This window comes from Variovorax soli, from assembly GCF_031454625.1.
Classification (GTDB): domain Bacteria; phylum Pseudomonadota; class Gammaproteobacteria; order Burkholderiales; family Burkholderiaceae_C; genus Variovorax; species Variovorax soli_A.
Window position 1 is genome coordinate 57,672 of sequence record NZ_JAVDRF010000007.1, and the last position, 56,689, is coordinate 114,360.

Annotated in this window: 50 protein-coding genes and 2 tRNA genes (1 of these 52 running past the window's edge); 31 read left to right on the forward strand and 21 right to left on the reverse strand. The window is 68.1% G+C overall.

Annotation, left to right across the window (positions count from 1 at the left end; translation table 11 throughout):
• The first annotated feature begins 65 nt into the window (after positions 1–65).
• Positions 66–2,888, forward strand: coding sequence for a DUF349 domain-containing protein (locus tag J2739_RS16975; protein WP_309903675.1), 2,823 nt, complete (start codon positions 66–68; stop codon positions 2,886–2,888).
• Positions 2,889–2,904: 16 nt separating this feature from the next.
• On the opposite strand, the gene J2739_RS16980 is transcribed toward J2739_RS16975, so the two are convergent.
• From J2739_RS16980 to J2739_RS17000, 5 genes are all read right to left on the reverse strand, one after another.
• Positions 2,905–3,702, reverse strand: a complete 798-nt coding sequence (locus tag J2739_RS16980; RefSeq protein WP_309903676.1) for a M90 family metallopeptidase — start codon at positions 3,700–3,702, stop codon at positions 2,905–2,907.
• Positions 3,702–4,463 (reverse strand): UDP-2,3-diacylglucosamine diphosphatase, encoded by a 762-nt coding sequence (locus tag J2739_RS16985; protein WP_309903679.1) that lies wholly within the window; start codon positions 4,461–4,463, stop codon positions 3,702–3,704. The genes J2739_RS16980 and J2739_RS16985 overlap by 1 nt, the downstream gene beginning before the upstream one ends.
• A 2-nt stretch (positions 4,464–4,465) precedes the next feature.
• Positions 4,466–4,975: a peptidylprolyl isomerase gene (locus tag J2739_RS16990; RefSeq protein ID WP_309903681.1), complete on the reverse strand. Its 510-nt coding sequence runs from the start codon at positions 4,973–4,975 to the stop codon at positions 4,466–4,468.
• A gap of 21 nt (positions 4,976–4,996) precedes the next feature.
• On the reverse strand, positions 4,997–5,572 hold the full coding sequence (locus tag J2739_RS16995; protein ID WP_309903682.1) for a peptidylprolyl isomerase: 576 nt from the start codon (positions 5,570–5,572) through the stop codon (positions 4,997–4,999).
• 61 nt (positions 5,573–5,633) lie between these two features.
• Complete coding sequence (locus J2739_RS17000) at positions 5,634–6,218, reverse strand: tetratricopeptide repeat protein (RefSeq protein ID WP_309903685.1); 585 nt, start codon at positions 6,216–6,218, stop codon at positions 5,634–5,636.
• Positions 6,219–6,409: 191 nt separating this feature from the next.
• Here J2739_RS17000 and cysS point away from each other — a divergent pair, with 191 nt between their 5' ends.
• From cysS to J2739_RS17030, 6 genes are all read left to right on the forward strand, one after another.
• On the forward strand, positions 6,410–7,786 hold the full coding sequence (gene cysS, locus J2739_RS17005) for a cysteine--tRNA ligase (RefSeq protein ID WP_309903687.1): 1,377 nt from the start codon (positions 6,410–6,412) through the stop codon (positions 7,784–7,786).
• Between the two features lie 16 nt (positions 7,787–7,802).
• Entirely contained in the window at positions 7,803–8,459 is a 657-nt protein-coding gene (locus tag J2739_RS17010; protein WP_309903689.1) for a DNA-3-methyladenine glycosylase family protein, read from the forward strand.
• A gap of 15 nt (positions 8,460–8,474) precedes the next feature.
• A complete protein-coding gene (locus J2739_RS17015) occupies positions 8,475–9,455 on the forward strand; it encodes an acetyl-CoA carboxylase carboxyltransferase subunit alpha (RefSeq protein ID WP_309903691.1) in 981 nt (326 codons plus the stop codon).
• A gap of 35 nt (positions 9,456–9,490) precedes the next feature.
• The gene (gene tilS / locus J2739_RS17020) at positions 9,491–10,459 is read left to right on the forward strand and encodes a tRNA lysidine(34) synthetase TilS (protein WP_309903693.1); all 969 of its coding nucleotides are present in this window, start codon (positions 9,491–9,493) and stop codon (positions 10,457–10,459) included.
• 82 nt (positions 10,460–10,541) lie between these two features.
• Positions 10,542–11,810, forward strand: coding sequence for an aspartate kinase (locus J2739_RS17025; RefSeq protein WP_309903695.1), 1,269 nt, complete (start codon positions 10,542–10,544; stop codon positions 11,808–11,810).
• A gap of 22 nt (positions 11,811–11,832) precedes the next feature.
• A tRNA-Ser gene (locus J2739_RS17030) sits at positions 11,833–11,925 on the forward strand.
• A gap of 82 nt (positions 11,926–12,007) precedes the next feature.
• On the opposite strand, the gene J2739_RS17035 is transcribed toward J2739_RS17030, so the two are convergent.
• Positions 12,008–12,466 carry a hypothetical protein gene (locus J2739_RS17035; RefSeq protein WP_309903697.1) on the reverse strand — a complete coding sequence of 153 codons (459 nt, stop codon included), beginning with the start codon at positions 12,464–12,466 and terminating at the stop codon, positions 12,008–12,010.
• Positions 12,467–12,636: 170 nt separating this feature from the next.
• Entirely contained in the window at positions 12,637–13,875 is a 1,239-nt protein-coding gene (locus tag J2739_RS17040; RefSeq protein ID WP_309903699.1) for an NAD(P)/FAD-dependent oxidoreductase, read from the reverse strand.
• A 208-nt stretch (positions 13,876–14,083) separates the two neighbouring features.
• Here J2739_RS17040 and J2739_RS17045 point away from each other — a divergent pair, with 208 nt between their 5' ends.
• Complete coding sequence (locus J2739_RS17045; protein WP_309903701.1) at positions 14,084–14,914, forward strand: IclR family transcriptional regulator; 831 nt, start codon at positions 14,084–14,086, stop codon at positions 14,912–14,914.
• A gap of 20 nt (positions 14,915–14,934) precedes the next feature.
• Here the strand turns inward: J2739_RS17045 and J2739_RS17050 are convergent, their stop codons facing one another.
• From J2739_RS17050 to J2739_RS17070, 5 genes are all read right to left on the reverse strand, one after another.
• Positions 14,935–15,111, reverse strand: a complete 177-nt coding sequence (locus tag J2739_RS17050; RefSeq protein WP_309903703.1) for a hypothetical protein — start codon at positions 15,109–15,111, stop codon at positions 14,935–14,937.
• Between the two features lie 121 nt (positions 15,112–15,232).
• Positions 15,233–16,042 (reverse strand): PPK2 family polyphosphate kinase, encoded by an 810-nt coding sequence (locus J2739_RS17055; protein ID WP_309903706.1) that lies wholly within the window; start codon positions 16,040–16,042, stop codon positions 15,233–15,235.
• Positions 16,043–16,090: 48 nt separating this feature from the next.
• Positions 16,091–16,519: an RNA-binding S4 domain-containing protein gene (locus J2739_RS17060; protein ID WP_309903708.1), complete on the reverse strand. Its 429-nt coding sequence runs from the start codon at positions 16,517–16,519 to the stop codon at positions 16,091–16,093.
• A gap of 18 nt (positions 16,520–16,537) precedes the next feature.
• Positions 16,538–17,947 carry a sensor histidine kinase gene (locus tag J2739_RS17065; RefSeq protein WP_309903710.1) on the reverse strand — a complete coding sequence of 470 codons (1,410 nt, stop codon included), beginning with the start codon at positions 17,945–17,947 and terminating at the stop codon, positions 16,538–16,540.
• Positions 17,944–18,624 carry a response regulator gene (locus tag J2739_RS17070; protein WP_309903712.1) on the reverse strand — a complete coding sequence of 227 codons (681 nt, stop codon included), beginning with the start codon at positions 18,622–18,624 and terminating at the stop codon, positions 17,944–17,946. The genes J2739_RS17065 and J2739_RS17070 overlap by 4 nt, the downstream gene beginning before the upstream one ends.
• A gap of 104 nt (positions 18,625–18,728) precedes the next feature.
• On the opposite strand from J2739_RS17070, the gene J2739_RS17075 reads away from it, so the two are divergent.
• The 3 genes from J2739_RS17075 (at position 18,729) to J2739_RS17085 (ending at position 21,997) form a co-directional block, all read left to right on the forward strand.
• Entirely contained in the window at positions 18,729–19,688 is a 960-nt protein-coding gene (locus tag J2739_RS17075; RefSeq protein ID WP_309903714.1) for a Bug family tripartite tricarboxylate transporter substrate binding protein, read from the forward strand.
• A 76-nt stretch (positions 19,689–19,764) separates the two neighbouring features.
• Positions 19,765–20,322: a tripartite tricarboxylate transporter TctB family protein gene (locus tag J2739_RS17080; protein ID WP_309903716.1), complete on the forward strand. Its 558-nt coding sequence runs from the start codon at positions 19,765–19,767 to the stop codon at positions 20,320–20,322.
• Positions 20,323–20,479: 157 nt separating this feature from the next.
• On the forward strand, positions 20,480–21,997 hold the full coding sequence (locus tag J2739_RS17085) for a tripartite tricarboxylate transporter permease (protein WP_309903718.1): 1,518 nt from the start codon (positions 20,480–20,482) through the stop codon (positions 21,995–21,997).
• 30 nt (positions 21,998–22,027) lie between these two features.
• Here J2739_RS17085 and J2739_RS17090 read toward each other — a convergent pair whose 3' ends face one another.
• The gene (locus J2739_RS17090) at positions 22,028–22,429 is read right to left on the reverse strand and encodes a hypothetical protein (RefSeq protein WP_309903720.1); all 402 of its coding nucleotides are present in this window, start codon (positions 22,427–22,429) and stop codon (positions 22,028–22,030) included.
• A 188-nt stretch (positions 22,430–22,617) separates the two neighbouring features.
• Here J2739_RS17090 and J2739_RS17095 point away from each other — a divergent pair, with 188 nt between their 5' ends.
• Together J2739_RS17095 and J2739_RS17100 are read left to right on the forward strand one after the other, a co-directional pair.
• Entirely contained in the window at positions 22,618–23,340 is a 723-nt protein-coding gene (locus J2739_RS17095; protein WP_309903722.1) for a Crp/Fnr family transcriptional regulator, read from the forward strand.
• A gap of 423 nt (positions 23,341–23,763) precedes the next feature.
• On the forward strand, positions 23,764–25,044 hold the full coding sequence (locus J2739_RS17100; RefSeq protein ID WP_309903723.1) for an erythromycin esterase family protein: 1,281 nt from the start codon (positions 23,764–23,766) through the stop codon (positions 25,042–25,044).
• On the opposite strand, the gene J2739_RS17105 is transcribed toward J2739_RS17100, so the two are convergent.
• From J2739_RS17105 to J2739_RS17120, 4 genes are all read right to left on the reverse strand, one after another.
• Positions 25,041–25,406, reverse strand: a complete 366-nt coding sequence (locus tag J2739_RS17105; protein ID WP_309903725.1) for a hypothetical protein — start codon at positions 25,404–25,406, stop codon at positions 25,041–25,043. The two genes, J2739_RS17100 and J2739_RS17105, sit on opposite strands and share 4 nt — an antisense overlap.
• 127 nt (positions 25,407–25,533) lie before the next feature.
• Entirely contained in the window at positions 25,534–28,662 is a 3,129-nt protein-coding gene (locus J2739_RS17110) for an efflux RND transporter permease subunit (protein ID WP_309903727.1), read from the reverse strand.
• 61 nt (positions 28,663–28,723) lie between these two features.
• On the reverse strand, positions 28,724–29,878 hold the full coding sequence (locus J2739_RS17115) for an efflux RND transporter periplasmic adaptor subunit (protein WP_309903729.1): 1,155 nt from the start codon (positions 29,876–29,878) through the stop codon (positions 28,724–28,726).
• A 10-nt stretch (positions 29,879–29,888) separates the two neighbouring features.
• Entirely contained in the window at positions 29,889–31,379 is a 1,491-nt protein-coding gene (locus tag J2739_RS17120) for an efflux transporter outer membrane subunit (RefSeq protein WP_309903731.1), read from the reverse strand.
• A gap of 381 nt (positions 31,380–31,760) precedes the next feature.
• Between J2739_RS17120 and J2739_RS17125 the strand changes: the two genes are divergently transcribed.
• From J2739_RS17125 to J2739_RS17160, 8 genes are all read left to right on the forward strand, one after another.
• The gene (locus J2739_RS17125) at positions 31,761–33,293 is read left to right on the forward strand and encodes a sigma-54 interaction domain-containing protein (RefSeq protein ID WP_309903733.1); all 1,533 of its coding nucleotides are present in this window, start codon (positions 31,761–31,763) and stop codon (positions 33,291–33,293) included.
• Between the two features lie 152 nt (positions 33,294–33,445).
• Positions 33,446–34,642, forward strand: coding sequence for a substrate-binding domain-containing protein (locus J2739_RS17130; protein ID WP_309903734.1), 1,197 nt, complete (start codon positions 33,446–33,448; stop codon positions 34,640–34,642).
• Between the two features lie 98 nt (positions 34,643–34,740).
• Positions 34,741–35,508: an ABC transporter ATP-binding protein gene (locus tag J2739_RS17135; RefSeq protein WP_309903736.1), complete on the forward strand. Its 768-nt coding sequence runs from the start codon at positions 34,741–34,743 to the stop codon at positions 35,506–35,508.
• Positions 35,505–36,230, forward strand: a complete 726-nt coding sequence (locus J2739_RS17140) for an ABC transporter ATP-binding protein (protein WP_309903738.1) — start codon at positions 35,505–35,507, stop codon at positions 36,228–36,230. Before J2739_RS17135 ends, J2739_RS17140 begins: the two co-directional genes overlap by 4 nt.
• Positions 36,227–37,207 (forward strand): branched-chain amino acid ABC transporter permease, encoded by a 981-nt coding sequence (locus J2739_RS17145; RefSeq protein WP_309903740.1) that lies wholly within the window; start codon positions 36,227–36,229, stop codon positions 37,205–37,207. The genes J2739_RS17140 and J2739_RS17145 overlap by 4 nt, the downstream gene beginning before the upstream one ends.
• Positions 37,208–37,223: 16 nt before the next feature.
• Complete coding sequence (locus J2739_RS17150) at positions 37,224–38,288, forward strand: branched-chain amino acid ABC transporter permease (protein WP_309903742.1); 1,065 nt, start codon at positions 37,224–37,226, stop codon at positions 38,286–38,288.
• A complete protein-coding gene (locus tag J2739_RS17155) occupies positions 38,285–39,160 on the forward strand; it encodes an alpha/beta fold hydrolase (protein ID WP_309903745.1) in 876 nt (291 codons plus the stop codon). The genes J2739_RS17150 and J2739_RS17155 overlap by 4 nt, the downstream gene beginning before the upstream one ends.
• Positions 39,161–39,208: 48 nt before the next feature.
• On the forward strand, positions 39,209–39,715 hold the full coding sequence (locus J2739_RS17160) for a DUF1993 domain-containing protein (RefSeq protein ID WP_309903747.1): 507 nt from the start codon (positions 39,209–39,211) through the stop codon (positions 39,713–39,715).
• A gap of 79 nt (positions 39,716–39,794) precedes the next feature.
• Here J2739_RS17160 and hemH read toward each other — a convergent pair whose 3' ends face one another.
• Positions 39,795–40,823, reverse strand: a complete 1,029-nt coding sequence (hemH, locus tag J2739_RS17165; RefSeq protein WP_309903749.1) for a ferrochelatase — start codon at positions 40,821–40,823, stop codon at positions 39,795–39,797.
• 15 nt (positions 40,824–40,838) lie between these two features.
• Here hemH and J2739_RS17170 point away from each other — a divergent pair, with 15 nt between their 5' ends.
• A complete protein-coding gene (locus tag J2739_RS17170) occupies positions 40,839–41,561 on the forward strand; it encodes an HAD family hydrolase (protein WP_309903751.1) in 723 nt (240 codons plus the stop codon).
• Positions 41,562–41,573: 12 nt separating this feature from the next.
• Here J2739_RS17170 and hpnE read toward each other — a convergent pair whose 3' ends face one another.
• Genes hpnE through hpnC form a run of 3 tightly spaced genes read right to left on the reverse strand, consistent with a single transcriptional unit; the run spans position 41,574 to position 44,630 of the window.
• Positions 41,574–42,854 carry a hydroxysqualene dehydroxylase HpnE gene (hpnE, locus tag J2739_RS17175; protein WP_309903753.1) on the reverse strand — a complete coding sequence of 427 codons (1,281 nt, stop codon included), beginning with the start codon at positions 42,852–42,854 and terminating at the stop codon, positions 41,574–41,576.
• A 25-nt stretch (positions 42,855–42,879) separates the two neighbouring features.
• On the reverse strand, positions 42,880–43,719 hold the full coding sequence (hpnD, locus tag J2739_RS17180; protein WP_309903755.1) for a presqualene diphosphate synthase HpnD: 840 nt from the start codon (positions 43,717–43,719) through the stop codon (positions 42,880–42,882).
• A complete protein-coding gene (gene hpnC, locus J2739_RS17185) occupies positions 43,716–44,630 on the reverse strand; it encodes a squalene synthase HpnC (protein WP_309903757.1) in 915 nt (304 codons plus the stop codon). The genes hpnD and hpnC overlap by 4 nt, the downstream gene beginning before the upstream one ends.
• A 62-nt stretch (positions 44,631–44,692) precedes the next feature.
• Between hpnC and J2739_RS17190 the strand changes: the two genes are divergently transcribed.
• From J2739_RS17190 to lon, 9 genes are all read left to right on the forward strand, one after another.
• Entirely contained in the window at positions 44,693–46,606 is a 1,914-nt protein-coding gene (locus J2739_RS17190; RefSeq protein WP_405053902.1) for a potassium transporter Kup, read from the forward strand.
• A 20-nt stretch (positions 46,607–46,626) separates the two neighbouring features.
• Positions 46,627–47,247: an HAD hydrolase-like protein gene (locus J2739_RS17195; RefSeq protein WP_309903759.1), complete on the forward strand. Its 621-nt coding sequence runs from the start codon at positions 46,627–46,629 to the stop codon at positions 47,245–47,247.
• A 167-nt stretch (positions 47,248–47,414) separates the two neighbouring features.
• Complete coding sequence (locus tag J2739_RS17200; RefSeq protein WP_309903761.1) at positions 47,415–48,590, forward strand: efflux RND transporter periplasmic adaptor subunit; 1,176 nt, start codon at positions 47,415–47,417, stop codon at positions 48,588–48,590.
• Between the two features lie 10 nt (positions 48,591–48,600).
• Positions 48,601–51,780 (forward strand): efflux RND transporter permease subunit, encoded by a 3,180-nt coding sequence (locus J2739_RS17205; protein ID WP_309903763.1) that lies wholly within the window; start codon positions 48,601–48,603, stop codon positions 51,778–51,780.
• Between the two features lie 112 nt (positions 51,781–51,892).
• A tRNA-Leu gene (locus J2739_RS17210) sits at positions 51,893–51,979 on the forward strand.
• A 28-nt stretch (positions 51,980–52,007) separates the two neighbouring features.
• The gene (gene tig, locus J2739_RS17215) at positions 52,008–53,321 is read left to right on the forward strand and encodes a trigger factor (protein WP_309903765.1); all 1,314 of its coding nucleotides are present in this window, start codon (positions 52,008–52,010) and stop codon (positions 53,319–53,321) included.
• Positions 53,322–53,408: 87 nt separating this feature from the next.
• Positions 53,409–54,017, forward strand: a complete 609-nt coding sequence (gene clpP / locus J2739_RS17220) for an ATP-dependent Clp endopeptidase proteolytic subunit ClpP (RefSeq protein WP_309903767.1) — start codon at positions 53,409–53,411, stop codon at positions 54,015–54,017.
• 132 nt (positions 54,018–54,149) lie between these two features.
• A complete protein-coding gene (clpX, locus tag J2739_RS17225) occupies positions 54,150–55,415 on the forward strand; it encodes an ATP-dependent Clp protease ATP-binding subunit ClpX (protein WP_309903768.1) in 1,266 nt (421 codons plus the stop codon).
• A gap of 123 nt (positions 55,416–55,538) precedes the next feature.
• Positions 55,539–56,689: the start of an endopeptidase La gene (gene lon, locus J2739_RS17230; RefSeq protein ID WP_309903770.1), read on the forward strand. It continues 1,291 nt past the right edge of the window; the window shows 1,151 of its 2,442 coding nt (coding positions 1–1,151); it begins with the start codon at positions 55,539–55,541; its stop codon lies off the right edge, out of view.

The window sequence follows — 56,689 nt, forward strand, 5'->3', positions numbered from 1 at the left end:
GGCGAAGTGCGCCGGCAATGCCGGCGCCTTCGCTTTTCCTCCATAGATCAGGTTTTATTCGCGCAGTGACTTCAACTTCGACCAAGCCCCACGACCTCCAGTCCCTCGACACGATGACGGGCGGCGCCTTCACTGCACCGACCTCGGGGGAGCGTGCCCAACGCATCCGCGACTGGCTGGCGGGCAATCCGGCGCCCGAGCAGATGCAGGAGGTGTTCAAGGAACTGAGCGGCCGTGACAAGGGCGCTGCGCGCCTCCTGCGCGAGAAGCTCGACGAGCTCAAGCGTGCCCGTGGCCAGGAGGCCATCGCAGCCGAATGGGCCCAGAAGGCCGAGGCGCTGCTGGCCCAGCCCAAGCTCAACATCGCCGATGCTCTGGCCTGGCAGCGTGATGCAGCCAAGGCCGGCGCTCCCTTGTCGCGCGAACCGCTGGCCAGCTTCAAGGCCCGTGTGGCCGAGCGTGTCAAGGGAATCGAGGACCTGCAGCATCGCGCTCAGGTGCACCGGGAGGCCGCTGTGCTGCTGGCGCAGCGTTTCGAGGTGTTGTCGACCAAGGGCTGGCGCGACGCCCAGGCCGCCGAGGAGGCGCTGCGCGCCGACGTGGCCCACTGGCAGCAGCAGGCCGCCGACATCGCGGCCGATCCCAACTGGAGCAGCCTGGACGCCAAGTTCGCGCCGCAGCTTGAGTCGTCCAAGGCGCAGCTGTTGGTGGTGTCCGATGCCTTCCACCAGGCGCTGGCACAGACCGTGGCCGCCGCCGAGGATGCGGCGGCGCCGCTGCCGCCCGTGCCGGTGTGGGCCGACGAACTTCGCGTTGCCCGCGGCGGTGCGCCCGAGGCTGCGCCTCCCGCCGCGCAGAAGCCACCGGGGCCCAAGGTCGATCCCGAGAAACGGGCTGCCGCCCAGGGCGCCGTCGAGGCCGCGCTCGCCAAGCTCGAGCAGGAAACCGCCGAGGGCCACGGCAAGGCCAGCGCCGGCGCCGCCGCGGCATTGCGCGCGGTGCTCAAGGAGCACGGCAAGATGGTCGATGCGGCGCTCGAAGCCCGTGTGCATGCGGCCCTGGTCGCCGCCGGCGAGCTGGAAGGCTGGCAGCGCTGGAGCGCCGACAAGGTGCGCGAAGAACTGGTGGCCAAGGCCGAGGGCCTGCTCAAGCGCCCCGAGGGCCAGGCCCTGGGCGGGCGCAAGATGCAGGAGACGCTGCGCAGCCTGCGCGAGCAATGGAAGCAGGCCGATCAGGGTGGCGTGCCCAACCACGCCCTCTGGAAACGCTTCGACGAGGCCTGCAACGAAGCCCACAAGGTGGTCGAAGCCTGGCTCGACAAGGTGCGGGCCGATGCGGCCGAGCACCGCGCGCAGCGCCTGGCGCTGATCGAGGAGGTGAAGGCCTGGGCCGAGGCGCAGGCCGGCAACACCGACCTCAAGGCCTACAACCGCGCGCTGCATCAGTTCGCAGATCGCTGGCGTGACGCCGGCCATGTCGGCGAGAAGGTGTTCGCCGAGCTGCAGCCCCTTTGGAACGCGGCCTTCGGTGCGGCGCGTGCGCCCTTCGAGGCCGCGCAGAAGGCCAGCATCGAGCGCCGCCAGGCCATGATCGCCGAGGCCACGGAGCTCGGCGCCGCGCCGATGCTGCGCATCGATGCCGTGAAGGCCCTGCAACAGCGCTGGCAGGCCGAGGCACAGACGGTGCCGCTGGACCGCCGCCAGGAACAGAAGCTGTGGGATGCCTTCCGCGCCCCCATCGACGAGGCCTTCAACCGCAAGAGCGCCGAGCGCGAGAAGGCCGCGGCCGCGATGAGCGACCACGATCGCCATGTGCTCGACGCCTCGAAGGCGGTGGAAGCGGCGAACGCCACGGGGGATGCCCAGAAGATCCGCGCTGCCGTGGCCCGGCTCGAGGCTGCCCTGCGCGGCGAGGCACCGCCTGCACCCAAGGCCGCCGCGTCCGCCGACGGGCCGCCCGTGGGCGCGACTGACGTGGTGGCGCCGGGCCAGGCGGCCGCCGAGTTCAGCGAGAGTGCCGAGCAGGCGCCCGGGCCCGCAGACGCCGAGGCTTCGCCCGAGCCGGCTGCCAGCGACGTCGCGGCACCGATGCCCAGCCTGGTGGCACCGGCCGACGGTGCCGATGCGTCGGCCCGCGCCGACGCCGCCGAGGCCGATGCCGAGTCAGAGGCTGCACCGGCGCCCGCGGCGCCGCCCAAACCGGCACCCAAGCCCGTGATCGCCGTCCGGGGTGACGACCGGCCCGGTAACAGGAAGGCCGAAGTCTTGCCCGCGGGACGCGGCAACAGCCGCTTCGGAGGCGATCGCCGCGACGGCCGTGGCGGCCCGCCCGGCCGCGCCAACGAGCGGCCGCCGCGCCCCGGCGACCGCGGCCCGGGGGCCGGCCGCTTCGGCGACCGGCCGCCGCGCGATGAGCGTGGCCCACGGCTTGGCGATGCCGCCTTCCGAGCCCAGCGCGAGGCACTGGAGCGTGCCGATCAGGCGCTGCGCAAGCTCGCTGCCCAGGCTCATGGCGAGGCGCTGACCCAGGTGCTGGGTGCGTGGGAGCAGCGCGATGCGTCGAAGCTGCCCAGCGTGCAGGAGTTGGGGCGCGCGGTCACGCCCGCCGTGCGCGGGCAGTGGTCGCAGGCCCTGACTGCCGGCCCCTCGGCAGAGGCCGATGCCGCCGCAGAGGCCCTGCTGCGGCTCGAGATGGCGGCCGAGGTGCCGACCCCAGCCGAGCAACTCGAAGCGCGTCGCGCCCTGCAGTTGAAGCTGCTGACGCGGCGCGGCGATCCAGCCCCGGCGCAGACCTGGGGCCAGGACACCGGCACCGTGCTCGCGGCGCCGCACGACGCCGCCTTGGCGCGCCGCCTGCAGAACGCGCTCAAGGCGCTGCTGCGCAAGTGAAGCGAGGGCGGGGCGCCTAGGCCGATGGGGCCGGGCGCCTGAAGAACTCGTCGAACAGCGCGACCAGGCCGGCGAACTCCGACGCCAGCCGCGGGCGGTTCACGAAATAGGCCTCGCAAGCCACGGCGAAGAACTCGCCGGGCGATGTGGCGCCGTAGGCATCGAGCCACGGCGCCTCGCCGCCGAAGCGCTCGGCGACGATCGTTCTTTCGCGGAAGTTCTCGTAGGCCGGCTGCAGCACCGCGAACCAGGCAATGCGCGCGGCGCGCGCCGTCGAGGTGCCCGCGAAGCCGGCGGGCAGCGGCGGGCAGCCGTCCGCCGCGCCGCTCTTCATGTCGATCTTGTGGGCGAACTCGTGGATCACGACGTTGTAGCCTGCGTCCTGCGTGACGCTGCCCGCCAGCACGTCCTGCCAGCTCAGCATCACCGGACCGCGGTCCATGGCCTCGCCGGCCACGATCTCGTCGTATTCGTGGACCACGCCGGTCTCGTCGACGGTCTTGCGCCGGGCCACGGCCTCGGACGGATGGATCACGATGCCGACGAAATCGTCATACCAGCGCAGGCCGCCCCGCAGGTGCAGAACCGGCAGCACGGCCTGTGCGGCCACGGCGAGCGCGACCTCATCGGTGATGACGAAGCCATGGGCGCCATGGAATTCCTTGTCGCGCAGGAACTCGGCCGCGAGGCGGCGCAGGCGTTCGAGCTCGGAGCCTTGCCGGTCGGCGAGAAAGGGATAGCGCGCGAGGGTCGCCTGCCATGCGGACGCCGGGATCGGAGGTGGAGTGCGCAGGCCGCGCAGCCAACCGAACATCAGCGCAGGTCGACGCGTTGGGCGCCTGCGCGCGACAGGCACAGCAGCTGCGCACGCGCGGGGTGGGCTTTGAGGTCCCAGTCGCTCAGCACGAGGCGCTGAAGGCCCTCGCCGAGCGCATGGGACGCGGGACGGTGCGTGTGGCCATGGACCAGCGTCGTCGCGCCGGCCTGCCGCAGCCAGTCGCGCGCGGCGTCGGCGTCGACATCGGCCCAGACCATGCCGGGGCTGCGCTTGCGGTCCTCGCTCTGCGCGCGCATCGAGCGCGCGAGGGCGCGGCGCTGCGCCAGCGGCCGAGCGAGGAAGGCGCTCTGCCAGCCAGGGGTGCGCACCTCCGCGCGGAAGCGCAGGTACTCGGTGTCCTCGAGGCAGAGAAGATCGCCGTGGCTCAGCAGCCAGCGCCGCTCATGCAGGGCCAGCACGGTGGGATCGTCGAGCAGTTGCATGCCGCATTGCGCGGCGAAGGCAGCGCCGAGCAGGAAGTCGCGGTTGCCATGCATGAAGAACAGCGGCCGCCGCGCGGCGGCTTCGCGAAGCACTTCGGCGCATTGCGCCTCGAAGCCGGGCTCGGCGGCTGCGTCGTCGCCGACCCAGACCTCGAACAGGTCGCCGAGGATGAAGACCGCGTCGGCCGGCGTGGTCTGCAGGTAGCCGCGCCACGCCTCGAAGGTTGCCGGGTCCGAGGACTGCAGGTGGAGGTCGGACATGAGGTCGACCGTGCGCCACGCCGCGGGAGCCACGAGCTCGGCGAAAGCCGTCATCGTCAGGCCTTGACGACGGCCTTCTCGATGATCACGTCTTCCAGCGGCACGTCGTCGTGGAAGCCCTTTCGGCCGGTCTTCACGGCCTTGATCTTGTCGACCACTTCCTTGCCCTCGACGACCTTGCCGAACACCGCATAGCCCCAGCCTTGCGCGGAAGGCGCAGTGTGGTTGAGGAAGCCGTTGTCGGCCACGTTGATGAAGAACTGGGCGGTCGCCGAGTGCGGCGCGCTGGTGCGCGCCATGGCGACGGTGTAGTTGTCGTTCTTCAGGCCGTTGTTGGCCTCGTTCTGGATTTCGGCGCCGGTCGCCTTCTGCGACATGCCGGGCTCGAAGCCGCCGCCTTGCACCATGAAGCCGGGAATGACGCGGTGGAACACCGTGTTGTCGTAGTGGCCCTTGGTGACGTAGGCGAGGAAATTCTCGACCGTCTTCGGCGCCTTGTCCTGGTCCAGTTCGAGCGTGATGACGCCCTGGTCCTTGATGTGCAGTTCGACTTGGGGGTTGCTCATGAGGGCTCCTTGTTGATGGGCTTACTTCGCCACGGTGGCGGATTGAATGGTGACGCTTTCGAGCGGCACGTCCTGCATGCCGCCCTTGTTGCCCGTGCGCACGGCGCGGATTTTGTCGACGACCTCGGTGCCCGAGACCACCTTGCCGAACACCGTGTAGCCGTAGCCGTCGGGACTTGGCGCGTTGAGCATCGTGTTGTCCTTCACGTTGATGAAGAACTGCGATGTCGCGGAATTGGGGTTCGGCGTGCGCGCCATCGCGATCGTGTACTTGTCGTTCTTCAGGCCGTTGCTGGCCTCGAGCGGGATCGGCGCGCGCGTGGGCTTCTGCTGCAGCTCGGGCGTGAAGCCGCCGCCCTGGATCATGAAGCCGTCGATCACGCGGTGGAACACGGTGCCGTCGTAGTGCTTGTCGCGCACGTACTGCAGGAAGTTCTCGACGGTCTTGGGGGCCTTGTCGGGCGCGAGCTCGACCACGATGTCGCCGGCCGAGGTGGCGAGCTTGACGCGCGGCGCGCCCTGTTGCGCGCACGCGGCGCCTGCGAGGCACAGGGTCGAGACGAGGACCAGGGCCGTGCGTCGGGAAAGAATGTGCATGGTGTTGGAAGTAGGACGGACTGAAAAAAGCGGCGGATTGGCCGCGGCCCAAGGCAGCGGGCTAGCGGCGCACCGGCTTGCGGGCATCGGCCGGCGCCGCCGGAAGCGCGCCGCTGGCCGGCGCGCTGAACAACTGGCGGATCAGCGCAAGCTTGGGCGCGACGCTGGTGTTGGCTGCCTCGAGCTGCTGCGCGCGGCCATAGGACTGCCCGGCGAGACGGGCATAGACGTCGCCCAGGTTCTCGTGCGCGGTGGCGTAGTTCGGGTTGAGCTTGATCGCCATCTCCAGCGCCGCGCGCGCCTTGTCGAACTGGCTCTGGGCAGCGTAGAGGGCCGCCAGGTTGTTGTAGGGCTCGGGCAGTTCGGGGAAGTCTTGCGTGAGCTGCGTAAAGGCCGTGACCGCTTCCGCCTGCTTGCCCTGCTCGGTCAGGATTACGCCGCGCAGGAAGCGCATCTGTGGGTCGCGCGGCTTGCCGGCGATGTAGGCGTCGGCCTTGGTCAGCGCCTCGGCTGCCTTGCCTTGGCGCAGCAAGGTGTTGACGTCGAGGTAGTCGTCGGCGTGCGCAGCGACGGCCGCGAAGGCGAGCAGGAGAACCGACAGGATGCGGGGGATGGGGCTGGAGGAGGGGGCAGCGGTGTGCTTCATGAGCCTCGAGAAATTGGAGGAGCGCGGGCCTCGAAAACACCCGGAAAATAACGGAACCGGCCGTTTATACTGAGGGGGGATTGTAGCCGAGGGGCTCCGTTCATCCTCTCGTTGCCATAGCATCCTCACCCCTGAAAAATCTTCCTCGCTCGCCCATGTCGCGTGGGCGCATCCGGCGTGTTCCTTGTCTCATGAGTCTTCGCATCTACAACACGCTCTCGCGTGAACTGGAGGATTTTTCTCCTCTGCAACCCGGCCGGGTGCGCATGTACGTGTGCGGGATGACGGTGTACGACTACTGCCACCTCGGCCACGCGCGTTCGATGGTGGCCTTCGACGTGGTGCAGCGCTGGCTCAAGGCCTCGGGTCTGGACGTCGAGTACGTGCGCAACATCACCGACATCGACGACAAGATCATCCGGCGCGCGGTCGAGAACGGCGAGAGCATCCGCGCGCTCACCGACCGCATGATCGAGGCGCTGCACGAGGACGCCGACGCCCTGGGCATCGAGCGCCCCACGCACGAGCCTCGGGCTACCGAGTACGTGCCGCAGATGCTGTCGATGATCGCCACGCTGGAGCAGAAGGGCCTGGCCTATCGCTCGACGAATGGCGACGTCAACTACGCGGTGCGCAAGTTTCCCGGCTACGGCAAGCTGAGCGGCAAGTCGCTCGATGAACTCCATGCCGGCGAGCGCGTGGCCGTGCTGGACGGCAAGGACGATCCGCTCGATCCCGTGCTGTGGAAAAGCGCCAAGCCCGCCGAACCCGAGGAAGTGAAGTGGCCCAGCGAGTTCGGCCCCGGCCGCCCCGGCTGGCACATCGAGTGCTCGGCCATGGCCTGCCAGTTGCTCGGCGCGACCATCGACATCCATGGCGGCGGCATGGACCTGCAGTTCCCTCATCACGAGAACGAAATCGCGCAGAGCGAAGGCGCGACTGGCCAGCCGCTGGCCCGCACCTGGATGCACAACGGCTTCGTCAACATCGACGACGAGAAGATGTCCAAGAGCCTGGGCAACTTCTTCCTCATCCGCGACGTGCTGAAGCAGTTCGATGCGGAGACCGTGCGCTTCTTCGTCGTGCGCGCGCATTACCGCAGCCCTCTCAACTACAGCGACGTGCACCTGGACGATGCGCGTGCCTCGCTCAAGCGGCTCTACACGGCGCTGCACCTAGTGGCGCCGGCCCAGATCGCCGTCGACTGGTCCGACCCTCATGCCGCGCGCTTCAAGGCCGCGATGGACGAGGACTTCGGGACGCCGGAGGCGGTGGCCGTGCTGTTCGATCTGGCCGGGGAAGTGAACCGCACGAAGTCGGCCCAGGCCGCCGGCCTCCTGAAAGCGCTGGGTGCCTGTCTCGGCCTGCTGCAGGCCGATCCCGAAGCCTTCCTGCAGGCCGGCAGCACGCTCGACGATGCCTCGATCCAGGCCTTGATCGCGCGGCGTGCCGAGGCCAAGGCGTCGAAGAACTTCGCCGAGGCGGATCGCATCCGCAGCGATCTGCTGGCCCAGGGCATCGTGCTGAAGGATTCGCCGACCGGCACCACCTGGACCACCGTCAAGTGAGGGCATGAGAACAACGATGCCTCCCGCCAAGAAGTCCCCCATCATCGAAATCCACACGCCGCCCTACTGGGAAGAGGCCTGCAAGCACCTGGCAAAAAAAGACCGCGTCATGAAGCGGCTGATCCCGCAGTTCGGCGACGCCTGCCTGGAGTCGCACGGCGACGCCTTCACCACGCTGGCGCGCAGCATCGTCGGTCAGCAGATCTCGGTGAAGGCCGCCCAATCGGTGTGGGACCGCTTCGCCAAGCTGCCGCGCAAGATGACGCCGGCGAACGTGCTCAAGCTCAAGGTCGACGACATGCGCGCGGCCGGATTGTCCGCGCGCAAGGTGGAGTACCTGGTCGACCTGGCGCTGCACTTCGACTCCGGCACCGTGCATGTGGATGCCTGGGAGCACATGTCCGACGAGATGATCATCGCGGAGCTGGTCGCGATCCGCGGCATCGGCCGCTGGACCGCGGAGATGTTCCTGATCTTCCATTTGATGCGGCCCAACGTGCTGCCACTGGACGACGTCGGGCTCATCACCGGCATCAGCCGCAGTTATTTCTCGGGCGATCCGGTCAGCCGGAGCGATGCGCGCGAGGTGGCCGTGGCCTGGGCTCCTTACTGCAGCGTCGCGACTTGGTATATTTGGCGATCGCTCGACCCCCTGCCGGTGGTCGCATACTGACAAGAGGAGAAGACGTTGGCGAAACGAACCTTTCTCGACTTCGAGCAACCCGTTGCGGAACTCGAATCCAAGATCGAAGAGCTGCGCTATGTGCAGACCGAATCGGCGGTCGACATCTCGGAAGAGATCGACCAGCTCGGCAAGAAGAGCCTGCAGCTCACCAAGGAAATCTACAGCGACCTGACACCCTGGCAGATCACCAAGATCGCCCGGCATCCGGAGCGCCCCTACACACTGGACTACGTCCACGAGATCTTCACCGACTTCGTCGAACTGCACGGCGACCGCCACTTCGCGGACGACCTCTCCATCGTCGGCGGGCTGGCGCGCTTCAACGGCACCCCTTGCATGGTGCTGGGCCACCAGAAGGGCCGCGACACCAAGGAGCGCACCGCACGCAACTTCGGCATGAGCAAGCCGGAGGGCTACCGCAAGGCGCTGCGGCTCATGAAGACGGCCGAGAAGTTCAAGCTGCCCGTCTTCACCTTCGTCGACACGCCGGGCGCCTACCCGGGCATCGATGCCGAGGAGCGCGGCCAGTCCGAGGCCATCGGCCGCAACATCTTCGAAATGGCGCAGCTCGAGGTGCCGGTGATCGTCACCATCATCGGCGAGGGCGGCTCCGGCGGCGCGCTGGCGATCTCGGTCGGCGACCAGGTCCTGATGCTGCAGTACTCGGTGTACTCGGTGATCAGCCCGGAAGGCTGCGCTTCCATCCTCTGGAAGACCAGCGACAAGGCCCAGGAAGCGGCGGACGCGCTGGGTATCACCGCCCATCGGCTCAAGGCCCTGGGCCTGGTCGACAAGATCGTCAACGAGCCGGTCGGCGGCGCGCATCGCGACCACCGCCAGATGGCCGCCTTTCTCAAGCGCGCGCTGAACGATGCTTTCCGCCAGGTCGCCGATCTGCGGCCCAAGGAGCTGCTCGACCGCCGCTACGAGCGGCTGCAGAGCTACGGCCGCTTCGCCGACACCAAGGCCGAGAGCACGAAGTAAGGCTGTTGCGGGCCGCTGGAGGCCCGGCATTCCCGATGGAAAATCCCGCCGCCCTCGCGCTTGCGTCCTGGGTGGCGCCGCTGCCGCTGGCCATCGCCTACAGCGGCGGGGCCGACTCTACCGCGCTGCTGCATGCGGCCGCTGGCCGCTGGCCCGGACAGATCGAGGCGCTGCATGTGCATCACGGCCTGCAGCCGGCGGCCGACGATTTCGAAGCCCATTGCCTCGCCACCTGCGCGGCCTTGGGCGTGCCGCTCCACGTCGGACACGTCGACGCGCGGCATGCGCCCGGCGAGAGCCCCGAAGATGCTGCGCGGCGGGCGCGCTACGCGACGCTGGCAGCACTGGCACGGGCACACGGCCTGAACGATGTTGCGCTGGCCCAGCATGCCGACGACCAGGTCGAGACGATGCTCATCGCACTCAGCCGTGGCGCCGGGCTCGACGGCCTGGCCGGCATGCCGCGGCAGATGCAGCGGCATGGCGTGAACTTCCACCGGCCGCTGCTGGAGGTGCAGGCCGTGGCGCTGCGCGAGTGGATCGCCGAAAGCGGCGCCGGGCACATGGACGACCCCAGCAACGCCGACCTGCGCTACACGCGCAACCGCATCCGGCTGCAGCTGCTGCCGGCGCTCGCCGCGACGCTGCCGCAGTTTCGCGAAACGTTCGCACGCTCGGCGCGCAACGCCGCCAAGGCCTCGCGGCTGCTGGCGGAGATCGCGGCTTCGGACATTGCGGCTGCCGGCTCGCCGCCTGCGCTGGCCGCCTTGCGCAGCTTGCCCCGCGGCCGGCTGGCCAACGTGCTGCGCCATTGGCTCAAGCGCGAGCATGACGCCGTGCCCAGCGAAGCCCAGCTCGAACAGCTGCTCGATCAGATCGAGGCCTGCAGCACCCGCGGCCACCGCATCCGCCTCAAGGTTGCGGACGGTTACGTCCAGCGCGAGGACGACGTCCTCCGTTGGTACAATGCCCGGCCTCCGTCGCAGCCTGCAGCCTTGCGCTGAACAGTCACCCCCAGGCACACGACAGGCCCTCCGGGCGCCGGCATTGCGGCAGGCATCCGAATCCTTCTCCTTGACTTCACCCATGGCATTGATCGTTCACAAATACGGCGGCACGTCGATGGGCTCGACCGAGCGCATCCGAAACGTCGCCAAGCGCGTTGCCAAGTGGGCGCGCGCCGGCCACCAGATGGTGGTGGTCCCGAGCGCCATGAGCGGCGAGACCAATCGCCTGCTCGGCCTCGCCAAAGAGCTCGCGCCCAGCAAGGTCGATGACGACCACAACCGCGAGCTCGACATGCTCGCGGCCACCGGTGAGCAGGCTTCGTCGGCATTGCTGGCGATCGCGCTGCAGGCCGAGGGCATGCAGGCCGTCAGCTATGCCGGCTGGCAGGTGCAGGTGAGGACCGACAGCGCTTTCACCAAGGCCCGCATCGAGAGCATCGACGATGAGCGCGTGCGCGCCGACCTCGAGGCCGGCAGGGTGGTGGTCATCACCGGCTTCCAGGGCGTGGACGACGCCGGCAACATCACCACGCTGGGCCGTGGCGGAAGCGACACCTCGGCGGTCGCGGTTGCGGCGGCGATGAAGGCGCACGAGTGCCTGATCTATACCGACGTCGACGGCGTCTACACCACCGACCCGCGTGTCGAGCCCGATGCGCGCCGCCTCAGCACCGTCAGCTTCGAAGAGATGCTGGAGATGGCGAGCCTCGGCTCCAAGGTGCTGCAGATCCGCTCGGTCGAGTTCGCCGGCAAGTACAAGGTGCCGCTGCGCGTGCTGTCCAGCTTCACGCCCTGGGACATCGACATCCAGGAAGAGGCCCGCTCCGGCACCCTGATCACATTCGAGGAAGACGAAAACATGGAACAAGCCGTCGTATCCGGCATCGCGTTCAACCGTGACGAAGCCAAGATCTCCGTACTCGGCGTGCCCGACAAGCCGGGCATCGCATACCACATCCTCGGCGCCGTTGCCGATGCCAACGTCGAGGTCGACGTCATCATCCAGAACCTGAGCAAGGATGGCCGCACTGACTTCAGTTTCACGGTCCACCGCAACGACTACGCGAAGACCGTCGACCTGCTCAAGGAAAAAGTGCTGCCCACGCTCGGCGCGAGTGACATCGTGGGCGACACCAAGATCTGCAAGGTCAGCATCGTCGGAATCGGCATGCGCAGCCACGTGGGCGTCGCCAGCAAGATGTTCCGTGTGCTGAGCGAGGAGGGCATCAATATCCAGATGATCTCCACCAGCGAGATCAAGACCTCGGTCGTGATCGACGAGAAGTACATGGAGCTCGCCGTGCGTGCGCTGCACAAGGCCTTCGATCTCGATCAACCGGCCGCTTAAGCTGGCATAATTGCGGTTTCCTGGAAACGTGACCGAGTGGCCGAAGGTGCTCCCCTGCTAAGGGAGTATGGGGTGTAGAGCCTCATCGAGGGTTCGAATCCCTCCGTTTCCGCCAGGACAGCAGACAAAACGGGCCCTCGCGCTTTTTTGCCCGCGTCTCCGCTGCAAAGGATGCAGCGTGCCAGGCGGCTGCGGCATCACTCTCCGCCAGGCCAGCGTCCGAAGCGTTCGTAGACTGCCGACTTGACGCGCTTGATCTCCAGCAGCGCATCCAGCTTCGGCGCCTCCTTGCCCGAGAGAATCGGCGCGACATGGCCCGCGATGTCCCTGCAGGCCTGCGCGTCGCAGGCGCAGCGTGCGAGTTGCTTCTGGCGCTCAGGCAGGCTCAGGTGCGCGAAATCCTGCATCAGCGATTCGGTGACGCGCAGCGAAGCCGAGGCGGCCGCCAGGCTCATCTGAATCGCGGCACGGAGGCGGTTGCCGAAGTCGTTCTCCTCCTGGATGAGCGATTCGGCTTCCTTCATTGCCGGCGTCAGGCAGCCGATGTCGGTCGGTGCGAAGTAGGGGACGGCCGCCGCCATCGGACTGCGGCCGGCGATGATTTCGTCCACGAGGGTGCGCGCCATCTCCACTGTTTCAAGATCCGGTGATTCCATATCCAGTCCTCGAAGTCTTCAACGTTTTTCAAAGCTGTCGAAGTGTCGTTGCTGCGAGGGAGTACCGGGGTGGAGGCCGCCAGAAAAGCATGCGCGCTGTTAAATCGTCAACGCTTCCCGCGTGCGGATTGCGAGCGGCGCATTGCGGCCGGTGAAGGAATGGATACTTTTCACTTCGAGGGCCTGGCCCGCGCTCCAAGCATGCCGCTCGCAATGGACTGTGCGGTGTTGATGGAATCCGTGAGGCCCAGGTGACCATGGCCGACCGCCAGCCACAGCCCGGGCCGGCCCGCCGCAGGGCCGATGACGGGCACGGAGTCGGGCATGCAGGGCCGATGGCCCATCCATGGCGTCGCGTGCAGGTCCTCGAGTCCTTCGAAGGTCTCGCGCGCGATCCGCTCCAGGATCGCGGCACGGCGCGGATCGGGCGGGCGATCGAGGCCGCCGATCTCCACCGTGCCACCCACGCGCAGGCCGCCTTCCATCGGCGTCACGAAGATCTTGCGGTCTGCCAGCACCACCGTGCGCGAGACCGTGTCGCGCCCGCCCTGGAACTGCACGTGGTAACCGCGCTGGCTTTCCAGCGCCAGGGGCAGACCCAGCGGGTCCAGCAGCCGGCGCGACCACGCTCCCGCGGCCACCACCACATGGTCGAAGGTGTTGCCCGCGCCTTCGCCCTCGGCCGCGCCCGCCGTGGCCAATTGCCAGCGGCCGCCGTCCAACGGCGTCATCGCGCGCACCTCCTCGCGCCGCAGCCGGCCGCCGCGCGCGGTGAAGGCGCGCACCATGGCCTGCACATAGCGCAAGGGATTGATGATGGTCGCGTGGTCGGCCAGGAACATCCCGATGCGGTAGCGCTCGCCCACCCGCGGCTCCAGGGCCAGAATGCCCTCGCGGTCCAGTTGCCGGAACTGGTAGCCATAGTGCTGGCGCATGCGCCAGCTGGCTGCGTCCTTGGCGAGCGCGCGGGCATCGGGATACAGGTGCAGGTGGCCGCGCCGCACGAAGAGCTCGGGTACCCCGAGCTCGCGCGCCAGCGCTTCGTGGCGGTCGAGCGCGCCCGCATGCAAGGCCGCGAGCTTCGCCGCCGACAGCGCCGCCCGCGAGGCCTGGGCCGACGCGACGAAGCGCAGCAGCCACGGCGCAGCCCTCGGCAGGTAGGGCAGAGGGAGGTGCAGCGGGCTCTCTTCGTCCAGCAGCATGCGCGGCAACGAGGAGAGGATGCCGGGCATGGCCAGCGGCGCCACAGAACCGGGGCTGATGGCGCCCGAGTTGCCGTAGCTGCAGCCGCTGCCGGGCTCGTCGCGGTCGATCAGCGTGACGGCTGCGCCGCGCTTGCGCAGTGCCAGCGCGATGCAACTGCCGACCACGCCGGCGCCGACGACCGCGACTTGCAATTCAGATGGCATGGGAGCCGGAGCGCTGGCCAGACACGTACGGCTCGCCCGCGGGCCGGCTGGCGCTGTGGCTGCAGGCCAGCAGGATCGAGTGCAGAAAGGTCAGGGTAAGGCGACGCATGAGGTTTTGCGAAGGAAGGGGCGCACTGTAGTATGAGTTTATCGCCAGTCAATATTAGTTATTGCAGTGCAATAATATGGGCACACTCCAAGAGCACCCATGCCGAGCGCCAAACCCATTGCAGCCGCCCCCGCGCGCAGGAGGCGCAAGCCGGCACCGGGCCTGGAGAGCCCGCTCTTCATGGCGTCGGTCGCCAAGTGCTTCCAGGTGCTGGAGGCGCTCAACGCGGCAGGGCGCGCAGTCGCCCTGACCGAGCTGGCGGCGCTGGCGCGACTGGACCGCAGCGCAGTGCAGCGCATCACGCACACCCTGCGCGCACTCGGCTACCTGCGCCAGCATCCGCTCACCCGGGCCTTCACCTTGTCGGGCCGGATGCTGGAATTCGGTCACACCGTGCTGGCGACCGACCGGCTGCGCGAGAAGGCGAGCCCGCACCTGGAGGCGCTGAACCGAAAAACAGGCGAGACGGTCAACCTCACGGAGATGGAGGGGCCGGAGATTGTTTATGTCGTGCGTTTTCCTAGCCTGCACGCGGTGAGTGTCGACCTGCACGTGGGCTCGCGGCTGCCGGTGTACTGCAGCGCCGGTGGCCGCGCGATGCTATCGAGGCTCGACGAGGCGGAGGCGATGGCGATGCTGGGAGCCGTCAGACGCACCCCCATGACCAAGCGTACGGTGACCGATCTGCCCGGCCTGCGCGCCGCACTGGCGAGGGCGCGCGAGCTGGGCTATGCGCTGAATGACCAGGAGGCCTTTGTGGGGGATATCTCCATCGCGGCGGCGCTGACCAATCGCGCCGGGGAGCCGGTCGGCGCGATCAACATTGCAGTCCCTTCGCCGCGCTGGGAGCTGGCGGAGGTGCTGCGGCGCCTGGTGCCACAGCTGCTGAAGACTGCGCGCGAGATCAACCGGGAACTGGCCGACCTCTGAGGAAGGGCGCTGCGCGGGACTCAGCGCACGCGCGAGTCCTTGCAGGTGTCGATCAGCGCGATGGAGCGCTCGACGCTCAACGCGATCTCGTCGTGGAGGGCCTTCGGCGCCCGGCTGGTGGCCTGCAGGAGCAGGATGCCGGTGCCGAGCAACGAGAGAATGCCGGTCATCAGCTCGGAAAAGGTCAAGATGTCCATCTGGGGGTCCTTGGCGTAGGTGACGGCTCGGGGAAGCGCGCGCCCCCAGTCTCCCACCGGCCCCCAGGCGCCTCAATACGCCATTTGGAGGAGAGACAAAAGTTGGAGAGATGGCGGCGTCCTACTCCACCACCAATCCGTCGAGGGAGGAGTCCGCCGGCGGCAGGGCGAGCTTCATTCCGCGCAAGGTCTTGACCAGCAACTGCGCGATCATCAGGTTGCGATGGTGCTTGCTGTCGGCGGGGATCACATGCCAAGGGGCATTTTTGCTGGACGTGGCGCCCAGTGCCTGTTCGTAGGCCTGCTGGTAGTCAGACCACTTCTTGCGAACGTCCAAGTCGCTGCGCTGGAATTTCCAGCGCTTGCCGGGGTCGTCGACGCGCGCCTGCAGGCGTTCGCGTTGCACCTTCTTGCTGATGTGCAGCATGCACTTGACGACCACGGTGCCGGTCTCCGTGAGCAGGCGCTCGAAATCCCGGATCTGCGCGTAGCGACGCCGCACCTCGTCCCTGTCGATCCAGCCTTCGACCCAGGGCACCAGCACGTCCTCGTAATGGCTGCGATTCCACACCATGATCTCGCCGCTGCGCGGCACATTGGCGTGACAGCGCCACAGGAAGTCGCGGGCGCGTTCGTCATCGTTCGGCGCCTTGTAAGCCGTCACGCGCACGCCCAGCGGCGAGGTGCGCGAGAACACCCAGCGGATGGTGCCATCCTTGCCGCTGGTGTCCATGCCTTGAAGTACCAGCAGCACCTTGCGCCGGCCTTCGGCATGGAGCAGGTTCTGCAGCTCGTCGAGCTCCCCGGCGAGATGATCGAGCCGCTCCTGCTGTGCTTGCTCGTCGCCTTCCAGGAAAGGCGCGTCGGCAGGATCGATGCTGGCGAGGCGGAACTTGCTGTCCTCGACGCGGTACTTCTTGAAGCTGGGCATGCGCAGTGGACTCCTCGTTGTTCGCACGAACCCGAGGGTACGCGATGTTCAGTCTTCGTCGCGATCGAGCGATGCGCTCCAGCGCTTGTCCCAGTCCACGTGGCGGGCCTGGTCGAGGTCGCGGCGGTCGCGCTTGGTGGGCCGTCCCTGCACGATGCTGAGGGCCGGCTCGCTGCCCATGCGACGCTGCTCGCGCGCGGCCGCCTGGGCGGCCAGGCTTTCGGGTGTTTCCTCGTAGAGCTGTTGCGCGACGGGCGCCGGCCCGCGCTGGCCGCTCAGGCCTCGCACCCGCACGATGCGGTCGAGACCACCACCGACCCGCAGCGCGACCAGGTCGCCGGCCTTCACCTCGCGCGAGGCCTTGGCCACCTCGCCATTGACCTGCACGCGGTTCTTGCCGATTTCCTCCGCGGCCAGGGTGCGCGTCTTGTAGAAGCGTGCGGCCCAGAGCCATTTGTCGATGCGCAGGCGGTCCATGTGCGGTCTATGTCTTCGTCATCGATTGTCGCCGACCCGCGGGAGCCGAACGACGGCGTCGAGCCCGTCACGCTGTCCGCCGGCTTCCCGGTTGTCCAGAGCGATGCTGCCGCCCAGCGCCAGCACGATCTCGCGGCAAATCGCGAGTCCGAGCCCGGAGCCGCTGGCGGCGTCGCCGGCCGCGAACGCTGCGAACAGCCGTTGGCGCAGCTCGTCCGAGATGCCGGGGCCCTGGTCGCTCACGATGAAGACGGCGGTCTCATGCTCGGCCTGCACGCGCACCCGCAGCGCCCCGCCACGCGGGCTGTGCTTGATGGCGTTGTGCAGCAGGTTGCGTGCCAGTTCCTGCAGCATCCAGTGGTGGGCACGCACAAGGACCGGCGCGGCGCCGAGCTCGACGTCCAATGCCTTGTCGGCCATCAGCGGCGAAAGGTCGAGCGCCAGCCGGCGCACCGTCTCGCCGAGGTCCAGCACCTGCCACTCGGGCTGCTGGCGCAGCTGCTCGACCTTGGCCAGCGACAGCATCTGGTTGGCCAGCGTGGTGGCGCGCTCCACGGTGTCGCTGATCTCGGTGAGCGCCTGGCCGGTCGGCACGTCCCCGCGGCGTGCCGATTGCACCTGGGCCTTGAGCACCGCCAGCGGCGTGCGCAGCTGGTGCGCGCTGTCGCGCACGAAGCGCTTCTGGTGGTCCAGCAGCCGCTGCAGCCGGCCCATGACCTGGGTGGTAGCGTCGACCAGCGGGCGCAGCTCGCGCGGGGTGTCGGGAGCGTCGATGGCGGACAGATCGTCGGCAGCGCGCGCCTCGATCAGCTCGCCGAGGTGGCGCACCGGCCGGGTGGCGCGCTGCACCACGAACACCGTCACCGCGGCGATCACGCCCAGCAGCACCAGTTGCCGCCAGAGCATGTCCACAAGCAGCTTGCGCACCAGCGTCTCGCGCAGCTCCAGCGTCTCGGCCACCTGCACCACGGCCATGCCGCGGCCGCCCGCACTGGCCACTGGCTGCAGCAGCACGGCCATGCGCACAGGCTGCTCGCGAAAGCGTGCGTCGTAGAAATCGACCAGCGCGGCGTAAGGCGGACGGTCGGGCAGCTTGCCATGCCAGAAGGGCAGGTCGGAAAAGCCGGAAATCATCTCGCCCCCCAGCGTGGAGACCCTGTAGAAGATCTTGCTCTGGTTGTCGGCCTCGAAAGCCTCGAGCGCGGAGTAGGGCACGATCGCGCGCAGCGAGGCATGCTCGTCGTAGCCTTCGACATCGAGTTGCTCGCCGATCGTCTTGGCCGAGGCGAGCAGGGTGCGGTCGTAGGCGGTGGTGGCCGCCGCGAGGCTCTGGCGATACAGGCTCACGCTGTTGATCACGATGAACAGTGCGACCGGCACCAGGATGCCGACGAGCAGCCTGGCCCGCAGCGAGGCAGCGCGCATCACGGCTCTTCGCGCAGGAGGTAGCCGAGGCCGCGCAAGGTCATCAGCGCTGCGCCGGTGCCCGCCAGCTTCTTGCGCAGCCGATACACCACCACCTCGATCGCTTCGTACTGCACCTCGGTTTCGCCGGGAAAGACCAGCTCGAACAGACGCTCCTTGGCCACCGCATGGCCCGGCTTCACCATCAGTGCCTTGAGCAGGGCGAGCTCGCGCGGCGTGAGCTCCATCACCTCGGCGCGGTGGTAGATGGCGCCGTTGTCGGGCTCGTAGCGCAGAGCGCCGACTTGCTGCGGATTGTTCGTGGCCTCTGGAGCGGCACTCTGGTGGCGCCGATGCAGCGCGCGGATGCGAGCCTCCAGCTCGTCCAGGTCGAAGGGCTTGGGCAGGTAGTCGTCGGCGCCGGTGTTGAGGCCCACCACGCGATCGCCCACCGTGCCCCGCGCGGTCAGCAGCAGCACCGGCGTGCGCAGGCCCTCGGCGCGTGCCTGCGCCAGCACCTGCAGTCCGTCGACGTTGGGCAGGGTCAGGTCCAGCGCGACCACATCGGGCTCGAGCGCGCGCCAATGCGCCAGTGCCTGCGCGCCGTCGCCGCACAGTCGCACGTCGATCATGCGGCGCCCGAGGGTACGCTGCAGCGTGGTCTGCATCGAGGGATCGTCTTCGACTAACAGCAGCTTCATGGCCGGTATTTCGGTGTTTACCCCAGTGTGCAGGACAGCCAACTGACAGCGGGGGCGCGCATCATAGCGGCGTTCCGCCTTTCCAGATCCCCAAGGAGACATGCATGCGTCGAGATACCTTCCTGAAGTCGATGGCCGCGTTGGCCGCCACAGGAGCCCTGCCGTTATCGGCATGGGCCGCACCCAACATCAAGATGATGATCCCGGCCAATCCGGGCGGCGGCTGGGACACCACGGGCCGTGCCCTCGGCAAGGCCATGACAGACGGCAAGCTGGCCGATACGGTCACCTACGACAACAAGGGCGGCGCCGCCGGCGCACTGGGCCTCGCGCAGTTCGTCAACGGCTCCAAGGGCGATCCCAATGCGCTGATGGTGATGGGCGCCGTGATGCTGGGCGGCATCATCACCGGCAAGCCGCCGGTGAACCTCTCGCAGGCCACGCCGGTGGCGCGCCTGACCAGCGAATACAACGTGTTCGTGCTGCCGGCCAGCTCGCCGCTGAAGACCATGAAGGATGTCGTCGAGCAGCTCAAGAAGGACCCGGGCAGCGTCAAGTGGGGCGGCGGCTCGCGCGGCTCCACCGAGCACATTGCGGCGGCCATGATCGCGCAGAAGGTGGGCGCCGATCCCTCGAAGATCAACTACGTGGCCTTCCGCGGCGGCGGCGAAGCCACCGCGGCCATCCTGGGCGGCAACGTCACGGTCGGCGGCAGCGGCTACAGCGAGTTCGCGCCGTACATCGCCGACGGCAAGATGCGCGCGATCGCCGTCACCTCGGCGCAGCGGCTGCCGGGGATCAACGTGCCCACGCTCAAGGAGCAGGGCATCGATGTCGAGATCGGCAACTGGCGCGGCGTCTACGGCGCGCCCGGCATCACCGCCGAGCAGCGCAAGGCGCTGACCGACCTGGTGCTTGCCGCGCTCAAGACGCCCGCCTGGAACGAAGCGCTGAAGAAGAACGACTGGACGCCTGCCGTCCTGTCGGGCGACGCCTTCGCCAAGTTCGTGGACGAGGAGTTCGCGAGCCTGCGGGCGACCATGGTCAAGTCCGGCATGGTCTGACGCGCGCTGCGTCGAGCGGCAGTGCGGCTTGGACCGCACGCCCTTCCTTCCCCGATCACCCGCGAGGTCCAGAACAATGTCCAACATCGACCCCACTTCGAGTGGGCACGCTCCGCTCGAGCCTCAATCGCGGCCAGACGCGGTCTGGCCGCAAACCCTGGTCGGCGTCGGCGTCCTGGTCACCGGCCTGGCCCTGGGCTACGGCGCGCTCGGCATTTCGTCGGAAGCCGGCTATGGCGGCGTCGGCCCGAACTTCCTGCCCTGGCTGGTGTCGGTGGCGCTCACACTCTGCGGCGGCTGGATCATCTGGGAGTCGCGCACCGGCGGCTTTCGCGAGATGGAAGCGCCCCCGGAAGCATCTGCCTACTGGAGCGGCTTCGCCTGGGTCTCGGCCGGCCTGCTGCTCAATGCATCGCTGATCACCGTCATCGGCTTCATCCTGAGCTGCACGCTGTGCTACCTGCTCGCGGTCCAGGGCCTGCGGCGCTCGCAAGGCCAGGCCAGTGTCAATTCACCGCGCACTTGGCTTGTCGACTTCGTGACGGGCTTGCTGATCTCCGCGCCGGTCTTCTGGATGTTCACCAAGTTCCTGGCCATCAACCTGCCAGGCCTGACTGCCACGGGCTGGGTCTGAAATGAACGTCACCCCCAGGCTCCGCCACTTCGTGTGGTCCGCCAACCCCTCCGGTGGCCACGCCAGCGGCCCGGCACAGCCGGTCGCGCCGTGTTCCCCCACCGGCGCGCGCATCGTGATGCGCAGTGAATCGTGCAACGAACGGTAGAGCATCGACATGGACATCTTCAATGCATTGATGCATGGCTTCGCGGCCGCGATCACGCCCGCGAACCTGCTCTGGTGCCTGGTGGGCTGCGCCCTCGGCACGGCCGTCGGCGTGCTGCCCGGCATCGGTCCCGCCGTGGCGGTCGCCATGCTGCTTCCGATCACCGGCAAGGTCGATATCACGGCCTCGATGATCTTCTTCTCGGGCATCTACTACGGCGCCATGTATGGCGGCTCGACCACGTCGATCCTGCTGAACACACCGGGTGAGACCGCCAGTATGGTGACGGCGATGGAGGGCAACAAGATGGCCAAGAGCGGCCGGGCCGGCGCCGCGCTGGCGACGGCGGCCATCGGTTCCTTCGTGGCGGGCACCATCGCCACCGTGATCGTCACCTTGTTCGCGCCCTTCGTGGCCGACTTCGCGGTCAAGCTCGGGCCCCCGGAATATTTCCTGCTGATGCTGCTGGCCTTCACCACTGTCAGCGCGGTGCTCGGCAAGAGCACGCTGCGCGGCCTCACGGCGCTGTTCATCGGCCTGGCCGCGGGTTGCATCGGGCTCGACCAGATCTCCGGCCAGGGCCGCTACACCGGGGGCATTCCCGAACTGCTCGACGGGATCGAGATCGTGCTGGTCGCAGTCGGCCTGTTCGCGGTGGCCGAGGTGCTGTACGCGGTGCTGTACGAGGGCCGCATGGTCGAGCACCAGAACAAGCTCAGCCGTGTGCACATGACAGCGCGCGACTGGAAGCGCTCGATCCCGGCCTGGCTGCGCGGCACCGCCATCGGCACGCCCTTCGGCTGCATCCCGGCCGGCGGAACCGAGATCCCGACCTTCCTGAGCTACGCAACCGAGAAGAAGCTGGTGAAGGACCCGCAGGACAAGGCCGAGTTCGGCACCAAGGGCGCGATCGAAGGCGTGGCCGGGCCCGAGGCCGCCAACAATGCCACGGTCACGGCTGCACTGATCCCGCTGCTCACGCTCGGCATCCCGACCTCCAACACCACCGCCATCCTGCTGGGTGCCTTCCAGAACTACGGCATCCAGCCGGGGCCGCAGCTGTTCACCACTTCCGCTGCGCTGGTGTGGGCGCTGATCGCCTCGCTCTACATCGGCAACGTGATGCTGCTGGTGCTGAACCTGCCGATGGTGGGCCTGTGGGTCAAGCTGCTCAAGATTCCGAAGCCGCAGCTCTATGCGGGCATCCTGATCTTCGCCACGGTGGGCGCCTACGGCATGCGCCAGAGCGCCTTCGACCTGTTGCTGCTCTATGTGATCGGCGTGCTGGGCGTGGTGATGCGCCGGTTCGACTTCCCGACCGCCCCGGTGGTGGTGGGCATGATCCTGGGCCCCTTGGCCGAGGCCCAGCTGCGCAACGCGATGTCGATCGGCGAAGGCAGCGCGGCGGTGTTCTTCCAGCGGCCGATGTCGCTGGTGCTGATCCTTGTCGTCGCGGCGGTGCTGGTGTTGCCGCGCGCCGCCAAGTACCTGGGCGAAAGAAAGCAGCTGCGCGCCGCGGCCGGCTGATCCGCCGGCGCCGCGACGCGCCTTCTCGCCTCACTCGTCGGCCGCAAGCGGCGCCGACTGCGCGGTGCTCGCAAACCCGCTGCCAGTGCCCTGGATGCGCGCGACTTCCGCGGTGAACTCAGGGCCATGGCGCAGCCGCTGGTACATCGCCACTTGCGCCCGGTAGCTCCCTCGCAGCGGGTCGAAGTCTTCCCTGTAGGCGCTCTGGCCGAGGCCGGAGCGCAGCCACAGGTTCAGGTCTGCCACGGCCTCGGCGCGGGTGAGCCCGCCGGACTGCGCGTCGGGCGGGCCGACGCGAAATTCCTGGGGTGTCCGTGCGTCCGCCGGCGCTGAAGCCATGTAGTCCGCCATCACCGCCGAGCGGCTCAGGGTGCTGATGGATGGGACGGGCGTCCCGACCCATTGCTCCGGCGGCACTGTTTGGGCGGACACGACACCGGCGAATGTGACAGCAAAAAGAGCAAGAACTTTCGTATTCATGATGAAATCTCCTCTGGTGTGCGGCGTGCGGGAATCGCAGCCATCACGACACGTACTGTGAGGAGCCGCCGCCTCCGGCGCTGTGCGTTTGCGCACAGGTTTTTGCAACCGCCCGGTCCTGCCGCCGGTGGAGTTCAGTCATGTCGCCTGATCGCTCGAGCCTGGGCTTGCAGCACATCATGCTGCTGGCGGGGCTCTCGCGCGAGCGTCTGGACCAGCTCGCGCGGCGCTGCCTGTGGCAGACCCTGCCGGCCGGCAAGCCCCTGTTGTTGCGCTCCGAGCGCAAGAGCGATGTCTTCTTCCTCGTCTCTGGCCGGCTGCGGGTGACGATCTACGCTGCCAACGGCCGGCAGGTGACCTTCCGCGATTCGCTCGAGGGCGAGCATTTCGGCGAGCTCGCCGCCATCGATGGCCAATCGCGCTCTGCCGACGTGGTGACGCTCACGCCCAGCGTGGTCGCCAGCCTCGATCGCACGGCCTTCCTCGGGCTGCTGCGCGACGAGCCGGTGGTCGCCGAGCGCGTGATGCGCAGCTTGGCTGCGCTGGTGCGCCAGCTGTCGGAGCGTGTGATCGACCTCAGTACGCTGGGCGTGCAGAACCGTGTCCATGCCGAGCTGCTGCGCCTGGCGCAGGCCGCGGGCATCGAGGGCAACTGCGCGCGCCTGGAGCCGGCGCCGACGCACGCCGAGCTGGCCAACCAGATCAGCACCAACCGCGAACAGGTGACGCGCGAGCTGAATGCCTTGCGTCGCGAGGGCCTGCTGGCCAAGGAGGGCCGGGCGCTGGTGCTGACCGATGCGCAGCGCCTCGTTCGCATGGTGGAAGAGGTGCGCGGCGCCCCAGAGCCGACGCCATGCCGCTGAAGGCAGCAGATCCGCTACTGCACCGTGCCTGATGGTGGTCGCATCGCCGATGCCACGGTGCGGCGGGGGCCGCCGCCGTTCAAGGTCGGCAACTGGCTGTCGCACCTCGAGTTCGACCTCACGAGCCCGGTCTGGGGCCAGGTGCTCGAGGCACTGTGCGCCACCGCACTCTGGTGCGCTACGACCAGCGCGGCACCGGGCGCTCGGACCGCGAAAACGGGCGGATGTCCTCCTGGGCCGACCCCGGCGCCATGGCTGACCGGCGGGCTTCATTCCTACGAAGCGAACGGCACGGTCCGACAGCGCCGCGCGCGTTCGGGTCTAGCCTGGGGTCTCCACTTCATCCCGATGCAGGAGATGGCAATGAACCCACGCGATGACGGCGACGCAGGCAGGCGGCAGGGCTGACAGCCCCGGCATGCCATGCGCAGCCCCGGGCGCGACGACGACGATGCGATCCGCGCGATCCGCGCCGCGGCCTGTCCGCTCGAGATCTCGCCGCATTGCCATGGGGCGCTGCTCTTCGCGATCGCGGACGCGCGCTTCGTGCTGCTCGGGGAGGCCTCGCACGGGACCGACGACTTCTACCGCGAACGCGCAGCCATCACCAAGCGGCTGATCGAGGACAAGGCCTTCGACGCCGTCGCGGTCGAGGCCGACTGGCCCGACGCCTTGCGCGTCGACCGTTTCGTTCGCGGCGCGTCCGACGATTCGAGCGCGCTCGAGGCGCTCGGCGATTTCCGGCGATTCCCTGCCTGGATGTGGCGCAACCAGCCGGTGCGCGAGTTCGTCGACTGGCTGCGCGCCTTCAACCAGGCGAAGCCGGAGCAGGAGCGGGTCGGCTTCTACGGCATCGATCTCTACAGCCTCTACACCTCCATCGAGTCGGTGCTGGACTACCTCGACCGCGTCGATCCGGAAGCCGCCGGGCGGGCACGCTACCGCTACGGCTGCTTCGACCATTTCGCCGAGGACACGCAGGCCTATGGCTACGCCGCAGCCTTCGACCTCAGCGCCAGTTGCGAGGATGCCGCCGTGGCCCAGCTGACCGAATTGCGCCAGAGGCGCTTGAGGCACGACGGCGCGGACGCGCATTTCCATGCCGAGCAGAATGCGCGGCTGGTTCGCAACGCCGAGCACTACTACCGCACGATGTTCAAGGGCCGCGTGGCTTCCTGGAACCTGCGCGACCAGCACATGGCGCAGACGCTGGAGGCGCTGGACGCCCACTTGAGCGCGCAGCAATCGAAACCGGCGCGAATCGCGGTATGGGCCCACAACTCGCACCTGGGCGATGCGCGCGCGACCGAGATGGCGCAGGTCGGGGAGCTCAACGTGGGCCAGCTCATGCGCGAGCGCTTGGGGGCGCAGTGCTTCAACGTCGGCTTCACCACCGCCTATGGCGAAGTCACGGCGGCTTCGGCGTGGGACAGGGACGCGGAGCGCAAGCGCGTCAACCCGCCGCTGGATGGCAGCATCGAAGCACTGTTGCATGAGACAGGGCTCGGGCGCTTCGCCCTCATCCTGCGCAACAACGAAGTGCTCGCCGAGTCCCTGCGCCATGCGCGGCTGCAGCGCGCCATTGGCGTGATCTATGCGCCGGCCACGGAGCGCCAGAGCCACTACTTCCATGCGCGCGTGGCCGAGCAGTTCGATGCACTGGTCCACCTGGACCGCACCAGCGCGCTTGATCCGCTCGATTAGCGCGGCGGTGCCGAGCGGTCGGGCGGCAGCACGATGGTGGCGCGGCCGTCGCGCGAGGTGATGGCATCGGAACCGCTGGAGGGCGCCGCCCCGGGCGGTGCCACGATCGTGGCGCGGCCATCGGCGGAGGGTTGCGGCACTTCGGCCGGCGGTCCGCCCCGCGCGCGGTCGAGTGCGTTGCCGGCGGCGCGCACGCAGGCCTCGCGCGCCGGCGCGGCCAGTTTGCCGCTGTTGCACGCGGCGATCTCGCGCTCGTAGCGCTGCTGCAGCGCATCGCCCGAGGGCTGGGCGAACCCGGCCGCGGCCACCGCCAGGCCGGCGCCGAGAAGGAAGAGGGGGCGAGGCAGGGGGGATGCTTTCACGGCGTTCTCCATCGCAAAGTCTGCACAGCATGGCACCGTCCCGATGCCTGCGCTGTGCGCGGGCGGAGCCAGGCCAGGTAGGCGAAGGGCGACCGGCATCCTCCGGCAGCGGCGCACCGCCCGCAACTCAGTGGCCCGCCGGCTGTTCTTGCGCGAGTGGCGGCGGCCCTTCGGGCGCATCGGCCGGATCGGGCTGACGGCCGCGGATGCGCGCCACCATGCGATGCAGCCAGTGCTCGATGTCGTCCACGTAGGTGAACACGGCCGGCACCACCAGCAGGCTCAGCACGGTGGAGGTGATCAGTCCGCCGATCACCGCCATCGCCATCGGCGCGCGGAAGCTGGAGTCGGCGGCGCCCAGGCCAAAGGCGATCGGCGACATGCCCGCGCCCATGGCCAGGGTGGTCATGATGATCGGCCGGGCCCGCTTGTGGCAGGCGTCGCGCAGCGCATCCCACCGGCTCATGCCATGGTCGCGGCGCGCGACGATGGCGTACTCGACCAGCAGGATCGAGTTCTTGGTCGCCACCCCCATCAGCATGATGAAGCCGATCATCGAGGGCATCGACAGCGCCTGCCGGCCCAGCAGCAGGCCGATGAAGGCCCCGCCCAGTGCGAGCGGCAGCGCGCAAAGGATGGTGACCGGATGCAGGAAGTCCTTGAACAGCAGCACCAGCACGATGTAGATGCACAGCACGCCGGTCAGCATCGCCAGGCCGAAGCTGGCGAACAGCTCGCCCATCATCTCGGCGTCGCCCACCTCGGCCACGCGCACGCCGGGCGGCAGGTTGCGCACCGAGGGCAGGGCCTCCACCGCCTTCTTGGCATCGCCGAGGCCGACGCCCGAGAGCTCGATCTCGAAGTTGACGTTGCGCGAGCGGTCGTAGCGGTCGATCACCGCCGGCCCGCCCTCCATCGTGAGCGCGGCGACCTGGCTCAGCATGACCGGGCCGCGCGCCCCGGGCACGGTCAGCCGTTCCAGCAGCGACAGGTCCTGCCGCGCCGAATCCTCCAGCTTGACCACGATCGGCACCTGGCGCTGCGCCAGGTTGAGCTTGGGCAGGGCCTGGTCGTAGTCGCCCAGCGTGGCCACACGCAGGGTCTCGGCGATGGCCGCGCTGGTGACGCCCAGGTCGGCGGCGCGGGCGAAGTTCGGCCGCACCGCGATCTCGGGCCGGATCAGGCTGGCGGTCGAGGTGATGTTGCCCAGGCCCGGGATGGTGCGCAGGTCCTTCTCGACCGCGCGCGCTGCGGCCGTCAGCGTGGCCGGCTCCTCGCCGGTCAGTACCAGGATGTACTTCTCGCCCGACCCGCCGAGGCCGACCGTGGTACGCACGCCGGGCAGGGTCTCCAGCGCCTTGCGGATGTTGTTCTCGATGCCCTGCTTGCGCGGTCGGTCGTCGCGCGGCGCCAGCTGGATCGTCAGCGTGGCCTTGCGCGTCTCCGGCGTGCCAAAGCTGGCGAAGGGGTCGCCCCCGGCGCTGCCGCCGCCCACGGTGGTGTAGACGCTTTTCACGTGCTCGACCGCCATCACGCGCTGCCGGGTCTGCTCGGCCACCGCGAGCGTCTGCGCCAGCGTCGCGCCCGGCGGCAGCGAGAGGTAGACCTGGGTCTGCGAGTTATCGTCGGGCGGGATGAAGCCGGTCTTGAGCAGCGGGATCAGCGCGATCGAGCCGAAGAAGAAGAGGGTGGCCAGCACCATGGTGATGAAGCGGTGCCGCAGGCTGCGCTCGGCCAGCCGCATGTAGAAGGCCAGCCAGCGCGGCTCCTTCTCGGCGCCGACCAGCGGCTTGAGGATGTACGCGGCCATCATCGGCGTGAGCATCCGCGCCACCACCAGCGAGGCGAACACCGCGAGCGAGGCGGTCCAGCCGAACTGCTTGAAGAACTTGCCGGCGACGCCGCTCATGAAGGCGGTCGGCAGGAACACGGCGATCAGGGTGAAGGTGGTGGCGATCACCGCCAGGCCGATCTCGTCGGCCGCCTCCATCGCGGCCTGGTACGGCGTCTTGCCCATGCGCAGGTGGCGCACGATGTTCTCGACCTCCACGATGGCGTCGTCCACCAGGATGCCCACCACCAGCGACAGCGCCAGCAGCGTGACCACGTTGATCGAGAAGCCCAGCAGGTGCATGCCGATGAACGCCGGGATGGCCGACATGGGCAGCGCGACCGCCGAGACGAAGGTGGCGCGCCAGCTGCGCAGGAACAGCCACACCACGAGCACGGCGAGGAGCGCGCCCTCGTAGAGCAGGTGCAGCGAGCCGTCGTACTCCTCCTGCACCGGCTCGACGAAGTTGAAGGCCTCGGTGAGCTGGATGTCGGGATGTCGCGCGCGCAGGTCGGCGAGCGCCTTCTGCACCGCGCCGCCGACCTCGACCTCGCTGGCGCCGCGGCTGCGCGCGACCTCGAAGCCCACCACCGGCTTGCCGTCGAGCAGGGCGGCGGCGCGCGGCTCGGCGATGGTGTCGGAGACGCGCGCCACCTGGTCGAGCCGGATGCTGCGGCCGTCCGACAGTGGGATCTGCATGTCGCGCAGCTCCTCGGCCGAGCCCACGGTGGCCAGCGTGCGCACCGGCTGCTCGCTGCCGCCCAGGTCGGTGCGTCCGCCGGCGCTTTCGGTCTGCACCTGGCGCAACTGGCGCGAGATGTCGGCGGCGGTGGCGCCCAGCGCCTGCAGCCGGCCCGGATCGAGATCGACGTGGACCTGGCGCGTGACGCCGCCCACCCGGTTGACCGCGCCCACGCCGCTGATGGCCAGCAGCTTCTTGGTCACGGTGTCGTCGACGAACCAGCTGAGCGCCTCCGGGTCCATGCGCGAGGAGGCGATGGTGAAGGCCAGGACCGGCTGGGCCGCGAAGTCCAGCTTGTTGATCACCGGGTCGCGCACGTCGGCCGGCAGGTCGGCGCGCACGCGCTGCACCGCGGAGCGCACGTCGTCGACCGCTTCCTGCACCGGCTTCTCGAGCCGGAACTCCACGATCATCGTGGCCGCGCCGTCCTGCACCTTGGACGTGATGTGCTTGAGGCCCTGGACGGTGGCGATCGAGTTCTCGATCTTGCGCGCCACGTCGTTCTCGAGCTGCGACGGCGCCGCACCCGGCAGCGCGACCGAGACGGTGACCGTGGGCAGGTCGATGTCGGGGAAGTTCTGCACCTTCATCGCATTGAAGGACAGCAGCCCGGCGAAGGTGAGCAGCACGAACAGCATCACCGCCGGGATGGGGTTGCGGATGGACCAGGCCGAGACGTTCATGTCAGTGGTTCACAAGGAATCGGTTTCGAGGGGGCGAACGGCTGTCCGTCTCCAGGATGCATCAAGGTGCACTCCGCTTCGCCGGCGTCGCATCGACCACCCGCACCAGGTCGCCGTCGTTGAGGAAGCCTGCGCCCTGAACCACGATGCGCGCATCGTCCGGCAGCTTGGTCCTGATCTCGACGCGGTCGCCGACGCGGCGGCCGGTTTCGACCTTCAACTGCGCCACGCGGTTGTCCGCCTGCAGCACCAGCAGGTGGTTGAAGCCGTCGCGTGGCACCACGGCCGCCTGCGGCACGGTCAAGGCGCTGCTGCGGCCGAGCTGGAACTCGCCGCGCGCGAACATGCCGGCCTTGACGGCACTCGTCTCCTGCACACCCGGGATGTCGACGTAGACCAGGGCGTTGCGCGTCTGCGGGTCCACCGTCGGCGCGATGCTGCGCACCTTGCCGCTGACCTGGGCGCCGCTGGCGCTGGTGATCACGGCCGGTGTGCCGACGGCGATGCGGCTCAGCTCGGCCGAAGTCACCTCGGCGCGCCATTCGAGGCGGCCCTGGCGGATCAGCCGGAACAGCTCGGTGCCGGCACCGAGCACGCTGCCGACGGTGGCGGTGCGCGAGGAGATCACGCCATCGTCGGGCGCCAGCACCTGGGTGTTTCTGCCACGCACCTGCTGGGCGGCCAGCACGGCCTCGGCGGCCTGCACGCGTGCCTTGGCGGTCTGCTCCGCTGTCTGGTACTGGTTGATCTGCTGCTGGCTCAGGGCGCCGGTGGCCTGCAGAGTGCGGGCGCGCGCGGCGTTGCCGGCTGCATCGGCGGCGGTCGCCCTGGCCTCGGCGAGCGCGGCGCGGGCCTGCGCCATGTCGGCCTGCACCGTCTCGGGCGAGAAGGTGGCGAGCACCTGGCCCTTCTTCACCACGTCGCCCACGTTGACGCGCACGTCGGCCAGCCGCAGGCCGGTGGACTCGGAGCCGATGCTGGCCTCCTGCCAGGCCGCGACGTTGCCGTTGGCGGCCAGCGTGATGGTGAGTTCGCTGGCCTCGGGCTTGGCCACCGTCACGGTGAGCGCGGGTTTCGGCTGGGCGGCGGCTTCCTTGGGCTTGGCGGCGCCGTGCTCGGCCGACCTGCCGCGCGAGAGCAGGAAGGCGCCGGCCGCGAGCAGCAGCACCAGCACGGCCGCGATGATGAGGAGGGTGGAACGCTTCATTCTTGTCATGGCAGCCACTTCACTTCGAGATCGAAGAGGTCGTTGTCGTGCCGGGTCGCGACCAGCCGCCGCCCGTGGTGCGGTAGAGCGCGACCCAGGCCTCGGCCCGCTCGCGCTGCAACGAGACCCGCGCGGTCTGCGCGGCGAACAGGGTGCGGCGCGAATCCTCCAGCTCGAACAGGCTCGCCAGCCCGCCCTGGTAGCGCGCGCTGGTGGCGTCGAAGGAGGCCTGGTAGTTCTGCACTGCCGCGTCGGCATCGCCGGCGCGCTGGTCGGTGCTCTGCAGGTTGATCAGCGCCTCCTCGACCTCGCGCACCGCCTGGCGCACGTTGCCGCGGTAAAGCGCGACGGCTTCGTCGTAACGCGCCCGCGCGGCGTCGACGTTGGCCGCCAGCGTGCCGCCGTCGAAGATCGGCACGGACAGTGCCACCGGGCCGATGCTCCACGTGTCGACCGTTTCACGCAGGCCGCTGGTGCGGAACTGGAGCCGCCCGATCGAGCCCTGCAGGGTCAGGCGCGGGAAGCGCTGCGCGAGCGCGGAGCCGGCTTCGGCGCTGGCCGCGGCCACGCCGAGCTCGGCCGCATAGACATCGGGCCGCTGGGCCAGCACCTCGGCAGGCACGCCGGCGATCGCATGCACATTAGGCAACGCGCGCTCGACCGGCGCGGCATCCAGCCGGGCCTGCAGCGTGGGCGCGTCGATGCCGGTCAGCGCGATCAGCGACTGCTGCAGCAGGGCACATTGGGCGCGCTGCTGCGTCAGCTTGGCCGAGGCGTCTGAAGCGCCGGCGCGGGCCAGCGCGGCATCGGCGGGCGCGGTGAAGCCGGCACGTGCGGACAGGTCGTTGAGGCGCGCGGTCTCGGCCCGCGATTGCGTGTCGGCGGCGGCCACCGCGAGCTGGCGCCGGCAGGCGCGCTCGCCGAAGTAGGCGTTGGCCGTCTCGGCCGCTACGGAGACCCGCGCCTCGTGCCACTTGGCGTCGGCACCGTCGAGCCGGGCCTGGCTGGCATCGCGGGCGGCACGCAGGCCGCCGAACAGGTCGATTTCCCAGTTCGACTGCAGGCCGGCCTGGAGGGTGGTGATCGCCGGAATCGACGCGCTCGCCGAACCGCCGCTCGTGCTGCCGCCGGTGCCGCCCAGGCCGCTGAAGCCGCTGGTGGGCGAGTTGCTGCGCGTTGCCGAGGCATTGGCGCCGAGATTGGGCGCCAGCGCCGCGCCGGCGGCCACGCGCGAGGCGCGCGCCTCGGCGATGCGCGCGGCGGCGCTGGCCACGTTGGGGCTGGCGGCCTGGGCTGCGTCGATCAGTTCGACCAGCAGCGGGTCGTCCAGCTGGCGCCACCACTCGGCCATCACCGGCAGCGACCCGTCATGGGGCAGGGGCGTGCTCCACTGGACGGGCGTGGGTGCCGTGACTTTCCCGGGTGGGCGCGGGACCGTGCAGGCCGAGAACGCCAAGGGAAGCGTGAAAGGGAGCGCGAAGCAGAGCGCTCGAAGCCGGGAGTTCCTCATGAGGTTCCGCAAAAGTGGCATGGCTGGCGATCGGTAGGTCGCGTCGCTGGGCCGGATGCAGCCGGGTGGGCTGGGCAAGGCGCGCAGCATAGCAAGACGGCGCGCACCCCAGGCCAAGCCCCTACTCGGATCGAAAATCCCTGCATCCTAGCCAGTGGCGACTGCGCCATTGATGACCTTCGAAGCGTCCATTGATGCACAGGCTCGTCCACTGACTCATTGAAATAGTCGGTGAGGGACGCCCGAGACGGGATGCGATGCAAGGCGCAAAGCGCAGCGATACCCGTAGGTATCGCGAGCATTTTGCAACGCAGCAACGCGCCCGTATCGGGTGGACAGCACCGATCCGATTTCAGTGATTCAGTGGACTAGGATCGCTCCATGTCAGCCACCACCGCGCCCACAGCCGCACTGCCGCTCGATGCCGAAGGCATCCTGGCGCTGGCAGCGCGCTCGATGTTTCATCTTTTCTCCAGCATCAGCCAGGGCATGTTCCTGGTCGATCGAAGCGGCCGCATCGTCTGGGTCAACGAGGGCTACCGCCGTTTCCTGCCGGCGCTGGGCTTCTCCTCCATCGACCAGTTCCTCGGCCACCCGGTAGAGGAGGTGGTGCCCAACACGCTGATGCAGCGCGTGCTCGAGACCGGCGAGCCGATCCTGATCGACCTGCTCACCAACAAGGCCGGCACCTTCGTGGTCAGCCGCCTGCCGTTGCGCGAAGAGCGCGAGGACGGGGCGGCCGGCGCGGTGATCGGCGCCATCGGCATCGTGCTCTTCGACCATCCCGAAGACACGCTGAAGCCGTTGATCAGCAAGTTCGCGCTGCTGCAGCGCGACCTCGACGACGCGCGGCGCGAGCTCGCCACCCAGCGCAACAACCCCCTCTGGCAGCAGTCGGCCGACGGCCAGCGGCGCTCCAAGTACACCTTCGCCAGCTTCATCGGGTCCAGCCCCGCGGCGGTGGAGGTCAAGCGCCATGCGCGGCGCGCGGCGCAGTCCTCCAGCCCGGTGCTGCTGCTGGGCGAGACCGGCACCGGCAAGGAACTGCTCGCGCATGCGATCCACGCCGCCTCGGCGCGGGCACGCAAGGCCTTCGTCAGCGTGAACATCGCCGCCGTGCCGGACACGCTGCTGGAAGCCGAGTTCTTCGGTGTGGCCCCGGGCGCCTACACCGGCGCGGACCGCAAGGCGCGCGAGGGCAAGTTCAAGCTGGCCGACGGCGGCACGCTCTTCCTCGACGAGATCGGCGACATGCCGCTGCCGCTGCAGGCCAAGCTCCTGCGCGCGCTGCAGGAGGGCGAGATCGAGCCGCTCGGCTCCAACAAGCTGGTGCCATTCGATGCGCGCGTGATCGCGGCCACCTCGCGCGACCTGCCGGCGCTGGTGAGGGAGGGGCGCTTCCGCGAAGACCTGTACTACCGCCTCAACGTGCTGCCCGTGCGCGTGCCGCCGCTGCGAGAGCGGCGCGCCGACATCCCGGCACTGGTCGAGGCGCTGGGCGAGGACATGGCGCTGCGCAGCGGCGAGGCCCCGCCCGAGCTGATGCCCGACGCGCTGGCGCTGCTGGCCGCGCAGCATTGGCGCGGCAACATCCGCGAGCTGCGCAACGTGCTCGAGCAGGTGACCATGCGCAGCGACTCGCAGCGCATCGACGCTGCGCAGCTGGAACGCATCCTGCGCGAGACCGGGCAGGAGAAGATCGCGGCGCCCGACCCGCTGCAGGCGCTGCCCGGCGCCGCCGCGGCGGACGACAAGACCCTCCTGCTGCGTCCGCTCGCCGAGCAGGTCGCCGAACTGGAGCGCAAGGCCATTGCCGCGGCGATGGCGGCCACCGGCGGCAACAAGCTGGCAGCCTCGCGGCTTCTGAAGATCTCGCGCGCGACGCTGTACGAACGTCTGGAAAACCCTGACTGAGAAGCGTGCAAGTGGCTGAAGTGCAGGCAATGCAAATGTCCTGATTCCAGGCTTTCGCTTGGAGTGCAAGGGAAAGTCCTGGGCCGCTCACGCATTCGCGGCTGGCACGGACTGTGCAATATTCAGTCATCCCATCTTCAGGAGACAAACAAATGCACCGTCGCCATCTCGTCGCCCTCGCGGCGCTCGCCACCTTGGCCGCTTCCGCGCTGAGCACCTCCGCCCAGGCCCAGTCCAACGAGATCCGCATCGCCCATGTCTACAGCAAGACCGGGCCGCTCGAGGCCTACGGCAAGCAGACGCAGACGGGCCTCATGATGGGCCTGGACTACGCCACGGGCGGCACCATGGCGGTCAACGGCAAGAAGCTGGTGGTGATCGAGAAGGACGACCAGGGCAAGCCCGACCTCGGCAAGTCGCTCCTGGCTGCGGCCTACGCCGACGACAAGGCGGCGCTGGCGGTGGGCCCCACCTCCTCGGGCGTGGCACTGGCGATGCTGCCGGTGGCCGAGGAGTACAAGAAGATCCTGCTGGTCGAGCCCGCGGTGGCCGATTCGATCACCGGCGACAAGTGGAACAAGTACATCTTCCGCACCGGCCGCAACTCGAGCCAAGACGCGATCAGCAACGCGGTCGCGCTCGACAAGCCGGGCGTCAGCATTGCCACGCTGGCGCAGGACTACGCCTTCGGGCGCGATGGCGTGAAGGCCTTCAAGGAAGCCATCAAGAAGGCCAAGATCGTCCACGAGGAGTACCTCCCGCAGAACACCACGGACTTCACCGCCGGTGCCCAGCGCCTGATCGACAAGCTCAAGGACCTGCCGGGCCGCAAGGTGATCTGGATCGTGTGGGCCGGCGCCGGCAACCCCTTCAAGATCGCCGACCTCGACCTGAAGCGCTATGGCATCGAGATCGCCACCGGCGGCAACATCCTGCCGGCCATGGCCAGCTACAAGCAGTTCCCCGGCATGGAGGGCGCGACCTACTACTACTTCGGCATCCCGAAGAACCCCGTCAACGAGGCCCTGGTCTCGGCCCACTACAAGGAATTCAAGACGCCGCCGGACTTCTTCACCGCCGGCGGCTTCAGCGCGGCGATGGCCGTGGTGACGGCGCTCAAGAAGACCGGCGGCGACACCAACACCAACAAGCTCATCGCCACGATGGAAGGCATGACCTTCGACACGCCCAAGGGCCCGATGACCTTCCGCAAGGAAGACCACCAGGCGCTGCAGAGCATGTACCACTTCAAGATCAAGGCCGACCCGGCGTTTGCCTGGGGCGTGCCGGAGCTGGTGCACGAGATCAAGGCCTCGGAGATGGACATTCCGATCAAGAACAAGCGCTGAAGAAACCGGACTTGCCCGTCATGCGAAGCGCGCGAAGGGTGCGCGAAATCTCCGCGTCCCCTGCGCCCGGTTCCCGTTTTCATTCCCCTCGTCATCCCATGCTCGAAACCAAGGATCTGACGATCCGCTTTGGTGGCCATGTCGCGGTCAGCGCCGTGAGCTGCGCGTTCGCACCCGGCACGCTGACGGCGATCGTCGGTCCGAACGGCGCGGGCAAGACCACCTACTTCAATCTCATCTCGGGGCAGCTCAAGGCGAGCGCCGGGACGGTGTCGCTGGACGGGCAGATGCTGTCGGGCATGAGCGCCTCGGCGCGCACGCGTGCGGGCCTGGGCCGGGCCTTCCAGCTGACCAATTTGTTTCCCAATCTCACGGTGCTGGAGAACGTGCGCCTCGCGGTGCAGGCCACGCGCGAAGGGCCGCATCGGCGCGGGCTCAACCTGTGGAGCGTCTGGAGCGACCACCGCGCGTTGACCGAGCGGGCCGACCGCATCCTGGCCGAGGTCGCGCTCAAGGCCAAGGAGCACGCGGCGGTGGCGAGCCTGCCGCATGGCGACCAGCGCAAGCTGGAGGTGGCGCTGCTGATGGCGCTGGAGCCCAAGGTCTTCATGTTCGACGAGCCGACGGCCGGCATGAATGCGGCCGAGGCGCCGGTGATCCTGGACCTGATCCGCGCGCTCAAGAAAGACAAGACCAAGACCATCCTGCTGGTGGAGCACAAGATGGACGTGGTGCGCGAACTGGCGGACCGGATCATCGTGCTGCACAACGGGCAGCTGGTGGCCGATGGGGAACCGGCGGAGGTGATCGCCTCGCCGGTGGTGCAGGAAGCCTATCTGGGCGTGGCGAAGGAGCGGCAACCATGAGCGCGAACCTGTTGAGCCTCGAAGGCGTCCACACCCACATCGGCGCGTACCACATCCTCCACGGCGTCGACCTCGCGGTGCCCAGGGGCCAGCTCACCATGCTGCTCGGGCGCAACGGCGCCGGCAAGACCACGACGCTGCGGACCATCATGGGCCTGTGGCACGCATCCCAGGGCCGCGTGCGCTTCGGCGAGCGCGACATCACGGCCCTGCACACGCCGCAGATCGCCGAGCTGGGCATCGCCTATGTACCCGAGAACATGGGCATCTTCTCCGACCTCACCGTGAGGGAGAACATGCTGCTTGCGGCCCGTGGCGCCAGCAATGCCGCGCAGATGGACGAGGCGCGCCTGAAATGGATCTTCGAGCTCTTCCCCGCGGTGCAGAAGTTCTGGGACCACCCCGCGGGCAAGCTCTCGGGCGGGCAGAAGCAGATGCTGGCCGTCTCGCGCGCCATCGTCGAGCCGCGCGAGCTGCTGATCGTCGACGAGCCCAGCAAGGGCCTGGCGCCCGCGATCATCAACAACATGATCGAGGCCTTTGACGCGCTCAAGAAAAGCGGCGTGACGATCCTGCTGGTGGAGCAGAACATCCACTTCGCGCAGCGCCTGGGCGACACGGTCGCGGTCATGGACAACGGGCGCGTGGTGCACAGCGGAAGCATGGCGGCTTTCTCGGCCGACGAGGAACTGCAGCGGTCGCTGCTGGGGTTGGCGCTATGAAGCTCGATTTCGACTGGAAACCCTTGCTGCTGGCCCCGGTGCTCGCGCTGGCCGCGCTGCCGCTGACCGGCTCCTTCTCCACCTGGCTCACGCTCACCGTCGCCGGCCTGGCGATGGGCATGATCGTGTTCATCATCGCCTCGGGCCTGACCCTGGTCTTCGGTTTGATGGACGTGCTCAACTTCGGCCACGGCGTCTTCATCGCGCTGGGCGCCTTCGTCGCCAGCACCGTGCTCGGCGGCATGGGCGACTGGACCGGCTCGCAGGAGATCTGGCGCAATCTGGTCGCCGTGTTCCCCGCGATGCTGGTGGCGATGGCGGTGGCCGGCGCGATCGGCCTGGCCTTCGAGCGCTTCATCGTGCGGCCGGTCTATGGGCAGCACCTGAAGCAGATCCTGATCACCATGGGCGGCATGATCATCGGCGAGGAGCTGATCAAGGTCATCTGGGGCCCGGGCCAGATTCCGCTCCCTTTGCCCGATGGCCTGCGCGGATCGCTGCTGATCGGCGATGCGGCGATCAGCAAGTACCGCCTGCTCGCGGTGGCGGTCGGGCTGGTGGTGTTCGGCGTGCTGGCCTGGACGCTGGCCCGCACCAAGATCGGCCTGCTGATCCGCGCGGGCGTTCAGGACCGGGAGATGGTCGAGTCGCTGGGCTACCGCATCCGCCGGCTTTTCATCGGCGTGTTCGTGGTCGGCAGCGCACTGGCGGGCCTGGGCGGCGTGATGTGGGGCCTCTTCCAGCAGAACCTGATCCCGCAGATGGGCGCGCAGGTCAACGTGCTGATCTTCATCGTGATCATCATCGGCGGGCTGGGCTCGACCACCGGCGCGTTGATCGGCGCCTTGCTGGTCGGCCTCATGACCAACTACACCGGCTTCCTGCTGCCCGTGGCCACGCAGTTCGCCAGCATCGTGCTGATGGTGGCGGTGCTGCTGTGGCGGCCCCAAGGCGTGTATCCGGTTGCGAACCGATGAGCGGGTGGAGCCTCCCATGCTGAATCGCATCCTCTCCAACGACCTCCCGCGCAGCCGAGTGCTGGCCGTGCTGCTGGTGCTGCTGCTGGTCGGCCTGGCTTTCGCGCCTTTCATCTTCCCGGGCGTCAAGGCGCTGAGCGTGGCGGCCAAGGTGCTGGTGTTCATCGTGCTGGTCGCGAGCTTCGACCTGCTCCTGGGCTACACCGGCATCGTGAGCTTCGCCCACACGATGTTCTTCGGCATCGGCGCCTACGGCATCGCGATCTCGGCGACGCGGCTGGGGCCGGGCTGGGGCGCGGTGCTGCTCGGGCTGGGCGCGGCGCTGGTCGTGTCGCTGCTGCTGTCGCTGGCGATCGGCCTGTTCTCGCTGCGCGTGCGGGCCATCTTCTTCGCGATGATCACGCTGGCGGTGGCTTCGGCCTTCCAGACCCTGGCCTCGCAACTGTCGGACTTCACCGGCGGCGAGGACGGCCTGACCTTCAAGATGCCGGAGCTGATCTCGCCTTCCTTCGAGTTCGCCGAAGCGCCATTCCTCGGCGTCTCGCTCGACGGACGCCTGCTGTGCTATTACCTGCTTTTCGTCGCCGCGGTGGTGCTGGTGCTGGCGCTGCTGCGCATCGTGAACTCGCCCTTCGGCCGGGTGTTGCAGGCGATCCGCGAGAACGAGTTCCGCGCCGAGGCGATCGGCTACCGCGTCGTGGTCTACCGGACCACGGCCTCGGTGCTGTCGGCGCTCTTCGCCACGCTCGCGGGCACGATGCTGGCGATCTGGCTGCGCTACAACGGGCCGGACACCTCGCTGTCCTTCGAGATCATGATCGACGTGCTGCTGATCGTGGTGATCGGCGGCATGGGCACCGTCTACGGCGCGGCCATCGGCGCCGCGCTCTTCGTGGTCGCGCAGAGCTACCTGCAGGATCTTCTGAGGGTGGGCAACGAGGCCGTGAGCGGCGTGCCGGGCCTGGCGGCGCTGCTGTCGCCGGACCGCTGGCTGCTGTGGCTGGGCGTGCTGTTCGTGCTCTCCGTCTATTACTTCCCGACCGGCATCGTCGGCCGCTTACGTGCAAGGGCTCGGAAATGAACTCCCCCACCTCGAACTACCTGCAGATCGCCGGCCGCGAGATCCACTGGATGGACTGGGGCAGTCAGGGCGGCCCCGTGGTCATCGCCTGGCATGGCCTGGCGCGCACCTGCCGCGACATGGATGAGCTGGCCGCGCATTTCGCCGAGCGCGGCTTCCGCGTGGTCTGCCCCGACACCATCGGCCGCGGGCTGAGCCAGTGGAGCCCGGTGCCCGACGACGAGTACCAGCTGTCCTTCTACGCGCGCCTCGCGGTCGGTCTGTGCGACGCGCTGGCGCTCGAGCGCGTGCACTGGGTCGGCACCTCGATGGGCGGCGCAATCGGCCTGGTCTGTGCGGGCGGGCAGGTCGAGCCGCGCATGAAGTCGCGCATCGCCAGCCTGGTGCTCAACGACAACGCGCCGCAGATCGCCGATGCCGCCGTGGAGCGGATCCGCTCCTATGCAGGCCAGCCGCCGGCCTTCGACACCGTGACCGAGCTCGAGGCTTTCTTCCGCACGGTCTACAAGCCTTACGGATGGCTCAGCGACACGCAATGGCGGCGGCTCACGGAGACCTCGACGCGCCGGCTGCCCGATGGCCGCGTGACGCCGCACTACGACCCGGCCATGGTGCAGCAGTTCGTCGCGCATCCCGAGGACTACCTGCTGTGGCCGCATTACGACGCGATCGAGGTGCCCGTGCTGTGCCTGCGCGGAGCGGACTCCGACCTGGTGCTGCCCGCGACGCTGGCCGAAATGCAGCGCCGCGGCCCCGGCGCGGCTGGTCGCCTGCAGGTCATCGAGGTGCCGGGCTGCGGCCATGCGCCGGCGCTCAACGTGCCCGGGCACCTGGCGCCGATCGAGGCCTTTGTGCGCGCCGCAGGCGCCTAGCTGCGAAGCTCGCCACAATCGGACGCCGAATCAACCCGGAGTTCATCCATGGCGCTCTCGTTCTACGACATCTCGGTCCCGATCTTCCTGCGCGGACTCGGCCAACTCTCCCATCTGCTGGACAAGGGGCTCGCGCATGCGCAGGCCTCCGGCATCGACCCCACGACGCTCGTCAACGCGCGCCTCGCGCCCGACATGTACCCCTTGGCCGGACAGGTCCAGAGCGCCAGCGATGCCTCCAAGCTGGGCACGGCGCGGCTGGCCGGGCTCACCGCCCCCAGCTTTCCGGACACCGAAACCACTTACGCGGAATTGCAGGCCCGCATCGCGAAGACGGTGGACTATCTGCAGAGCGTGGACCGCGCGCTGATCGACGGCTTCGAAGACCGCCCCGTCACGATGAAGGCGCGGGGCAACGAGCTGAACTTCACCGCGCAGCGCTACCTGCTTCAGTTCGCGCTGCCCAACTTCTTCTTCCACGTGACCACTGCGTACGACATCCTGCGGCACAGCGGCGTAGCGATCGGGAAGATGGACTACCTGGGGCGCTTCTGAGAGGAACGGGAACGTGCGCGGAAAGCGGACAGCCGAACGCAGAAAGCGCAGTGGCGACGCAGACGACGCAGTCCCGGTTTCAAGCCCGGGTCGGCCACCCGCTTAGATGGCGCTCCGCGATCGCAGCCAGCGCCGTGATCCAGTCGCCGCGGTCGTTGAGGCAGGGGATGTAGTGAAATTCCTTGCCGCCCGCCTGCAGGAAGGCATCGCGTCCTTCGATCGCGATCTCTTCCAGCGTCTCCAGGCAGTCGGCCGGGAAGCCGGGGCACAGCACGTCGACGCGCGCGACACCTGAGGCGCCCAGCTCACGCAGCGTGGGCTCGGTGTAGGGCTCCAACCACTTCGCGCGGCCGAAGCGCGACTGGAAGGTGATGCGGTATTGCGAGTCCGCCAACTTCAGGCGCTCGATCAGCCACCGCGCGGTCGCGAGGCACTGGGCCTGGTAGGGGTCGCCGAGGCGGATGTTGCGTTCCGGAATGCCGTGGAAACTCATCAGCAGCCGGTCCGGCCGGCCATGGTGCTTCCAGTGGTCCTCGACGCTCTTGGCCAGCGCTTCGATGTAGAGCGGCTCGCCATGGTAGTCGTTGACGAAGCGGAACTCCGGCACGCGGCGCTTGCGCGCGCTCCAGGCGTTGATCGCATCGATCACGCTGGCGGTGGTGGTGCCCGAGTACTGGGGGTACGCCTGCAGGACCAGCACGCGGGTGGCGCCCTCCGCTTCGAGCGCATCGAGCTGCGCGGCGATCGAAGGCCGGCCGTAGCGCATGGCCTCGCGCACCGTCACGCGGTGGCCCCGTTCACCCAGCCAGCCGGCCAGCAGCTTCGCCTGCTTCTGCGTCCAGACCTTGAGCGGCGCGCCCTCGGGCATCCAGATGCCGGCGTACTTGGCGGCGGATTTCGCGGGCCGCGTGCGCAGGATGATGCCGTACAGGATCGGCGTCCACAGCGCCTTGGGGATCTCGACCACACGCGGGTCGCCGAGGAAGTCGGACAGGTAGGACCGTACCGCTTGCGCGGTCGGCTCGTCGGGCGAGCCGAGGTTGCACCAGAGCACGGCGGTGCGCTCCTGGTCGATTGCGGCTGCAGGAGCTTCAGGGCGAAAAGGCATGCGCTATTCTCGGCCATGGCCTTTGCGACCCCCGATTCACTTGCGCTCGACGTGAAGCGCATCGCCGCCATCTCGCTCGATCTCGACGACACGCTCTGGCCCATCTGGCCCACCATCGAGCGGGCCGAGCGCGTGCTCTACGAATGGCTGCTGCGCGAGGCGCCGAAGACCGCGAGCCTGCTCATCACCCCGGGCGTGCTGCGCGAGCTGCGCGAGGCCACGGAGAAGGAGCGTTCCGACCTGGCCCACGACCTGAGTGCCCTGCGCCGCGAATCCATACGCACCGCGCTCAAGCGAGCGCACGAGGACCCGGCACTGGCCGATCCCGCCTTCGAGGTCTTCTTCGCCGAGCGCCAGCGCGTGACGCTCTACGACGATGCATTGCCCGCGCTCAGGTGGCTCAGCGAACGCTATCCGCTGGTGGCGATCTCCAATGGCAACGCGGACGTTCACCTGGCCGGCGTGGGGCGGTGGTTCCGCGCGGCCTTCAGTGCCCGCGAGTTCGGCAGCGGCAAGCCCCACTCGGCGATCTTCCGCGCTGCCGCTGCCTCGGTCGGCCTGGCGCCGGAGGATGTGCTGCACGTGGGCGACGACGCGGCGCTGGACGTCGTGGGTGCACTCGGCGCCGGCATGCAGGCCGCCTGGCTGGTCCGCGACGAACGGCCCTGGGAGCACGGCGCGCGGCCGCAGCTGATCGTGCCCGACCTGCACGCGCTGTGCGGGGCGCTCGATACCTGAATTGCTGCCTCCCTAAACGGGCCCGAGGCCGGCAGCCGCTTTGCCGCTGCGCACCGCGCCCTCGATCGTCGCCGGGTAGGGACCCTCGACATAGTCGCCACAGGCCGAGAGTCCGGCCGCGATGCGCGCAGCCGGGCGTTCCAACCCCGGCGAACAGGCAAAGGTGGCGCGCTTCTCGACCACCGTCAGCAATGGCTGCAGACCGCCGAGCCCCAACTGCGCGCGGGCTTGCGCCAGCACCTGCTGCTGCAGCGCCTCGCGCTCCTCGCCGTTCGCGCTGACCACGAAAGCCATCAGGCCCTGCGGGCCGCCGAGCTGCCCGCGGTCGAAGACGAACTGTGCCGGCGCGCCCGCGGACGATCGCAGCGCGAGCAGCGGTGCCGCCAGCGCCGGGCCCCCGGTGACATAGACGGTGGCGATGGCTTCGTGCTGCAGCGCCTGGGCCGACTGCGACCAGGCGGCAGCTTCGAGCAGGCCGGCGCCGGCCGTGAGCCGCGCGGCTTCCCACGGCGGGCAGGCGAGCACCACGCGGTCGAAGCGCTCGCCGTCGACTTGCCAGCCGATGGTGTCGCGGCCGATGGCCTGCACGCGCGTGCCGGCGAGCACGCGCGCGCCGTGCTGCGCGAGCCAGCGCGCCGCCGCGTCCGGCAGCAGCGCGCCCAGGTCGACGCGGGGCAGCAGCAGGTCGGCGCCGCCGCGTTCGGTGAAAAGGGCATCGTGCAGCACGCGCAGGAAGACCTGGGCGCTGGCGCGCTCCGGGGGCGTATTGAGGGCCGAGATGCACAGCGGCTCGACCAGCTCGCGCCGCACGCGCGCCGTCAGGCCCTCGCACAGCTGCGCGACCGAGGTCCGGGGATCGCAAAGAAAGCCGCCGGCGCGCCAGGCGAGCGCGCGGCGCAGCAGCGCGGCCTTGTCGCGCAAGGACCAGCCGCGAGCGCGGAGGATGCCGGCCAGCAGGTCCAGCGGCGGACGCCAGCCCGCAGGGACCGCGAGGCCGCCTCCGTCGGCGAAGCGCAGTTGCAGCGGCATCCGGTGCAACACTGCGGCAGGATCGATCCCCAACTCGCGCATCAGGCCCAGGGTCGCGCTGTAGGCGCCGATCAGGATGTGTTGGCCGTTGTCGAGCAGCACCGGCGCGCCGTCGGGCAACTGGGCGGGCAGTGCTCGCGCCCGGCCGCCGAGGGTGCGCGCGGCCTCGAACACCGTCACGGCGTGGCCGGCGCGCGTGGCCTCGATCGCGCAAGCCAGGCCGGCCCAGCCGGCGCCGATGACGGCGATGTTTTTTTTCTTCACGGGCGAGGCGGCAAGCCGAGGGCCGTCATAGCTTGCCGAGGGCCTGCACGCGCCACGCGAGCCAGAACTTGCGCAGCGGCGTCAGGCTCACGCGCTGGTCCAGCACATGAAAGCCGTCGCGTTCGATCTCGCGCAGCAGGGTGCGGTAGATGCTGGCCATCATCAGGCCCGGCTTCTGCGCGCGCCGGTCGGCCGGGGGCAGCAGGGCGAGCGCTTCGTCATAGACCGCATGGGCGCGCTGTGCCTGGAACTTCATGAGTGCCACGAAGCGTTCCGAGTGCAGCCGATTGAGCAGCTCGTGCGCCTTGACGTCGTACTGCTGCAGCTCGTTGACCGGCAGGTAGATGCGCCCGCGCAGCGCGTCCTCGCCGACGTCGCGGATGATGTTGGTCAGCTGCAGCGCGAGCCCCAGCTTGTGGGCGTAGGCCGTGGTCTGCGGCTCGGTCTGGCCGAAGATGCGCGCTGCCCCTTCGCCCACCACGCCCGCCACCAGGTGGCAGTAGCGCTTGAGCGCCGCGAAGTCGAGGTAGCGGGTCTGGTCCAGGTCCATCTGGCAGCCGTCGATCACCTCGTGCAGCTGGCGTGCCTCGATGCCGTAGGTGCCGGCGTGCGGCATCAGCGCCTGCATCACCGGATGCTGCGGATGGCCGGCGAAGGCCTGCGCGACTTCCTTGCGCCACCAGGCCAGCTTGGTGGCGGCCACGCCGGGGTCGCTGACCTCGTCCACCACGTCGTCGACCTCGCGGCAGAAGGCATAGAACGCGGTGATGGCGGCGCGCCGCGGCTTGGGAAGGAACAGGAAGGCGTAGTAGAAGCTGCTGCCCGAGGCGGCAGCCTTGTCCTGGACGTACTGCTCGGGCGTCATCGTGGAAAACTCTTCATCGCGGGCGATTGTCTCCGCATCCTCAGGGCGCGCCAGGCCAGGCGCGGTGCGTCGGCCTTGCCGAGGGTCGGGCGCTGGGACCAGCTATCGAAGCCCAGCGCCTCGATCTTGTCGAGGATGCGCAAGCCACCCTGGACCACGAAGCGCAGCTCCCAGCCGGCGCGGCCCGGCAGGCGGTGTACCAACGGGGTGCCTTCGTTCATCAGTTCGCGCGCCCAGGCCACCTGGGCTGCGACCAGCCCGATGGCGGACGGCGGCGGCGCGGCCGGTGCCAGCGGCATGAAGCCGCGCAAGTCCTCGGCCGCGAGGCCGTGCGACGCGAGCTCGGCTGCGGGCAGGTAGCAGCGGCCGCGCGGGAGGTCGACGCTGAGGTCCTGCCAGAAGTTGATCAGCTGCAGCGCGCTGCAGATGGCGTCGCTGCGCGCCAGGGCCTGCGCGTCATCCACGCCGTAGAGATGCAGCAGCAGCCGGCCGATCGGGTTGGCCGAGCGCCGGCAGTAGTGAAGCAGCTCGGCGCGGTCGGCATAGCCGCCGGCGTCCCGGGTCTTCTCGATGTCCTGCACGAAGGCGGAGAGCAGGTCGGCCAGCAGGGCCTCGGGCAGGGCGAAGTCCCGCATGGCTTGCGAGAGCGGGCCGAACACCTGGGGCCAACGCGGCGAAGGCGCGGCGGCGCGGGCCGCGGCCGCGAGCTCGGCGCGAAAGGCCCGCAGGTCCGCGAGGCGCCGGTCCGCATCGGCCTCGCCTTCGTCGGCGATGTCGTCGGCCGTGCGGGCGAAGGCATAGATCGCCGCGATGGGCGGCCGCAGCCGCGGCGGGCACAGCCAGGAGGCGACCGGAAAATTCTCGTAGTGGGTGGGCGCCGCGGCGGCGGCAGGGCAGGGCGTGGAAGGCACGCGCCGGATTGTCGTGTACCGCGCGCAGTACCATCGTCGCGCCCCAGCCACCCCCCTTTGTCATGACATCACCCGCGCAGACGCTGAGCCCCGCCGATTCCGGCACCCATGCAAAGGCCGGGCCCGGCCTGATGATCGCCGCGCTCGGCGTGGTCTTCGGGGACATCGGCACCTCGCCGCTCTATGCCTTCAAGGAAACGCTCAATCCCGAACACGGCGTGGCCTTCTCGCCGGATGCGGTGCTGGGCCTGCTGTCGCTGATCTTCTGGGGCCTGATGTTCGTGGTGACGCTGAAGTACGTGGTCTTCGTGCTGCGCGCGGACCACGACGGCGAGGGCGGCATCCTGGCCCTGCAGGCATTGGCGCGCAACGCGGTCGCCGGCACGCAGGCGCGGCCCTGGATCTGGAAGGCGATCAGCGCATTGGGCCTGGTCGGCGCCGCGATGTTCTACGGCGATAGCCTGATCACGCCGGCCATCTCGGTGCTCTCCGCGGTCGAGGGACTGGAGGTCGAGGCCCATGCGCTCAAGTCCTTCGTGATCCCGATCACGCTCCTGATCCTTGTCGGCCTGTTCGCAGTGCAGCGCCGCGGCACCGGCGTCGTCGGCAAGATCTTCGGCCCGGTGATGCTGCTGTGGTTCCTGGTGATCGGGCTGATGGGCTTTTGGCAGGTGCTGCAGCAGCCGCAGGTGCTGGCGGCGCTCGATCCACGCCGGGCGGCGGGCTTTCTGCTGACACACCGTGTCCAGTCGCTGGGGGTGATGGGCGCGGTGTTCCTGGCCTTCACGGGCGGCGAGGCGCTGTATGCCGACATGGGGCATTTCGGCGCCCGGCCGATCCGCCTGGCCTGGATGTTCCTGGCCTTGCCCGGCCTGGTGCTCAACTACTTCGGGCAGGGGGCGCTGGTGCTGGCCAATCCAGCGGCGGTGGACAACCCTTTCTTCCGGTTGTTCCCGGGATGGAGCCTGCTGCCGATGGTGGTGCTCGCGGCGATGGCCACGGTGATCGCCTCGCAGGCGGTGATCTCGGGCGCGTTCTCGCTGACCGCGCAAGCCATGCGCATGGGCTATCTCCCGCGCATGCGGGTGGTGCAGACCTCGGGCGAGGCCATCGGCCAGATCTACGTGCCTGCGGTCAACTGGCTGCTGATGGCGGGCGTGCTGGCGCTGGTGCTTGGGTTCCGCAGCTCCAGTGCCCTGTCGGCGGCCTATGGCATTGCCGTCTCGGTCACGATGGTCAGCACCACGCTGCTGGCCGGCATCGTGGCCTTCAAGCTGTGGCACTGGAACCGTGTGGCGGTGGTGCTGGGCGTGCTCGCTTTCGCAGCGGTGGACCTGGGCTTCGTCGTGGCCAACAGCCTCAAGATCCACGAGGGCGGCTGGCTCACGCTGGTGGTGGCCGCGTTCGCGCTGCTGATCTTCACCACCTGGGCCAAGGGGCGGCGCCTCGGGCTGGAGGCCGCCGCGGCGCAGCGTGTGCCGCTCGATCCCTTCGTCGAATCGCTCGCGCTCAACATGCCGCATCGCGTGCATGGGACCGCCGTGTTCCTCAACCCTGACATCGACACGGTGCCGCATGCGCTGATGCACAACCTCAAGCACAACCAGGTGCTGCACGAGCAGGTGATCCTGCTGCGCGTGGAGGCCTGCGACACCCCGCGCGTCGACGCGCGGCAGCGCATCGAGGCCCGGTTGCTGGGGCACGGCATCTGGGTCGTGACGGCGCGCCACGGGTTCATGGAACGGGCGGATGTGCCCGAGTTCATCCGCATCCTGGCCTACCAGAAGGCGCTGGCGATCGAGTCGATGAGCAGCTCGTACTTCGTCTCGCGGGCCACGCTGGGCGACAAGCCGCTGCCGGGCATGAACCCGTTGCGGCGGGCGCTGTTCGCCTGGATGCAGCGCAATGCCGGGCGCGCCTCGGACTACTTCGTGATCCCGGGCAACAGCTTGGTCGAACTGGGTCAGCGGACGTAGGCCACAAAGCTCCGAAGTCCATGGCGATCAAGCTTGCGATCTTTGACTTTGACGGAACGCTCGCAGATACCTATCCGCTGTTCATGGACTCCCTCGATGTGCTTGCCGCGACCCACGGCTTTCGGCGTTTGGCTTGCCATGAACGGCAAAGACTGCGGGGATTGAGTGCCACTGAGGTGATTCGGGAGCTTCAGCTGCCGTTATGGAAAGTGCCCGCCGTGCTCTCGGATTTTCGGAAGATCATGCGCCGTCGAATTGATGAAGCTCGACTGTTTTCAGGTATGGCCAGCGTCCTTTGCGCGATGGTGCAGAAGGACATCAAGGTAGCCATCGCGACCTCGAACTCGATCGACAACGTGAGAGCGATATTGGGCGATCCGTTGCTCAGTCGGTTCGCAATGCTCGAATGCGGGTCGACGCTGTTCGGAAAATCACACCGCTTGCGTCGAATCTTGAAGAAGACCGAGGTCATGAGGGCGCAGGCGATCTACATCGGCGATGAGATTCGCGATGCCGAGGCGGCCAAAAAGATGGGAATTTCGTTTGGCGCCGTCGCGTGGGGGTACACGGATGTCGAAGTGCTGCTGCGCACGAACCCCTTGAAGGTCTTCCGGACGCCGACGGACATCCTTGCGATCTGAACCGGCGAACCGAGCCGGGTGGTCCGGCGAGGCCGATCAGCTGCTGGATTGACTCGGTAGGTATTCCCAGTCGAGGCGCCCTTGCGTCATTGACAGCGGTTCGCGTTTACCCTAAATTACTAACCGGCTGGTCATTAATGACCCCGATCTTCTGCCAAGGGTGCTCCATGACCATGTCATCCATTTCTCGCGTCTTTCGTCGCGCCAGCGTCTTGTTGCTGGCCGCCCTCGCGCTGGCGGGTTGTTCCCGCCCCCAGCCCGCTGAAGAGCCGCTGCGCGCGGTCAAGGTGATGGCGGTGGGCGCCAGCGCCTACGACACCGAGCCGGAGTTCTCCGCCGAGGTGCGGGCCCGGATCGAATCGCGGCTGGGCTTCCGGGTCGCGGGCAAGCTCACGCGCCGGCAGGCCGAGCTGGGGGAGCATGTGAAGGCCGGCCAGGTGCTGGCGCAGCTCGATCCACAGGACTACCGGCTGGCGGTCGAGGCGGCACGGGCCCAGCACGCCGCCGCGCTGACCAACCGCGATCTGGCTCTCGCCGATCTCAAGCGCTACCGTGGGCTGCGCGAGCAGAACTTCATCAGCGCCGCCGAGCTGGAGCGGCGCGAGAGCACCTACAAGGCAGCCCAGGCCCAACTGGAGCAGGCGCAGGCGCAGATGGCCTCGCAGGGCAACCAGGCGCAGTACACGACGCTGGTGGCCGACGTGCCGGGCATCGTCACCGCCATCGAGGCCGAGCCGGGCCAGGTGGTCACGGCCGGCGCGCCGGTCGTGCGCATCGCACAGGATGGCGCGCGCGACGTGGTGTTCTCGGTGCCGGAAGACCGCGCGGGGCTGGTCAAGCCCGGCTCGGCAGTGGCCGTGCGCGGCTGGTCCGATGGCAAGGAGATGGAAGGCAAGGTGCGCGAAGTGGCGGCCAGCGCCGACGCGGTGACGCGCACCTACACGGTCAAGGTTGCCATCGACGCCGCCACGGCACCGGCCTTGGGCGCCACCGTTTTCGCCCGGCCGCAGGCGCTGTCGCGCAGCGGCACGCAGGTGCTGAAGCTGCCGACCAGCGCCTTGCGCCAGGAAGGCAAGGGCAGCGCGGTCTGGGTGCTCGACAAGGCCAGCATGACGGTGCGCTCTCAGCCCGTGGAGGTGGCCACGGCGGACGGCAACGAGGCGGTGATCGGCAGCGGCCTGGCGCCGGGAATGCTGGTGGTGGTCGCCGGCGTGCACGTGCTGTCGCCGGGGCAGAAGGTGTCGATCTACCACGAGAAGACGGCCGCGCCCGCCGGGGCGGCGGCAGTGCAGGAAGCCGTGAACGCGACCGGCCGGATCACCCCGGTTTCCTCGACCCGCTGAGGACGGCTCCATGACCTCAGAGACCACGGTGGCCGGCGCCGGCAAGGCCGGCTTCAATCTTTCGAAGTGGGCGCTCGACCATCCAGCGCTCACGCGCTACCTGATGCTGGTGCTGATGGTGCTGGGCTTCACCGCCTACTTCCAGCTCGGCCAGGACGAGGACCCGCCCTTCACCTTCCGCGCGATGGTCGTGCGGACTTACTGGCCCGGCGCGACGGCGCAGCAGGTGGCCGAGCAGGTGACCGACAAGCTCGAGCGCACCCTGCAGGAGGCGCCCTACGCCGACAAGATCCGCAGCTATTCCAAGCCCGGCGAGTCGCAGATCATCTTCCAGATCAAGGACTCCTCGCGGCCCGGCGATGTGGCCAACGTCTGGTACACGGTGCGCAAGAAGATCGGCGACATCCGCGGCACCTTGCCGGCGGGCATCCAGGGGCCTTTCTTCAACGACGACTTCGGCGATGTCTATGGCGTGATTTACGCGCTGGAGAGCGACGGCTTCAGCTATGCCGAGCTCAAGACTTTCGCCGACGACGTGCGCCAGCAGCTGCTGCGCGTGAAGGACGTGGCCAAGGTCGAGCAGTTCGGCGTGCAGGACGAGAAGGTCTTCGTCGAGGTCTCGCAGAAGCGGCTGGCGCAGCTGGGGCTGGACTTCAACTCGGTGCTGTCGCAGCTCGGGCAGCAGAACGCCATCGAGAGCGCCGGCACCATCCAGGCGCCGCAGGACGTGGTGCAGGTGCGCGTGGCCGGGCAGTTCACCAACGTCGAACAACTGCGCGCGATGCCGATCCGCGGCAGCTCGGGCAACCAGATGCGGCTGGGCGACATCGCCGAGATCCGGCGTGCCTATGTCGATCCGCCGCAGGTCAAGGTGCGGCACCAGGGCAAGGAGGTGATCGCGCTGGGCATCTCCATGGCCAAGGGCGGCGACATCATCGCCCTGGGCAAGGCGCTGCGCGCAGCCACCGATGACATCGACCGGCGCTTGCCCGCGGGTGTCAAGCTGGCGCAGGTCCAGAACCAGCCCGTCGCGGTCTCGACTTCGGTCAACGAATTCGTGCACGTGCTGATGGAGGCGGTGGCGATCGTGCTCGCAGTGAGCTTCATCTCGCTCGGCCTGCACAAGGGCGGGCGCTTCGGCTACTACATCGACATCCGGCCGGGGCTGGTGGTGGCGATCACCATTCCGCTGGTGCTGGCCGTGACCTTCCTGGCGATGAACTACTTCGGCATCGGCCTGCACAAGATCTCGCTGGGCTCGCTGATCATCGCGCTGGGGCTGCTGGTGGACGACGCGATCATCGCGGTCGAGATGATGGTGCGGAAGATGGAGGAGGGCTACGACAAGGTGCGTGCCGCCACCTTCGCCTACGACGTAACCGCCAAGCCGATGCTGACCGGCACGCTGATCACGGCCGCGGGTTTCCTGCCGATCGGCATCGCGAAGTCGGTGACCGGCGAGTACACCTTTGCGATCTTCGCGGTGACGGTGATCGCGCTGGTGCTGAGCTGGCTGGTCTCGGTGTACTTCGTGCCCTACCTGGGCACCTTGCTGCTCAAGGTGAAGCCGCACGATCCCGAGGAGCCGCCGCACGAACTGTTCGACTCGCCCTTCTACAGCACCTTCAGGCGCATGGTGGACTGGTGCGTCAAGCACCGCTGGCTGACCATCGGTGCGACCTTGCTGACCTTCGCCCTGGGCATCGTCGGCATGGGGAAGGTGCAACAGCAGTTCTTCCCCGATTCGAGCCGGCCGGAGATCATGGTCGACCTGTGGTTCCCCGAAGGTACCTCCTTCGCCGCCAATGAAGAGGTGGCCAAGCGCGTCGAGCAGCGGCTGCTGAAGGAGGAGGGCATCACCACCGTCAGCACCTGGGTCGGCTCCGGCGTGCCGCGCTTCTATCTTCCGCTGGACCAGGTGTTCCCGCAGACCAACGTCTCGCAGTTGATCGTCCTGGCCAAGGACCTGAAGTTCCGCGAATCGCTGCGGCTCAAGCTTCCGGGGCTGCTGGCCGAGGAGTTTCCGGAGATCCGCGGCCGCGTGAAGCTGCTGCCCAATGGCCCGCCGGTGGCCTACCCCGTGCAGTTCCGCGTGATCGGCACGGAGCCGGAGCTGCTGCGCACGCATGCCGACGAGGTCAAGGCGATCATGCGCGACAACGCCAACATGCGCGGCGTGAACGACAACTGGAACGAGTCCGTCAAGGTGATCCGGCTCGAGGTGGACCAGGACAAGGCGCGCGCCCTCGGCGTCACCAGCCAGGCCATCGCGCAGGCCTCGCGCACCATGTTCAGCGGCACGACCATCGGCCAGTACCGCGAGAACGATCTCCTGATCGACATCGTGCTGCGCCAGCAACCGGACGAGCGCGAATCGATCTCGGACATAGGCAATGCCTACCTGCCCACCAGCTCGGGCCGCTCGATTCCGCTGACGCAGATCGCGAGGCCGGTGTTCAGCTGGGAACCTGGAGTCATGTGGCGCGAAAACCGCGACTACGCCATCACCGTGCAGGGCGACATCGTCGAAGGCCTGCAGGGCGCCACTGTCACGGAACAGTTGCTGCCGGCGCTGCGCAAGCTGGAGGCGAAGTGGCATGCCGAGGGGCAGGGCGCCTACCGCATCGAGGTGGCGGGCGCGGTGGAGGAGAGCAGCAAGGGCTCGTCCTCGATCGTGGCCGGCGTGCCGATCATGCTGTTCCTGGTTTTCACGCTGCTGATGCTGCAGCTGCACAGCTTCAGCCGTTCGATGCTGGTTTTCCTGACCGGCCCGCTCGGCATTGCCGGCGTGGCCGGTGCGCTGCTGGTCTCGAACCGGCCCTTCGGGTTCGTCGCGCTCCTGGGCGTGATTGCGCTGATGGGCATGATCCAGCGCAACGCGGTGATCCTGATCGACCAGATCGAACACGACCGCGCGGCCGGTGTGCCGACCTGGGACGCGATCGTCGAATCGGCGGTGCGCAGGTTGCGGCCGATCGTGCTGACCGCGGCGGCGGCGGTGCTGGCGATGATCCCGCTGTCTCGCAGCGTGTTCTGGGGGCCGATGGCGATCGCGATCATGGGCGGCCTCATCGTCGCCACCGTGCTGACGCTGCTGGCGCTGCCGGCCATGTACGCGGCCTGGTTCCGCGTGCGCCGCGATGAAGCCGACCCCGCCAAGGAGGCCGAAGAGGCTCTGGTTCGCGCTTAAAATACGCGGTTGACCGATTTCAGGCGGTCGGCTTTCCCGGCCGGCTGCTTCTCGAATGCGAAGGCGGCCTCCGGGCCGCCTTCCGTATTCATCACCTGAAAAAACTGGAACCGCGCGGGTGGCGAAATTGGTAGACGCACCAGGTTTAGGTCCTGACGTTCGCAAGAACGTGCCGGTTCGAGTCCGGCCCCGCGCACCAGCACAAGACCCTCTCAAGGAAGACACAAATGACCGTGAACGTTGAAACCCTCGACAAGCTCGAGCGCAAGATCACGCTGACCTTGCCCGTCGGCACCATCCAGTCCGAGGTCGATTCACGCCTCAAGAAGCTGGCCCGCACCGTCAAGATGGACGGCTTCCGTCCCGGCAAGGTGCCGATGACCGTGGTGGCCCAGCGCTATGGCTACTCGGTGCACTACGAGGTCATGAACGACAAGGTCGGCGAGGCCTTCTCGCAGGCCGCGAACGAAGCCAAGCTGCGCGTGGCCGGCCAGCCGCGCATCACCGAGAAGGAAGAGGCGCCCGAGGGCCAGCTGGCCTTCGACGCGGTCTTCGAGGTCTTCCCCGACGTCAAGATCAACGACCTGTCCAATGCCGAAGTCGAAAAGCTCAGCGCCGAAGTCGGCGACGACGCGATCGACAAGACGCTCGACATCCTGCGCAAGCAGCGCCGCACCTTCGCCCAGCGCGCCCAGGACGCGGTCGTGCAGGACGGCGATCGCGTGACGGTCGACTTCGAAGGCAAGATCGACGGCGAGGCCTTCCAGGGCGGCAAGGCCGACGACTTCCAGTTCATCGTCGGCGAAGGCCAGATGCTCAAGGAATTCGAAGATGCAGTGCGCGGGCTGAAGGCCGGCGACAGCCGCACCTTCCCGCTGTCCTTCCCGGCCGATTACCACGGCAAGGACGTGGCCGGCAAGCAGGCCGACTTCATGGTCACCGTGAAGAAGATCGAGGCCTCGCACCTGCCCGAGGTCAACGAGCAACTGGCCAAGTCGCTCGGTATCGCCGAAGCCACGGTCGAAGGCCTGCGTGCCGACATCAAGCGCAACCTCGAGCGCGAGGTCAAGTTCCGCCTGCTGGCGCGCAACAAGAACGCCGTGATGGACGCGCTGATTGCCAACGCCGAGCTGGATCTGCCCAAGTCCAGCGTGCAGGCCGAGGTGGACCGCATGGTCGAAGGCGCCCGCGCCGAACTCAAGCAGCGCGGTATCAAGGATGCCGACAAGGCCCCGATCCCCGACGACGTGTTCCGCCCGCAGGCCGAGCGCCGCGTGCGCCTGGGCTTGGTCGTGGCCGAGCTGGTGCGCGCCAACGGCTTGCAGGCCAAGCCCGAGCAGATCAAGGCCCACATCGACGAGCTGGCCGCCAGCTACGAGAAGCCGGCCGACGTGGTGCGCTGGTACTTCGGCGACAACCGCCGCCTGGCCGAGGTCGAGGCGGTGGTGATCGAGAACAACGTGACCGACTTCGTGCTCGGCAAGGCCAAGGTCAACAACAAGTCGGTCTCTTTCGACGAGCTGATGGCCCAGCAGGGCTGATCGCCGGCGGGCCTCGCGGGGCTTGTGCTTTGTGGCACGGGCCCCCATGTCGTCCGGGTACAGTACAAACCTCTCTGGAGAGCACACATGAGCGCACAGGATATTCAAGGCCTCGGCATGATCCCGATGGTCATCGAGCAATCGGGCCGCGGCGAGCGTTCCTACGACATCTACTCGCGGCTGCTCAAGGAGCGCGTGATCTTCCTGGTGGGCGAGGTCAACGACCAGACCGCCAACCTCGTGGTGGCGCAGCTGCTGTTCCTGGAGAGCGAAAACCCGGACAAGGACATCTCGTTCTACATCAATTCGCCCGGCGGCAGCGTGAGCGCCGGCATGGCGATCTACGACACCATGCAGTTCATCAAGCCGGCCGTTTCGACCCTGTGCGTGGGCTTCGCGGCCAGCATGGGTGCCTTCCTGCTGGCGGCGGGCGAGAAGGGCAAGCGCTTCTCACTGCCCAACTCCAAGATCATGATCCACCAGGTGCTGGGCGGCGCCCGGGGCCAAGCCACGGACATCGAGATCCATGCTCGCGACATCCTCAAGACGCGCGAGCAGATGAACCGCATCCTGGCCGAGCGCACCGGCCAGTCCCTGGACAAGATCGCCCGTGATACCGAGCGCGACTACTTCCTGAATGCGGACGAAGCCAAGGATTACGGCCTGGTCGACCAGGTGATCGCCAAGCGCAGCTGAGTCGGTCGGCGCTCCGGCGGCGACAACGGCGTTTTCCGCACGGAAAACGCCGTTTTTGTTCGGGTTGGGGACGGGCCGAGGGTCTTCCTTCTTCGCTATCATTGTTAAACCCCCGTTACGAGGCATCTGTCCATGGCCGAGAAAAAAGGCTCTTCCAGCGAAAAAACGCTTTATTGCTCGTTCTGCGGGAAGAGCCAGCACGAGGTCAAGAAGCTGATCGCCGGTCCGTCGGTTTTCATCTGCGACGAGTGCATCGATCTCTGCAACGAGATCATCCGCGATGAACTGCCCGCCGGCGAAGAATCGCGCGAGGCGCGCAGCGACCTGCCGACGCCGCTGGAAATCAAGGCCAACCTCGACAACTACGTGATCGGCCAGGAGCCTGCCAAGCGCATGCTGTCGGTGGCGGTCTACAACCATTACAAGCGCCTGCGCCACAAGGAAAAGGCCAAGGGCGAGGACGTCGAACTCAGCAAGAGCAACATCCTGTTGATCGGCCCCACCGGCTCCGGCAAGACCCTGTTGGCCCAGACCCTGGCGCGCATGCTCGACGTGCCCTTCGTGATGGCCGACGCCACCACGCTGACCGAGGCCGGCTATGTCGGCGAGGACGTCGAGAACATCATCCAGAAGCTGCTGCAGAGCTGCAACTACGAGGTCGAGCGCGCCCAGCGTGGGATCGTCTACATCGACGAGATCGACAAGATCTCGCGCAAGTCCGACAACCCCTCGATCACCCGCGACGTCTCGGGCGAGGGCGTTCAGCAGGCGCTGCTCAAGCTGATCGAAGGCACCATGGCCAGCGTGCCGCCTCAGGGCGGGCGCAAGCACCCCAACCAGGACTTCCTGCAGATCGACACGACCAACATCCTGTTCATCTGCGGCGGCGCCTTCGCCGGGCTGGAGAAAGTGATCGAAAACCGCACCGAGGCCTCCGGCATCGGCTTCGGCGCCTCGGTCAAGAGCAAGCAGCAGCGCAGCCTGACGGAGGTGTTCCGCGAGGTGGAGCCCGAGGACCTGATCAAGTTCGGCCTGATTCCGGAGCTGGTCGGCCGCATGCCGGTCGTTGCCTCGCTGGCCGAGCTCAGCGAGGACGCCCTGGTGCAGATCCTGACGGAGCCGAAGAATGCGGTGGTCAAGCAGTTCACCAAGCTGCTGCAGATGGAAGGCGTCGACCTGGAAATCCGTCCAGCGGCGCTCAAGGCCATCGCGCGCAAGGCGCTGGCCCGAAAAACCGGCGCCCGTGGCCTGCGCTCGATCCTGGAACAGTCCCTGATCGACACCATGTTCGAGCTGCCGAATGCCACCAATGTCGACAAGGTCGTGGTCGAAGAATCCACAATCGACGAAAACAAGCCACCGCTCCTGGTGTACCGCGAGGCGGCCAAGAAGGCCTGACTGAGTGAGTTTCAGGCCGGCTCCTCCGATACCGGTGACCGGCGTCTTCGGCGATTACTGCGCCCGCGGGCTTGAAAAGCGCGCGCGGCCGACCATCTTCCCATGATCAAGTAAAGGATTTCCATGTCCGGTCATACCCCCCTGCCTGCCAACGAGATCGACCTGCCGCTGCTGCCGCTGCGGGATGTGGTCGTTTTCCCCCACATGGTGATCCCGCTGTTCGTCGGCCGGCCCAAGAGCATCAAGGCTCTTGAGCTCGCGATGGAAGCGGAGCGCCGCATCATGCTGGTGGCCCAGAAGGCCGCCGCGAAAGACGAGCCCTCCGTCGAAGACATGTTCGAGGTCGGCTGCATCTCGACCATCCTGCAGATGCTCAAGCTGCCCGACGGCACGGTGAAGGTGCTGGTCGAAGGCCAGCAGCGCGCGCGTGTCAACCGCATCGACGACGGCGAGACGCATTTCTCCGCCAACGTGACGCCAGTGCAGGTCCCGGAGGCCGCGGTCCAGAAGGGCACCGAGGTCGAGGCGCTGCGTCGCGCGGTGATGCAGCAGTTCGACCAGTACGTCAAGCTCAACAAGAAGATTCCGCCGGAGATCCTGACATCGATCTCGAGCATCGATGACCCGGGCCGCCTGGCCGACACCATCGCCGCCCACCTGCCGCTCAAGCTCGACAACAAGCAGGCAGTGCTGGACCTCGACGACATCAAGTCGCGGTTGGAGAACCTGTTCGGCCAGCTGGAGCGCGAGGTCGACATCCTCAACGTCGACAAGAAGATCCGCGGCCGCGTAAAGCGCCAGATGGAGAAGAACCAGCGCGACTTCTACCTCAACGAGCAAGTCAAGGCGATCCAGAAGGAGCTGGGCGAAGGCGAAGAGGGCGCGGACATCGAGGAAATCGAGAAGAAGATCAAGCTCGCCAAGATGCCCAAGGAAGCGCTCAAGAAGGCCGAGGGCGAGCTCAAGAAGCTCAAGCTGATGTCGCCGATGTCGGCCGAAGCCACGGTGGTGCGCAACTACATCGACGTGCTGATCGGCCTGCCCTGGAGCAAGAAGACCAAGATCAAGCACGACCTCGCGCATGCCGAGGAAGTGCTCAACGAGGACCACTACGGCCTCGAGAAGGTCAAGGACCGCATCCTCGAATATCTTGCGGTGCAGCAGCGCGTCGACAAGGTGAAGGCGCCGATCCTTTGCCTCGTCGGCCCGCCGGGCGTGGGCAAGACTTCGCTGGGCCAGTCGATCGCCAAGGCGACCGGCCGCAAGTACACGCG

Excerpts from the sequence above, each read along its gene's own strand:
- J2739_RS17140 (WP_309903738.1), top strand. The coding sequence starts at position 35,505 with ATGAGCGCGAACCTGTTGAGCCTCGAAGGCGTCCACACCCACATCGGC.
- J2739_RS17010 (WP_309903689.1), top strand. The coding sequence starts at position 7,803 with ATGCCTCCCGCCAAGAAGTCCCCCATCATCGAAATCCACACGCCGCCC.
- J2739_RS17050 (WP_309903703.1), bottom strand. The coding sequence starts at position 15,111 with ATGGACATCTTGACCTTTTCCGAGCTGATGACCGGCATTCTCTCGTTG.
- J2739_RS17200 (WP_309903761.1), top strand. The coding sequence starts at position 47,415 with ATGACCATGTCATCCATTTCTCGCGTCTTTCGTCGCGCCAGCGTCTTG.
- J2739_RS17155 (WP_309903745.1), top strand. The coding sequence starts at position 38,285 with ATGAACTCCCCCACCTCGAACTACCTGCAGATCGCCGGCCGCGAGATC.
- J2739_RS17085 (WP_309903718.1), top strand. The coding sequence starts at position 20,480 with ATGGACATCTTCAATGCATTGATGCATGGCTTCGCGGCCGCGATCACG.
- J2739_RS17205 (WP_309903763.1), top strand. The coding sequence starts at position 48,601 with ATGACCTCAGAGACCACGGTGGCCGGCGCCGGCAAGGCCGGCTTCAAT.
- tig (WP_309903765.1), top strand. The coding sequence starts at position 52,008 with ATGACCGTGAACGTTGAAACCCTCGACAAGCTCGAGCGCAAGATCACG.
- J2739_RS16980 (WP_309903676.1), bottom strand. The coding sequence starts at position 3,702 with ATGTTCGGTTGGCTGCGCGGCCTGCGCACTCCACCTCCGATCCCGGCG.
- J2739_RS17075 (WP_309903714.1), top strand. The coding sequence starts at position 18,729 with ATGCGTCGAGATACCTTCCTGAAGTCGATGGCCGCGTTGGCCGCCACA.
- J2739_RS16995 (WP_309903682.1), bottom strand. The coding sequence starts at position 5,572 with ATGCACATTCTTTCCCGACGCACGGCCCTGGTCCTCGTCTCGACCCTG.
- J2739_RS17160 (WP_309903747.1), top strand. The coding sequence starts at position 39,209 with ATGGCGCTCTCGTTCTACGACATCTCGGTCCCGATCTTCCTGCGCGGA.
- tilS (WP_309903693.1), top strand. The coding sequence starts at position 9,491 with ATGGAAAATCCCGCCGCCCTCGCGCTTGCGTCCTGGGTGGCGCCGCTG.
- clpX (WP_309903768.1), top strand. The coding sequence starts at position 54,150 with ATGGCCGAGAAAAAAGGCTCTTCCAGCGAAAAAACGCTTTATTGCTCG.
- J2739_RS17120 (WP_309903731.1), bottom strand. The coding sequence starts at position 31,379 with ATGAGGAACTCCCGGCTTCGAGCGCTCTGCTTCGCGCTCCCTTTCACG.
- J2739_RS17150 (WP_309903742.1), top strand. The coding sequence starts at position 37,224 with ATGCTGAATCGCATCCTCTCCAACGACCTCCCGCGCAGCCGAGTGCTG.
- hemH (WP_309903749.1), bottom strand. The coding sequence starts at position 40,823 with ATGCCTTTTCGCCCTGAAGCTCCTGCAGCCGCAATCGACCAGGAGCGC.
- J2739_RS17195 (WP_309903759.1), top strand. The coding sequence starts at position 46,627 with ATGGCGATCAAGCTTGCGATCTTTGACTTTGACGGAACGCTCGCAGAT.
- J2739_RS17130 (WP_309903734.1), top strand. The coding sequence starts at position 33,446 with ATGCACCGTCGCCATCTCGTCGCCCTCGCGGCGCTCGCCACCTTGGCC.
- J2739_RS17070 (WP_309903712.1), bottom strand. The coding sequence starts at position 18,624 with ATGAAGCTGCTGTTAGTCGAAGACGATCCCTCGATGCAGACCACGCTG.
- J2739_RS17095 (WP_309903722.1), top strand. The coding sequence starts at position 22,618 with ATGTCGCCTGATCGCTCGAGCCTGGGCTTGCAGCACATCATGCTGCTG.
- J2739_RS17110 (WP_309903727.1), bottom strand. The coding sequence starts at position 28,662 with ATGAACGTCTCGGCCTGGTCCATCCGCAACCCCATCCCGGCGGTGATG.
- J2739_RS17145 (WP_309903740.1), top strand. The coding sequence starts at position 36,227 with ATGAAGCTCGATTTCGACTGGAAACCCTTGCTGCTGGCCCCGGTGCTC.
- J2739_RS16990 (WP_309903681.1), bottom strand. The coding sequence starts at position 4,975 with ATGAGCAACCCCCAAGTCGAACTGCACATCAAGGACCAGGGCGTCATC.
- J2739_RS17135 (WP_309903736.1), top strand. The coding sequence starts at position 34,741 with ATGCTCGAAACCAAGGATCTGACGATCCGCTTTGGTGGCCATGTCGCG.
- J2739_RS17000 (WP_309903685.1), bottom strand. The coding sequence starts at position 6,218 with ATGAAGCACACCGCTGCCCCCTCCTCCAGCCCCATCCCCCGCATCCTG.
- J2739_RS17045 (WP_309903701.1), top strand. The coding sequence starts at position 14,084 with ATGCCGAGCGCCAAACCCATTGCAGCCGCCCCCGCGCGCAGGAGGCGC.
- J2739_RS17125 (WP_309903733.1), top strand. The coding sequence starts at position 31,761 with ATGTCAGCCACCACCGCGCCCACAGCCGCACTGCCGCTCGATGCCGAA.
- J2739_RS17190 (WP_405053902.1), top strand. The coding sequence starts at position 44,693 with ATGACATCACCCGCGCAGACGCTGAGCCCCGCCGATTCCGGCACCCAT.
- J2739_RS17115 (WP_309903729.1), bottom strand. The coding sequence starts at position 29,878 with ATGACAAGAATGAAGCGTTCCACCCTCCTCATCATCGCGGCCGTGCTG.
- hpnD (WP_309903755.1), bottom strand. The coding sequence starts at position 43,719 with ATGACGCCCGAGCAGTACGTCCAGGACAAGGCTGCCGCCTCGGGCAGC.
- J2739_RS16985 (WP_309903679.1), bottom strand. The coding sequence starts at position 4,463 with ATGACGGCTTTCGCCGAGCTCGTGGCTCCCGCGGCGTGGCGCACGGTC.
- J2739_RS17100 (WP_309903723.1), top strand. The coding sequence starts at position 23,764 with ATGCGCAGCCCCGGGCGCGACGACGACGATGCGATCCGCGCGATCCGC.
- clpP (WP_309903767.1), top strand. The coding sequence starts at position 53,409 with ATGAGCGCACAGGATATTCAAGGCCTCGGCATGATCCCGATGGTCATC.
- J2739_RS17035 (WP_309903697.1), bottom strand. The coding sequence starts at position 12,466 with ATGGAATCACCGGATCTTGAAACAGTGGAGATGGCGCGCACCCTCGTG.
- J2739_RS17040 (WP_309903699.1), bottom strand. The coding sequence starts at position 13,875 with ATGCCATCTGAATTGCAAGTCGCGGTCGTCGGCGCCGGCGTGGTCGGC.
- J2739_RS17170 (WP_309903751.1), top strand. The coding sequence starts at position 40,839 with ATGGCCTTTGCGACCCCCGATTCACTTGCGCTCGACGTGAAGCGCATC.
- J2739_RS17055 (WP_309903706.1), bottom strand. The coding sequence starts at position 16,042 with ATGCCCAGCTTCAAGAAGTACCGCGTCGAGGACAGCAAGTTCCGCCTC.
- J2739_RS17080 (WP_309903716.1), top strand. The coding sequence starts at position 19,765 with ATGTCCAACATCGACCCCACTTCGAGTGGGCACGCTCCGCTCGAGCCT.
- J2739_RS17025 (WP_309903695.1), top strand. The coding sequence starts at position 10,542 with ATGGCATTGATCGTTCACAAATACGGCGGCACGTCGATGGGCTCGACC.
- J2739_RS17060 (WP_309903708.1), bottom strand. The coding sequence starts at position 16,519 with ATGGACCGCCTGCGCATCGACAAATGGCTCTGGGCCGCACGCTTCTAC.
- cysS (WP_309903687.1), top strand. The coding sequence starts at position 6,410 with ATGAGTCTTCGCATCTACAACACGCTCTCGCGTGAACTGGAGGATTTT.